At 49.2% G+C, this 57,671-nt stretch carries 48 protein-coding genes, 1 tRNA gene and 1 pseudogene (1 of these 50 running past the window's edge); 22 read left to right on the forward strand and 28 right to left on the reverse strand.

Translation table 11 applies throughout. From position 1 onward, the window contains the following. The first annotated feature begins 238 nt into the window (after positions 1 to 238). Together AOY24_RS20020 and AOY24_RS24255 are read left to right on the forward strand one after the other, a co-directional pair. Positions 239 to 613, forward strand: a complete 375-nt coding sequence (locus tag AOY24_RS20020) for a helix-turn-helix domain-containing protein (protein ID WP_054177222.1) — start codon at positions 239 to 241, stop codon at positions 611 to 613. 474 nt (positions 614 to 1,087) lie between these two features. Beyond that, positions 1,088 to 1,282, forward strand: coding sequence for an AlpA family transcriptional regulator (locus tag AOY24_RS24255; RefSeq protein WP_072185420.1), 195 nt, complete (start codon positions 1,088 to 1,090; stop codon positions 1,280 to 1,282). 1,266 nt (positions 1,283 to 2,548) lie between these two features. Here AOY24_RS24255 and AOY24_RS20030 read toward each other — a convergent pair. The 3 genes from AOY24_RS20030 to AOY24_RS25440 all read right to left on the reverse strand — a co-directional run bounded on the left by AOY24_RS20030 (position 2,549) and on the right by AOY24_RS25440 (position 6,766). Then, positions 2,549 to 4,123, reverse strand: coding sequence for an anti-phage dCTP deaminase (locus tag AOY24_RS20030; protein ID WP_054177224.1), 1,575 nt, complete (start codon positions 4,121 to 4,123; stop codon positions 2,549 to 2,551). 897 nt (positions 4,124 to 5,020) lie between these two features. Then, on the reverse strand, positions 5,021 to 6,148 hold the full coding sequence (locus tag AOY24_RS20040) for an ImmA/IrrE family metallo-endopeptidase (RefSeq protein WP_024906640.1): 1,128 nt from the start codon (positions 6,146 to 6,148) through the stop codon (positions 5,021 to 5,023). Between the two features lie 3 nt (positions 6,149 to 6,151). Beyond that, positions 6,152 to 6,766: a hypothetical protein gene (locus tag AOY24_RS25440; protein ID WP_235507537.1), complete on the reverse strand. Its 615-nt coding sequence runs from the start codon at positions 6,764 to 6,766 to the stop codon at positions 6,152 to 6,154. Between the two features lie 518 nt (positions 6,767 to 7,284). Between AOY24_RS25440 and AOY24_RS20050 the strand changes: the two genes are divergently transcribed. Continuing rightward, a complete protein-coding gene (locus AOY24_RS20050; RefSeq protein WP_042998638.1) occupies positions 7,285 to 7,902 on the forward strand; it encodes a trimeric intracellular cation channel family protein in 618 nt (205 codons plus the stop codon). Here the strand turns inward: AOY24_RS20050 and ligB are convergent. Then, positions 7,899 to 9,584, reverse strand: coding sequence for an NAD-dependent DNA ligase LigB (gene ligB / locus AOY24_RS20055; RefSeq protein ID WP_054177225.1), 1,686 nt, complete (start codon positions 9,582 to 9,584; stop codon positions 7,899 to 7,901). The genes AOY24_RS20050 and ligB overlap by 4 nt on opposite strands. 257 nt (positions 9,585 to 9,841) lie before the next feature. On the opposite strand from ligB, the gene gmk reads away from it, so the two are divergent. From gmk to recG, 5 genes are read left to right on the forward strand one after another with little or no spacing between them, the layout of a single operon-like run. After that, the gene (gene gmk, locus AOY24_RS20060; RefSeq protein ID WP_054177226.1) at positions 9,842 to 10,465 is read left to right on the forward strand and encodes a guanylate kinase; all 624 of its coding nucleotides are present in this window, start codon (positions 9,842 to 9,844) and stop codon (positions 10,463 to 10,465) included. A gap of 54 nt (positions 10,466 to 10,519) precedes the next feature. Further along, entirely contained in the window at positions 10,520 to 10,795 is a 276-nt protein-coding gene (rpoZ, locus tag AOY24_RS20065) for a DNA-directed RNA polymerase subunit omega (RefSeq protein WP_000135058.1), read from the forward strand. Positions 10,796 to 10,813: 18 nt separating this feature from the next. Continuing rightward, positions 10,814 to 12,925 (forward strand): bifunctional GTP diphosphokinase/guanosine-3',5'-bis pyrophosphate 3'-pyrophosphohydrolase, encoded by a 2,112-nt coding sequence (gene spoT / locus AOY24_RS20070; protein WP_042998641.1) that lies wholly within the window; start codon positions 10,814 to 10,816, stop codon positions 12,923 to 12,925. A gap of 4 nt (positions 12,926 to 12,929) precedes the next feature. Further along, positions 12,930 to 13,619: a tRNA (guanosine(18)-2'-O)-methyltransferase TrmH gene (trmH, locus tag AOY24_RS20075; protein WP_054177227.1), complete on the forward strand. Its 690-nt coding sequence runs from the start codon at positions 12,930 to 12,932 to the stop codon at positions 13,617 to 13,619. A 3-nt stretch (positions 13,620 to 13,622) separates the two neighbouring features. Beyond that, positions 13,623 to 15,704 carry an ATP-dependent DNA helicase RecG gene (gene recG / locus AOY24_RS20080; RefSeq protein ID WP_054177228.1) on the forward strand — a complete coding sequence of 694 codons (2,082 nt, stop codon included), beginning with the start codon at positions 13,623 to 13,625 and terminating at the stop codon, positions 15,702 to 15,704. A 51-nt stretch (positions 15,705 to 15,755) separates the two neighbouring features. Here the strand turns inward: recG and gltS are convergent, their stop codons facing one another. After that, positions 15,756 to 16,961, reverse strand: a complete 1,206-nt coding sequence (gene gltS, locus AOY24_RS20085) for a sodium/glutamate symporter (protein ID WP_042998644.1) — start codon at positions 16,959 to 16,961, stop codon at positions 15,756 to 15,758. 230 nt (positions 16,962 to 17,191) lie between these two features. Here gltS and xanP point away from each other — a divergent pair, with 230 nt between their 5' ends. After that, entirely contained in the window at positions 17,192 to 18,583 is a 1,392-nt protein-coding gene (gene xanP, locus AOY24_RS20090) for a xanthine/proton symporter XanP (protein ID WP_042998645.1), read from the forward strand. 121 nt (positions 18,584 to 18,704) lie between these two features. Continuing rightward, positions 18,705 to 20,438: an AsmA family protein gene (locus tag AOY24_RS20095; protein WP_054177229.1), complete on the forward strand. Its 1,734-nt coding sequence runs from the start codon at positions 18,705 to 18,707 to the stop codon at positions 20,436 to 20,438. A 168-nt stretch (positions 20,439 to 20,606) separates the two neighbouring features. On the opposite strand, the gene AOY24_RS20100 is transcribed toward AOY24_RS20095, so the two are convergent. The 3 genes from AOY24_RS20100 to AOY24_RS20110 all read right to left on the reverse strand — a co-directional run bounded on the left by AOY24_RS20100 (position 20,607) and on the right by AOY24_RS20110 (position 22,512). Then, complete coding sequence (locus AOY24_RS20100; protein ID WP_054177230.1) at positions 20,607 to 20,945, reverse strand: hypothetical protein; 339 nt, start codon at positions 20,943 to 20,945, stop codon at positions 20,607 to 20,609. Between the two features lie 83 nt (positions 20,946 to 21,028). Beyond that, the gene (locus tag AOY24_RS20105) at positions 21,029 to 22,195 is read right to left on the reverse strand and encodes a hypothetical protein (RefSeq protein WP_042998647.1); all 1,167 of its coding nucleotides are present in this window, start codon (positions 22,193 to 22,195) and stop codon (positions 21,029 to 21,031) included. Between the two features lie 2 nt (positions 22,196 to 22,197). Continuing rightward, positions 22,198 to 22,512: a hypothetical protein gene (locus AOY24_RS20110; RefSeq protein ID WP_224788348.1), complete on the reverse strand. Its 315-nt coding sequence runs from the start codon at positions 22,510 to 22,512 to the stop codon at positions 22,198 to 22,200. A 225-nt stretch (positions 22,513 to 22,737) separates the two neighbouring features. Here AOY24_RS20110 and AOY24_RS25445 point away from each other — a divergent pair. The 3 genes and pseudogenes from AOY24_RS25445 to AOY24_RS20120 form a co-directional block, all read left to right on the forward strand. Beyond that, positions 22,738 to 22,954, forward strand: a pseudogene (locus tag AOY24_RS25445) (Tn3 family transposase); the annotation flags it as partial. A gap of 286 nt (positions 22,955 to 23,240) precedes the next feature. Beyond that, on the forward strand, positions 23,241 to 24,803 hold the full coding sequence (locus tag AOY24_RS20115) for a PTS transporter subunit EIIC (RefSeq protein ID WP_054177231.1): 1,563 nt from the start codon (positions 23,241 to 23,243) through the stop codon (positions 24,801 to 24,803). Positions 24,804 to 24,815: 12 nt separating this feature from the next. Beyond that, the gene (locus tag AOY24_RS20120) at positions 24,816 to 26,195 is read left to right on the forward strand and encodes a glycoside hydrolase (RefSeq protein ID WP_044328176.1); all 1,380 of its coding nucleotides are present in this window, start codon (positions 24,816 to 24,818) and stop codon (positions 26,193 to 26,195) included. Here the strand turns inward: AOY24_RS20120 and AOY24_RS20125 are convergent. After that, positions 26,179 to 26,937: a MurR/RpiR family transcriptional regulator gene (locus AOY24_RS20125; RefSeq protein WP_042998650.1), complete on the reverse strand. Its 759-nt coding sequence runs from the start codon at positions 26,935 to 26,937 to the stop codon at positions 26,179 to 26,181. The genes AOY24_RS20120 and AOY24_RS20125 overlap by 17 nt on opposite strands. Before the next feature lie 97 nt (positions 26,938 to 27,034). Here AOY24_RS20125 and AOY24_RS20130 point away from each other — a divergent pair, with 97 nt between their 5' ends. Then, complete coding sequence (locus tag AOY24_RS20130) at positions 27,035 to 28,210, forward strand: MFS transporter (RefSeq protein WP_042998651.1); 1,176 nt, start codon at positions 27,035 to 27,037, stop codon at positions 28,208 to 28,210. Here the strand turns inward: AOY24_RS20130 and yicI are convergent. Both yicI and AOY24_RS20140 read right to left on the reverse strand, forming a co-directional pair. Next, positions 28,207 to 30,525 carry an alpha-xylosidase gene (yicI, locus tag AOY24_RS20135; RefSeq protein ID WP_054177232.1) on the reverse strand — a complete coding sequence of 773 codons (2,319 nt, stop codon included), beginning with the start codon at positions 30,523 to 30,525 and terminating at the stop codon, positions 28,207 to 28,209. The two genes, AOY24_RS20130 and yicI, sit on opposite strands and share 4 nt — an antisense overlap. Before the next feature lie 11 nt (positions 30,526 to 30,536). After that, positions 30,537 to 31,919, reverse strand: a complete 1,383-nt coding sequence (locus tag AOY24_RS20140; protein WP_042998653.1) for a glycoside-pentoside-hexuronide family transporter — start codon at positions 31,917 to 31,919, stop codon at positions 30,537 to 30,539. A 289-nt stretch (positions 31,920 to 32,208) separates the two neighbouring features. On the opposite strand from AOY24_RS20140, the gene AOY24_RS20145 reads away from it, so the two are divergent. Continuing rightward, positions 32,209 to 32,303, forward strand: a tRNA-Sec gene (locus tag AOY24_RS20145). An 80-nt stretch (positions 32,304 to 32,383) separates the two neighbouring features. On the opposite strand, the gene AOY24_RS20150 is transcribed toward AOY24_RS20145, so the two are convergent. The 6 genes from AOY24_RS20150 to AOY24_RS20175 form a co-directional block, all read right to left on the reverse strand. Next, the gene (locus tag AOY24_RS20150) at positions 32,384 to 32,875 is read right to left on the reverse strand and encodes a GNAT family N-acetyltransferase (protein ID WP_054177233.1); all 492 of its coding nucleotides are present in this window, start codon (positions 32,873 to 32,875) and stop codon (positions 32,384 to 32,386) included. 170 nt (positions 32,876 to 33,045) lie between these two features. Continuing rightward, positions 33,046 to 34,143: an alkene reductase gene (locus AOY24_RS20155; RefSeq protein ID WP_054177234.1), complete on the reverse strand. Its 1,098-nt coding sequence runs from the start codon at positions 34,141 to 34,143 to the stop codon at positions 33,046 to 33,048. Positions 34,144 to 34,161: 18 nt separating this feature from the next. After that, positions 34,162 to 34,374 carry a DUF1471 domain-containing protein gene (locus AOY24_RS20160; RefSeq protein WP_044263563.1) on the reverse strand — a complete coding sequence of 71 codons (213 nt, stop codon included), beginning with the start codon at positions 34,372 to 34,374 and terminating at the stop codon, positions 34,162 to 34,164. A 369-nt stretch (positions 34,375 to 34,743) separates the two neighbouring features. Next, entirely contained in the window at positions 34,744 to 35,574 is an 831-nt protein-coding gene (locus tag AOY24_RS20165) for an AraC family transcriptional regulator (protein ID WP_054177235.1), read from the reverse strand. A gap of 211 nt (positions 35,575 to 35,785) precedes the next feature. Then, a complete protein-coding gene (locus AOY24_RS20170) occupies positions 35,786 to 36,286 on the reverse strand; it encodes a sigma factor-like helix-turn-helix DNA-binding protein (protein ID WP_054177236.1) in 501 nt (166 codons plus the stop codon). A 210-nt stretch (positions 36,287 to 36,496) separates the two neighbouring features. Next, the gene (locus AOY24_RS20175; protein WP_054177237.1) at positions 36,497 to 40,336 is read right to left on the reverse strand and encodes a S6 family peptidase; all 3,840 of its coding nucleotides are present in this window, start codon (positions 40,334 to 40,336) and stop codon (positions 36,497 to 36,499) included. Between the two features lie 290 nt (positions 40,337 to 40,626). Between AOY24_RS20175 and AOY24_RS20180 the strand changes: the two genes are divergently transcribed. The 3 genes from AOY24_RS20180 (at position 40,627) to AOY24_RS20190 (ending at position 44,625) form a co-directional block, all read left to right on the forward strand. Further along, positions 40,627 to 41,151 (forward strand): hypothetical protein, encoded by a 525-nt coding sequence (locus AOY24_RS20180; protein WP_054177238.1) that lies wholly within the window; start codon positions 40,627 to 40,629, stop codon positions 41,149 to 41,151. A 195-nt stretch (positions 41,152 to 41,346) separates the two neighbouring features. Continuing rightward, positions 41,347 to 42,060, forward strand: a complete 714-nt coding sequence (locus AOY24_RS20185) for a molecular chaperone (protein WP_054177245.1) — start codon at positions 41,347 to 41,349, stop codon at positions 42,058 to 42,060. A 36-nt stretch (positions 42,061 to 42,096) separates the two neighbouring features. Beyond that, positions 42,097 to 44,625 (forward strand): fimbria/pilus outer membrane usher protein, encoded by a 2,529-nt coding sequence (locus AOY24_RS20190; protein WP_235507538.1) that lies wholly within the window; start codon positions 42,097 to 42,099, stop codon positions 44,623 to 44,625. Between the two features lie 49 nt (positions 44,626 to 44,674). Here AOY24_RS20190 and AOY24_RS20195 read toward each other — a convergent pair whose 3' ends face one another. Then, a complete protein-coding gene (locus tag AOY24_RS20195; RefSeq protein WP_044254526.1) occupies positions 44,675 to 45,193 on the reverse strand; it encodes an anti-virulence regulator CigR family protein in 519 nt (172 codons plus the stop codon). A 192-nt stretch (positions 45,194 to 45,385) separates the two neighbouring features. Here AOY24_RS20195 and AOY24_RS20200 point away from each other — a divergent pair, with 192 nt between their 5' ends. After that, on the forward strand, positions 45,386 to 46,288 hold the full coding sequence (locus tag AOY24_RS20200) for a carboxylate/amino acid/amine transporter (RefSeq protein ID WP_044263588.1): 903 nt from the start codon (positions 45,386 to 45,388) through the stop codon (positions 46,286 to 46,288). Positions 46,289 to 46,313: 25 nt separating this feature from the next. Here AOY24_RS20200 and nlpA read toward each other — a convergent pair whose 3' ends face one another. The 9 genes from nlpA to AOY24_RS20245 form a co-directional block, all read right to left on the reverse strand. After that, complete coding sequence (gene nlpA / locus AOY24_RS20205; RefSeq protein ID WP_044254530.1) at positions 46,314 to 47,132, reverse strand: lipoprotein NlpA; 819 nt, start codon at positions 47,130 to 47,132, stop codon at positions 46,314 to 46,316. 168 nt (positions 47,133 to 47,300) lie between these two features. Further along, positions 47,301 to 48,044, reverse strand: a complete 744-nt coding sequence (locus AOY24_RS20210; RefSeq protein WP_054177240.1) for a 2-dehydro-3-deoxy-phosphogluconate aldolase — start codon at positions 48,042 to 48,044, stop codon at positions 47,301 to 47,303. Further along, positions 48,031 to 49,140: a D-glucosaminate-6-phosphate ammonia lyase gene (gene dgaE, locus AOY24_RS20215; RefSeq protein WP_044263591.1), complete on the reverse strand. Its 1,110-nt coding sequence runs from the start codon at positions 49,138 to 49,140 to the stop codon at positions 48,031 to 48,033. The genes AOY24_RS20210 and dgaE overlap by 14 nt, the downstream gene beginning before the upstream one ends. A gap of 3 nt (positions 49,141 to 49,143) precedes the next feature. Next, the gene (locus AOY24_RS20220) at positions 49,144 to 50,004 is read right to left on the reverse strand and encodes a PTS system mannose/fructose/sorbose family transporter subunit IID (RefSeq protein WP_161215577.1); all 861 of its coding nucleotides are present in this window, start codon (positions 50,002 to 50,004) and stop codon (positions 49,144 to 49,146) included. Then, complete coding sequence (locus AOY24_RS20225) at positions 50,001 to 50,750, reverse strand: PTS sugar transporter subunit IIC (RefSeq protein WP_042323417.1); 750 nt, start codon at positions 50,748 to 50,750, stop codon at positions 50,001 to 50,003. The genes AOY24_RS20220 and AOY24_RS20225 overlap by 4 nt, the downstream gene beginning before the upstream one ends. Positions 50,751 to 50,773: 23 nt before the next feature. Further along, a complete protein-coding gene (locus AOY24_RS20230) occupies positions 50,774 to 51,259 on the reverse strand; it encodes a PTS system mannose/fructose/N-acetylgalactosamine-transporter subunit IIB (protein WP_042998686.1) in 486 nt (161 codons plus the stop codon). A gap of 11 nt (positions 51,260 to 51,270) precedes the next feature. Beyond that, positions 51,271 to 51,696 (reverse strand): PTS sugar transporter subunit IIA, encoded by a 426-nt coding sequence (locus AOY24_RS20235; RefSeq protein ID WP_044263595.1) that lies wholly within the window; start codon positions 51,694 to 51,696, stop codon positions 51,271 to 51,273. Between the two features lie 120 nt (positions 51,697 to 51,816). Further along, positions 51,817 to 54,615, reverse strand: a complete 2,799-nt coding sequence (gene dagR / locus AOY24_RS20240) for a transcriptional regulator DagR (RefSeq protein ID WP_054177241.1) — start codon at positions 54,613 to 54,615, stop codon at positions 51,817 to 51,819. A gap of 103 nt (positions 54,616 to 54,718) precedes the next feature. Continuing rightward, positions 54,719 to 55,135 (reverse strand): GNAT family N-acetyltransferase, encoded by a 417-nt coding sequence (locus AOY24_RS20245; RefSeq protein ID WP_054177242.1) that lies wholly within the window; start codon positions 55,133 to 55,135, stop codon positions 54,719 to 54,721. Between the two features lie 129 nt (positions 55,136 to 55,264). Between AOY24_RS20245 and AOY24_RS20250 the strand changes: the two genes are divergently transcribed. Then, positions 55,265 to 55,558, forward strand: coding sequence for a YicS family protein (locus AOY24_RS20250; RefSeq protein WP_044254539.1), 294 nt, complete (start codon positions 55,265 to 55,267; stop codon positions 55,556 to 55,558). Between the two features lie 33 nt (positions 55,559 to 55,591). Here AOY24_RS20250 and AOY24_RS20255 read toward each other — a convergent pair whose 3' ends face one another. After that, the gene (locus tag AOY24_RS20255; RefSeq protein WP_042998691.1) at positions 55,592 to 56,548 is read right to left on the reverse strand and encodes a LacI family DNA-binding transcriptional regulator; all 957 of its coding nucleotides are present in this window, start codon (positions 56,546 to 56,548) and stop codon (positions 55,592 to 55,594) included. A gap of 292 nt (positions 56,549 to 56,840) precedes the next feature. Here AOY24_RS20255 and AOY24_RS20260 point away from each other — a divergent pair, with 292 nt between their 5' ends. Both AOY24_RS20260 and AOY24_RS20265 read left to right on the forward strand, forming a co-directional pair. Next, entirely contained in the window at positions 56,841 to 57,155 is a 315-nt protein-coding gene (locus tag AOY24_RS20260) for a PTS sugar transporter subunit IIB (RefSeq protein ID WP_042323435.1), read from the forward strand. Positions 57,156 to 57,167: 12 nt separating this feature from the next. Next, a protein-coding gene (locus AOY24_RS20265) for a PTS sugar transporter subunit IIC (RefSeq protein ID WP_042998692.1) crosses the window boundary here: on the forward strand, positions 57,168 to 57,671 show its beginning. The gene runs 828 nt beyond the window's last position; only the first 504 of its 1,332 coding nucleotides appear in the window; the start codon lies at positions 57,168 to 57,170; its stop codon lies beyond the right edge, outside the window.

The raw sequence follows: 57,671 nt of genomic DNA on the forward strand, positions 1-57,671 counted from the left end.
TCACTCATTTGCGATTGGTATTAGGAAAAACTATTACTTGCTAGTCTAATAAAGTAAGAACAAATTTAAGTTAAGTCATTTTATGACGGTTTAAAGTTAGAAAAATGGACTTTTTTGAAGCCAAGTCATCCATAAAGGAGTAAAAATTAATTTATAATCCATTATCGATGTTCATGCAAGAGTAAAACACCCGCAAAATGTCTTTTATAGACATATACGTTGGAAACAAGGCGGGGAAATGGCGAAGCTTGCATCCGAAGTCACTGATAAGATGGTTGGTCAGCGTATCCAGATGCGCAGAAAAGAACTTGGTATGACTGCACAGCAATTAGCCGAGTATGCGGATATTTCCCAGCAACAACTTTCACGTTATGAAAGAGGAGCCAATAAAATTAATGTCGCACATCTTGTAAATATTGCCATAAAAATGAATACGCCAATTGGTTGGTTTTTCATTGATTGCTTTGATGAGAACTCCTCTGATAAGAACGAACAACCAGAATTTGTTCCAGTGAAAGATGTAGATCTAAAGAACAGATTTGAACAAATTTGGCCTCGTTTAACACATGAACAACGCAGGGTATTAATCATTTTCCTAGATGAATACACATAATTAAGCTATCTTTCAACAAGCTTTTTAGACATAAATATGTCTATGCCATGAAAGCTCCTTATTTTAATTGCATGACATCTATATCATTTCGAGTTAATTGATTAAAAATCCCTCCTTAAAATCCAATCTAATGTCGTAATACTAGTCATTTTTTTATCTTAGTATTCGTTGAAAGCAGCAAAAAAAGGCTGCTCTCAAGATCTACCAAACTCACCTTTTTCGCTCAGTAGGCGCGAAACTTTTCACATGGAAAACCTGAAATTTTCCGCCGCTGAACTTTTTTTGAAACCCAGAAATTCTAGAATTTTCGGCGTTCGAAACTTTCGAAACTTTCGAATGCCTCGAAAACACATACCATTGAAAATAAATAAAAATCATTAAATTCAACATGTTACAAGTTTTTCGCTCATTCAATCTGCAAAACTGTAAATCGTAGAGGTATCAATCCGATGCGCTTTATTGTGGATTCAAACAATGCCGAATCAACGTCTAATCAAGGTGAAAACGGTCCTGGAACTATGCGCAATTTCTCGTGCAACGCTCTATCGACAAATCGAAGCAGGTGCGTTTCCTCGACAAGTTAGCCTAACCGGAGCACGCGCAGTTGCATGGCGAGAAGAGGAGGTTTTGGAATGGATAGCAAGTCGTCAGTTAGTAGAAGCAATATGAACTAATCCTTTCAGAGTTCTCTTAGCTTTATCTAGTTCCCTCTAATAGCACGCTATATACCACCTATATCCCACCTATATAAAATCCTATGTATAGAGGTGCACTCAAATTCACGATCCATTTATATATGGAAAGGCATTGTACGGAAAATTATATGCTTTTAAACATGAAAAACATTGAAACGAGGCTTTCTATTAGTGCAGGAAAGAGTTTTCACAATCATGAATTAAAGATAAGAATAGACAAAGCCACTCTTGTAAGTAGTTTTTCTACTGAGGATGAAAAAATTAAAATACACTCTGCACTCAAAAACTGCAATAAACTCCCAAACGATAAATACGCCATAACTCACACAAAACTAAAGGAAGGTCATCCATATAAGAAAGCAATCAACATATTTAGTAGAGAAGAGATTCCAAGTTTGATATTGCACATCGCATATGTTCCTGTAAATAATAACACTGGAAGTATAAGATTTGATTTTCGGCCACAACATGTTAGTGATAATGAATTTAAAGAATTTATAAAATGGATGAAATCACAATTCGGAAAGGCCATTATTAAAACCATACGCAGATCTTGGATTACACAAATAGATGTGGCATTGGACATTTATGATTGTAAACTTAAAGACTATTTGTGGTCATTAAAAAATTCAGGTGCATCTCAATACTTTCATCACAAAAATGGATTACCCGGATTAAGGTTAGGAAGTACAAGGTCAAAAATAAGTATACTTTGTTATGAAAAAATATACATGCAAAGGAATCTTTTTAATTCCTTTAAAACAGAAAATGAGTATTTGGAGCTTAACAAGGATTACAGAAATCTATTAAGAATTGAAGCTCGCGTCAAACCAAAGAAAAAATTAAGAAGTAAAAAAGAAAAAGCACTTTTACTAAAAGAAATATCATCTATGGAGAACCCATTCTTACGATTAATGATTTATAACAATCAGATGCAAGAAGAACTCATAAAAAAGAACTATCTTAAATATAAATTGAAGACTCAAAATGTAACTATCATTANAAAAAATAACGTATATCAACTTACTTTTGGTCTGCGGGACTTATTAGCTTTATTATAATCACAATTTACAATGTGGTTTGAACGTTAAGATCATACTTGCCTCAAAAGGATTATTTAAAAACTCTAATTTTCAATCTTTATTAAAAAGAAAAAATAATAGTAGTTCTTTCTGGATACATCCAGAAAGAACTACTTTATAGTATATCCTGATAATAATATATCTTCTAGCTGTAAAACTTAAGGTGTAGCATCTTGTTTCGCGACCTCTGATAAGAATTTCTTAGCGACCATATCTTCATATTTCCTATGGCTATCAAGATATTGTACATCAATATGATTTTTATATTTAGTATTAAACTTAAATGCTTCACCAGTGATTTCATCTTTTCTTTCATCTGTAGGCATGAAGAATTTATTATATCTTCTTGGGGCAACACCTTCGAAGTCTGAAAAAATTACTTTCGAGTGATCCTCAGATTTTGTAATCGAGTCATCGTGAAGATCTAATGCAAGACTTTTATCGAATGGTTCGATATATATAACTTTCTTAATACCAGAAGATACAATATGCCTTGCACAGTTATGACAAGGATAAGTTGTGGTAAAAAGAATTTTACCTTTTGCCCCTTCGGTCGACTTTCTTGCCATTGTTGTAATGACATCCATCTCTGCATGGATAGATCTTGAATACTCCATAATGGATGAAATGTTACTACCTTTATAAATGGCCTCAGTAATATTAGGTGTTATGGCCTCTAACCTTCTCAAGATTAGCTCCATTGATGGATCTGAGCCTAATGAGGACTTAATTTCCTTTAGAAGGATATCATGTATTTTATTTTTAATTTTTAACTTGCTTGATACGTTATAACACTTTCCACTTTTATGCACACAACGATGATCTTTTTCACCATCATCACTGACATAAAGCCCACCGCCAGCTTTGGGAACGTCATTTTTGCCTATGGCGAGAAGGTTTCCTTCATCATCAAAGAGAGCGGCTCCGACTTGCCTTGATAAACATGCTGATTGTAATGATGCTGAAAATGCTGCGTACATACCCTTTTCATTTATAGTCGGGGTCAGACCATTTTTTCCGTGTATAAGTCCAAAAAATCTATCAATTTTATTTTCAAGGCCTTTTTTCTGACTTTGGTTGTTTTTAACAAAAAAATCAGAGGTAAGTATTGCCTGACTTGTCCTTTGCCCATAATCATCATCTGACTTATCATCAACATTCATGATTAAAGGAATGTCATTTTTCGTGACACCATCTTCTCTTAAGTTTCTAATCCTATGCTCTTGATCTCTTAAAATTCCCATTAAATAGAAATTATGTTGATAAATAACCCTGAATAACTCAATCTCCTCAGGCCGCTTCAATTGATCAATAATATATAAAGTAGCTTCAGAAGTGCTGGATGATTTGTTTTTATCAGCATTTATAGCAGCGATTGCCGCTTCAGATAAAAGCTCATTTCTCTTGAAATTTCTTCTTAATCCATTAGCTAATTTTTGCATAGCTAAATGCCGAACAATGCTATTATCAAGATGTTGCTCAATTAAGATCTTTTCGAAGTAAAGGGGATCTTGCATTAAATCGCTAATCCTAATGTGGACAACACTATACCCCCAAGTTTCGGCTACCTCTTTTATAACATCGACAACAGTTTTGATTCCACATCCTGCAAATCCGCACAAACCTAAAAAAATGTCAGTAGATTGACGACCTTCAATAGTTTTCATTGAAGATGTATTATCATTAGCATCAATAGCTTTATTTATTTTTAATTTTCTTGCTGTGCTAGTCATATAATTACCTAATCAAAAATAATTTCTTTAGTGAGAATTTTTTTGAAAGCTTCAAGAGTCTCTCTTTTATCTAATTCCATCCGTAAATCATAAATATTGTCGTTATGTCTACTGACATAAGCGATCTCCACACAAGTCTGGTCGTTAGTAGCCTCTCTATCTTCACACCCTTCTACTATCAAATTTTTGTATGACATTGATAAACCTCACTTTTCGTAACTCAACAACATCAATCCATAAATTTTAGCACAACTTTTTCTTGTGCATCACTCAGAAATCAGGTTTTGTGAGTTGATTTACAATGATTAATGTTAATAACTTCACGCACTAAAAGTAACTGATCATTGATAGCCGAGAGAGTATGTTATATTTTTATCAATATCTTCATTAAAGATATTTATCAACCATCATTGGAAAAATAAAAAAAGTTATTTTTTATAGATAAATAACCTGGTACCATCTCATTATATAATTAATAGACTTAGCTACTCATAGATATTGCTTATTCTAGCTTCCCACGTTAATTAGTGTAATAATCTTGTGCAAACTACTCCCATTGTCACAACCATTCAAGCCAAAGCATTTACGCGAAATGCTGAATATATTTAGATATATTAATCAATAATAGAGGGGGATATCGGCAATTACTGTTAATGGTTATTTAAACTGATTGCTTTCAAGTTAGGTGATAAGCTCTACATCTTGTTAAAAGAAAGCATACTGCAGGCTTAATATTTTTAAATTGTATTGCTGACAATTTATCAATACAGTGACGTCTATTTTTGGTACAGGATGCCGACTAGAATAGTTATGATTCCGCACATAGCTGTTTCAGGCCAAATCACATTAATGATTGTTTCATACAACTAAAAAAAGCCCCATCTTAAGGGGCATTTATCAAAACCTGAATGGAACAACCACATCATCATAAATATCAGAGGCAGTTTCCTTATACTCCATCCCTGTTACACTCGCCAACAATACAGGTTTTACACCTAATTTATCGGCCATCATTTTAAATGTTACACCTAAGTGCTCTTTCATAACAATGATGCTTTCTTTCAGTATATGAGGCTCTTCCATTTCAAGAATATCATCAAGCTTCTCTTGTCGTGACTGCCTAGTTTGGCTGAACCAGACATTAGCACTTCTGTACTGCTGTGCATTTATAAATCCTAAAAAGTGAGCTCTAAAGATTATTGCCTTTGCACTCACCTTCCATCTAACTTTTAGATCGTATATTTTTTTCCAATTAAAAGAACCATCAAAATTTAAACAGGCTGGAAATTCACTGGCAAATGACTTCCTCGGGAATAGAAATGCACTAGCAAACGCATCTGCCTCCCTTTCCGTTTGTTTACAACCTGTTTCAATGCCATCGTGCATAACTAAATGGCCACATTCGTGGGCCAAATCAAATCTCATTCTGCAAACACTTTCCTTTGCAGTATTCCTTATTATTATTGGATATTTTCTGTTTACAGATAGAGCATCGACTTTATCAGAAACACCATCGAAACAAGTAACAATAGCCCCTTGATTTTCCAGCACGTTAACCATATTGTCGATCGGAGCATCAGCAGATAAATTCCATCTGACACGGGCCCCCTCAGCAATTTTTTCAATAATGGGGGGGGTCAGTTCAGTAATCTTTGTATTATCGATTAAGTTAAATCCATTTTGAGGCATATCCAAATGCTCATGCAACTCAACTACTAGTTGCTCAAGCACCGTGCTATATGCTTGCACACGCTCTTTTACTCCTACTGGAGTTGTTTGTCTCTTCCGGAAATGACATTGCTCCGGTTTTACATCTCCAGACATAGGCATACCAAAAAAGCCAGGAGATACATTAAGGTACTCTGCCAAAGCGTTTCTGACATCCATTGAAGGAGCCCTTGCATCGCTTTCATATTGGTGTATACCCTGTCTGGAAACAGATACTGCATCACCAAGCTCTTGAAGAGTTACCCCTTTGAGTAAACGAGCCAGCCTTAATCTTTCACCATAGAAATCTAAATACATACCTTACTGACCATTATCTTCGCCATCATTCTCTGCTTTTTTGTCTTTCTTTTTGACAGAGACTGACGCTTTCTTCGTTTCAACTGGCTGAGGCAATTCACTCATGGCAGGGCCAAAAGCAACAACCCGCTCATCAAGAGGAATTTCCCAACACGAAATCTGCTGACCTTCAAGGAAACCGACAAATGTTACGCGCTCAACGTATCGCATTTCATCCAATTCGATAGCAAAAAACCAGAGTACAGCAGCAACATCACCGACTTCTGGCTCAAGGCATGACATTTGCCTTAACGCTTCAATTGAAGGAATTAATCTTCTTTCTTCTGGACAACTCGGTTTACCTCTGTATAGCCTCACAGGAACTGATTGAATCGAAAAGGTAAATCGTCCGTCAGGTTTCACAATTCCTAACCAAGGCCAATTTTTTCCATCCTTTACCGCACGAATGATACGTGAACGCGAACACTCGTATGCCCTCATACCAGTACTACGGGCAGTATCACCAATCTCGTCATCATGCAGATCAATCACATCATCCCTGACATCTCTTATCAGAGATGCTAGCTGTTTTAATCGATCAGCGGTGAGTACGGAGTTAAGTTCCCAAGGTTGCATCATCAGAAAAGGTTCCTCTTTTACAGAGCAGGTATATAGGGTTGAGGCAAGAAGATGTGACAAGCAAATAATCTTGCACTTATGGTGATTTGTCAAGCAACGACAAAAAAGTAAAACCAATAGTGAATTGTCAATATCAACTCATAACCTCTCACCCCCAACATCTGTGTACTTATGAGTGTACTTAATCATCCACATCAATTCATAAAACACATATAAATCATAACATTAATGATACACTCAACATTCAGATTCAACATCGAGTAAGGTGTCTTTCCGCGTAGCCCGTCAGCCAATGGCGGTGCTACGTTTTTCATGACTCACGCTAAATTGTGGACATCTTCAGTTTAGTTTTTCTCATTCATTTTATTGATAAAAAAACCCTCATACCACGCACCACCGCAGAAGAATAACGATTTCACATTACCTGAAGTTATTAAAAATCACTCACCTTAGAAAATCTCAATCGTGACGACGAGCACAAATCGTTACTCTTTGTCCCCAAAATACTGGGGGGAGTCATGCTGTTACACGTTTTGTACCTGATAGGAATCACTGCCGAAGCCATGACCGGCGCGCTGGCGGCGGGTCGTCGTCGGATGGATACATTCGGCGTCATTATTATTGCCACCGCAACAGCCATCGGCGGTGGCTCTGTCCGCGATATTCTGCTCGGCCACTATCCTCTGGGCTGGGTTAAACATCCCGAATACGTGATTATTGTCGCCACAGCGGCAGTCCTGACGACTATTGTGGCTCCCGTCATGCCCTACCTGCGCAAGGTGTTCCTGGTACTGGATGCCTTAGGCCTGGTGGTTTTTTCCATTATCGGCGCCCAGGTGGCCCTGGATATGGGGCATGGGCCAATCATTGCCGTCGTTGCAGCAGTCACCACCGGCGTCTTCGGTGGAGTGCTGCGCGATATGTTCTGTAAACGTATTCCGCTCGTTTTTCAGAAAGAGCTGTACGCCGGGGTTTCATTCGCCTCTGCCGTGCTGTATATCGTCCTGCAACACTATGTTTCCAGTCAGGATATCGTGGTTATCTCAACCCTGATGTTTGGCTTTGTCGCCCGGCTTCTGGCGCTGCGCCTTAAACTGGGTTTGCCGGTGTTTTACTACCACCACGAAAGCCACTAAGGAATGAAGCTCTCAATCTGCTGAGCTGCCAACCAGTGGCTCAGCTGTTTGACCTCCGCGTTGTCCAGCCATGTCATCACCTGACGTGCGCGACGCGGGCCGACTGCCGGAAGTTGTTGCCAGTACAATTCAGTTCGCCCTGACAACTGCCGCCATGAACGATCGCCACTGGCATTGAGCGCCACCAGTGGTAACGGGATGCCTAACGCTTGTATCCAGCGAATAAGAGGCTGTTTTCTAACCAAATTAAACTGATGCCATACCTGCTCACCTTTTGCTTTCGCAAATCCCGGCGTGTGCTGAATCTGCTCCTGAGTTAAAGCCAGCCATGAAAAGATATGTTCAAAGTGATGCTGCTGATGAAGCGCCCGCCAGCCCGCCTCACCCACACCGTCCAGCTTTAAAACAGCGCCAGAGCCCAACCAGACCAGGCGGGAGATAAACTGTTCCTGACACGATGCGGAAGCAAAAAAGCAAGTCAATGAATTGAAGCGATTATCAGGAGGTATCGGTTTAACCCGGTCTGAACTCCGCCAGACGACATCGTCAATACGTGGGATCCCCTGTCCGGCAAGGCTCACCAGGATTTGATCGCCAGGGGCGATATCCCACTCTTTCCAGCGATTTACAGAACCGATATTCACCCGTTGTACCCGTTTATCATCCAGCATGACGGGGGCAAGTGTTGCTACAACGGCGATTTTTCCGCTTTTGCCGACCATAAATTGAATCGCGGTGACCTCCGCCACCTGCGCAACGGGTGGGTATTTCCAGGCAACCAGCCAACTCCCTTGCCCTGGTAACCACTGGTGGGACGCAGGTTCCTTGTCCATTCGCACAACGACCCCATCGGTAACGAAGGGTAAAGCGGACGTCCACCAGTGCGTACGCGCCCGCTCCACGGCCTCAACGTTGTCAACTGGCAGCGTGAATGCCTTCGCTAGTGTAAAACCCGCTGCACTCAACTGGTTGACTCTTTCGGACATTGTCTGCGGGCCATCAGGCCAGGCCCAGATAAAAATCCCCAGTGATGATAAGTCGCTTACGCTGGTCTTGCGCATCAGCAGACCCGCCACCTTCGAACGGGCATTCATCCCGCCCATTTTTTGCTGGATATGCCCTTCCCGTCGCAGAAAGATCTCACCCTGTAACACGCTGTTTGTCAGCGCCCCCGCCACGGTTTGCGGCACGGCTGGCATCAGCTGTACTTTTTGCGTCCAGTCTTCGCCCTTCAGGCCATCGCCACGGCTGATCGCCTGCGTCAGTTTGCCATGTTGATATTTCAGCGTAACCGCCACACCATCAACCTTCGGCTGTACCCACAAATCGTTGTGCCCGCGCATCCATTGCTGCACAGCTCGCTTGTCAGGCAGCTTTTGTACCCCGGTATGGGCGACGGGATGAGGGACCGTACCACCCGGTGAAGGCAACGCCTGGCTGGGCGGAGAGTCGTCAGCAAAACAGTGCTGCCACTGAAGCAGTCGTGCATGCAGTTGATCGTAGACGCCGTCTTCGACCACACTCACTCCCTCTTTCCAGTAGGCGTCATCCCACTGCGCAATTTGCTGTTGCAAACGAGAGATCTCTTCGTGAGCCCTCGCAGACGACCATACCGGACATACCGCCCAGGACTGCGCCTGCCATAACCACAACCCCATCAACATCGCTGTCCCAACTTTCATCGCCACTCTCCGCTGTACGTTTCCAGGCAGATATAGCGCGTTGTGTGGGCAGCGCCGAGCGACAAAAGTGTAGATTGCGTTCAGGCTTCCAGTGATTCCGCTCATTTGCAGAGAATGTTGCGTAAATCAGGAAACAGGCGCGCAAAAAGCAATAATCTGGCGTAAAAAGTGTGACAAAGACTACGTCGCGTAGCGGTGACGTGTATAATAAGCCCGTATGTAGGTTCATTTTCGATAATCACATACGTAAGATACTCATGGCTCAAGGCACGCTTTATATTGTTTCTGCCCCCAGTGGCGCGGGTAAGTCCAGCCTGATTCAGGCTTTGTTAAAAACCCAACCGTTGTATGACACCCAGGTTTCTGTTTCGCACACGACGCGCGCTCCGCGCCCGGGTGAAGTTCACGGCGAACATTATTTCTTTGTGGCTCATGACGAATTCAGAACCATGATTGGCAACGACGCGTTTCTGGAACACGCAGAAGTTTTTGGCAATTACTATGGCACCTCGCGTGAAGCCATTGAGCAAGTGCTGGCTTCCGGGGTAGATGTCTTTCTCGATATCGACTGGCAGGGCGCGCAACAAATTCGTAAGAAGATGCCGCATGCGCGCAGTATCTTTATTTTGCCGCCGTCTAAACTGGAACTGGACCGCCGTTTGCGGGGTCGTGGACAGGATAGCGAAGAGGTGATTGCGAAACGTATGGCGCAAGCTGTTGCAGAAATGAGCCATTACGCCGAATATGATTATCTTATTGTGAATGATGACTTCGACACCGCCCTGGGCGATCTGAAAACCATTATTCGCGCCGAACGTCTGCGCATGAGCCGCCAAAAGCAGCGTCATGACGCTTTAATCAGCAAACTGTTGGCAGACTGAACCCACTTTCAGTATCATGCCCAGTCATTTCTTCACCTGTGGAGCATTTTAAGTATGGCACGCGTAACTGTTCAGGACGCTGTAGAGAAAATTGGTAACCGTTTTGACCTGGTACTGGTCGCCGCGCGTCGCGCTCGTCAGATGCAGGTAGGCGGAAAGGATCCGCTCGTACCGGAAGAAAACGATAAAACTACCGTAATCGCGCTGCGCGAAATCGAAGAAGGTCTGATCAACAACCAGATCCTCGACGTCCGTGAGCGCCAGGAACAGCAAGAGCAGGAAGCCGCTGAATTACAAGCCGTAACCGCCATTGCTGAAGGTCGTCGTTAATCACAAAGCGGGTCGCCCTTGTATCTGTTTGAAAGCCTGAATCAACTGATTCAACACTACCTGCCGGAAGACCAAATCAAACGTCTTCGGCAGGCGTATCTCGTTGCACGTGACGCTCACGAGGGCCAGACACGTTCAAGCGGTGAACCTTATATCACGCACCCTGTTGCCGTAGCCTGTATTCTGGCCGAGATGAAACTCGACTATGAAACGCTGATGGCTGCGCTGCTGCATGACGTGATCGAAGATACTCCCGCCACCTACCAGGACATGGAGCAGCTGTTTGGTAAAAGCGTTGCTGAACTGGTAGAGGGGGTGTCGAAGCTTGATAAACTCAAGTTTCGCGATAAGAAAGAGGCGCAGGCCGAAAACTTTCGCAAGATGATTATGGCGATGGTGCAGGATATCCGCGTCATTCTCATCAAACTCGCCGACCGTACCCACAACATGCGCACGCTGGGCTCATTACGCCCGGACAAACGTCGCCGCATCGCCCGTGAAACCCTTGAGATCTATAGCCCGCTGGCGCACCGTTTAGGTATTCATCACATTAAAACCGAGCTTGAAGAGCTGGGTTTTGAGGCGCTGTACCCGAACCGCTATCGCGTGATTAAAGAGGTGGTTAAAGCCGCTCGCGGCAACCGCAAAGAGATGATCCAAAAAATCCTCTCTGAAATCGAAGGGCGACTGCAGGAAGCGGGAATTCCATGCCGTGTGAGTGGTCGTGAAAAGCACCTCTATTCCATCTATTGCAAGATGGTGCTTAAAGAGCAGCGTTTCCATTCGATCATGGATATCTATGCGTTCCGTGTAATCGTCCATGACGCCGACACCTGCTATCGCGTGCTCGGCCAGATGCACAGTCTCTATAAACCGCGTCCTGGACGGGTAAAAGACTACATCGCCATTCCAAAAGCGAACGGCTATCAGTCTTTGCACACGTCGATGATCGGTCCACACGGCGTTCCGGTTGAAGTCCAGATCCGTACAGAGGATATGGACCAGATGGCCGAAATGGGGGTCGCGGCGCACTGGGCTTATAAAGAGCACGGCGAAACCAGTACTACCGCGCAGATTCGTGCCCAGCGCTGGATGCAAAGCCTGCTGGAACTGCAACAAAGCGCAGGTAGCTCGTTTGAATTTATCGAGAGCGTGAAATCCGATCTGTTCCCGGATGAGATTTACGTTTTCACACCGGAAGGGCGCATTGTCGAACTGCCTGCCGGTGCCACTCCTGTCGACTTTGCTTATGCGGTGCATACCGATATCGGTCATGCCTGCGTCGGCGCACGCGTCGACAGACAGCCCTATCCGCTGTCACAGCCGCTGACCAGCGGTCAGACGGTCGAAATCATTACCGCGCCGGGGGCTCGTCCGAACGCGGCATGGCTTAACTTCGTCGTCAGTTCAAAAGCCCGCGCCAAGATCCGCCAGTTGCTGAAGAACCTCAAGCGCGATGATTCTGTCAGTCTGGGACGTCGCCTGCTCAACCATGCGTTAGGTGGCAGTCGTAAGCTGGCTGAAATCCCGCAAGAGAGTATCCAGCGTGAACTTGAGCGGATGAAGCTTGCGACGCTTGACGATCTGCTGGCAGAAATCGGCCTCGGCAATGCCATGAGCGTGGTGGTAGCGAAAAACCTGCAGCAGGGCGATGCCTCCGCAATCCAACCTGCTATGCCCGGCCACGGTCATTTGCCTATTAAAGGCGCAGATGGCGTGCTGATTACCTTTGCCAAATGCTGTCGTCCGATTCCGGGCGATCCGATCATTGCCCACGTCAGTCCGGGTAAAGGCCTGGTCATTCACCATGAATCCTGCCGTAACATCCGTGGTTACCAGAAAGAGCCAGAGAAGTTTATGGCGGTGGAATGGGACAAAGAGACGGAGCAGGAATTCATCACCGAGATCAAAGTGGATATGTTTAACCACCAGGGTGCGCTGGCAAATCTGACGGCGGCGATCAACACCACCACCTCTAATATTCAGAGCCTGAATACTGAAGAGAAGGATGGTCGCGTCTACAGCGCCTTTATTCGCCTTACTGCGCGCGACCGTGTTCACCTGGCGAATATCATGCGCAAAATTCGCGTGATGCCTGACGTGATAAAAGTCACCCGTAACCGAAACTAGTTTTATGAACCTACAGCGCTATGCACGTATTTGTGAGATGCTCGCCAGGCGCCAGCCGGACCTGACCGTTTGCATGGAGCAGGTCCACAAACCTCATAACGTTTCTGCGATTATTCGTACTGCAGATGCCGTCGGCGTCCACGAAGTCCACGCCGTCTGGCCAGGCAGTCGTATGCGCACCATGGCCTCAGCAGCGGCAGGCAGCAACAGTTGGGTGCAGGTGAAAACCCACCGCACAATTGGCGATGCCGTCACGCATTTAAAAGGCCGGGGCATGCAGGTTCTGGCAACTCATCTCTCTGATAATGCCGTCGATTTCCGCGAAATCGATTACACACGTCCGACCTGTATCCTGATGGGGCAGGAGAAAACGGGTATTACCCAGGAAGCGCTGGACCTGGCGGATCAGGATATCATCATCCCGATGATCGGCATGGTTCAATCGCTTAACGTTTCCGTTGCCTCAGCGCTGATTCTGTATGAAGCGCAGCGCCAGCGGCAGAATGCCGGGATGTATCTGCGCGAAAACAGCATGTTGCCGGAAGGCGAACAGCAGCGCCTGTTGTTTGAAGGCGGCTATCCGGTACTGGCGAAAGTCGCCAAACGCAAAGGGCTGCCCTATCCGCATATCAATAAGCAAGGTGCGATTGAAGCCGATGATGCCTGGTGGTCCACCATGCAGGCGGCGAAGTAAATCATGAGTGGGCGCCTGTTAGATGCTGTCCCGCTCAGTTCACTAACGGGCGTTGGCGCAGCGCAGAGCAGCAAACTGGCAAAAATTGGTCTGCACACCGTGCAGGATCTGCTGTTACACCTCCCTCTGCGTTATGAAGACCGCACCCAACTCTATCCCATTGGCGAACTGCTGCCCGGCGTATACGCCACTGTCGAAGGGGAAGTGCTGAACTGTAACATCACTTTCGGGGGTCGCCGGATGATGACCTGTCAGATCAGCGACGGTACCGGCATCCTGACAATGCGCTTTTTCAACTTCAACGCGGCGATGAAAAACAGCCTCGCCACCGGACGACGCGTACTGGCTTATGGCGAAGCGAAGCGCGGGAAGTACGGTGCAGAGATGATCCACCCGGAATACCGTGTCCAGGGCGATCTCAGTACACCAACATTGCAGGAAACCCTCACCCCGGTTTATCCCACTACCGAAGGGGTGAAACAGGCAACACTGCGCAAGCTCACCGATCAGGCGCTGGATCTGCTGGATACCTGCGCCATTGCCGAACTCTTACCGCCGGAATTGCTGCAGGGCATGCTCAGTCTGCCTGAAGCGCTTCGCACGCTGCATCGCCCACCGCCGACGCTCCAGTTAAGCGATCTCGAAACCGGGCAACACCCGGCGCAACGTCGTCTGATTCTGGAAGAGTTGCTGGCGCATAACCTGAGTATGCTGGCGCTCCGTGCAGGCGCACAGCGTTTTCATGCTCAACCACTGAACGCCAACGACACGCTGAAAAATCAACTGTTAGCCTCGCTGCCCTTTAAGCCGACTGGCGCGCAAGCCCGCGTGGTAGCGGAAATCGAGCACGATATGGCGCTCGATATCCCCATGATGCGTCTGGTGCAGGGTGATGTCGGCTCCGGTAAAACGCTGGTCGCCGCACTCGCCGCTCTGCGAGCGATTGCGCATGGAAAACAGGTCGCGCTGATGGCCCCGACCGAGTTACTGGCGGAGCAGCATGCCAACAACTTCCGTAACTGGTTTGCTCCACTGGGTGTAGAAGTCGGCTGGCTGGCGGGCAAGCAGAAAGGCAAAGCGCGTCTGGCGCAACAAGATGCGATTGCCAGCGGACAGGTACAAATGGTGGTAGGAACGCACGCGATCTTCCAGGAACAGGTGCAGTTCAACGGCCTTGCGCTGGTCATCATCGACGAGCAGCACCGTTTTGGCGTGCATCAGCGCCTCGCACTGTGGGAAAAAGGCCAGCAACAGGGTTTCCATCCGCATCAGTTGATCATGACCGCTACGCCTATTCCTCGGACGCTGGCGATGACCGCCTACGCAGATCTCGATACCTCCGTCATTGACGAACTGCCCCCCGGACGCACTCCTGTCACAACGGTTGCCATTCCGGATACGCGTCGCCGCGATATTATTGACCGCGTGCGCAACGCCTGTACGCAGGAAGGTCGCCAGGCCTACTGGGTCTGTACGCTGATTGAAGAATCTGATTTGTTAGAAGCGCAGGCCGCTGAAGCTACATGGGAAGAGTTAAAACTCGCGCTACCAGAACTGAACGTCGGCCTGGTCCATGGGCGCATGAAGCCTGCCGAAAAACAGGCGGTGATGGCGGCGTTTAAACAGGGCGAACTGCACCTGCTTGTCGCCACCACGGTGATTGAAGTCGGTGTGGATGTCCCCAATGCCAGTCTGATGATCATCGAAAACCCGGAACGTCTCGGTTTAGCACAGTTACACCAGCTACGTGGACGCGTCGGCCGTGGCGCGGTGGCCTCACACTGCGTACTACTCTACAAGTCGCCGTTATCGAAAACAGCCCAGAAACGCCTGCAGGTGTTACGCGACAGCAGCGATGGCTTTGTGATTGCGCAAAAAGATCTCGAAATTCGCGGACCCGGTGAATTGCTGGGTACGCGGCAGACGGGGAATGCCGAATTCAAAGTGGCGGATTTACTGCGAGATCAGGCCATTATTCCGGAAGTTCAGCGTATTGCTCGTCATATTCATGAACGTTACCCACAAGAGGCAAAAGCGTTAATCGAACGCTGGATGCCTGAAACAGAACGCTATTCTAACGCCTGATCCTGATGGCGATGCAAAAGCGCGGTGGTTCATCACCACCGCACCTTCTCGTTATTGCGCAAAAATAGGCAACAGTAAATACAGCTTAATCACCAGCGCGTTGACGATATCAATGAAAAACGCGCCGACCATCGGCACCACCAGAAACGCCATATGGGATGGACCAAAACGTTCGGTAATCGCCTGCATATTGGCAATCGCGGTTGGCGTCGCCCCCAGACCAAAGCCGCAGTGTCCCGCCGCCAGCACAGCTGCATCGTAATTTTTGCCCATCATTCGCCAGGTGACAAATATCGCGTACAGCGCCATAAAGATGGACTGCACCACCAGGATTGCCAGCATCGGCAGCGCCAGTGAAGCCAGTTCCCACAGCTTCAGGCTCATCAGCGCCATGGCCAGAAACAGCGACAGGCTGACGTTCCCGAGAACAGAGACTGCACGCTCAAAAACGCGATAAAAACCTACCAGCGCCAGGCCGTTACTGACAATCACGCCGACAAACAACACGCAGACAAACGTGGGCAGCTCAAACACTGTCCCCGCCAGCAATTGCGCAACGATCTTACCCACGGTGAGACAGATGGCGATAAGCGCAATGGTTTCAATCAGTACCAGCGAGGTGATCATGCGCCCGACGTCCGGCTTTTCAAAGGCGGTAGGCACTTCCAGATCGTCCGGAATACCGTCCGGCGTGGTGGAGTGTTTGACCAGATAACGTGCCACAGGCCCGCCGATCAGCCCACCAAGAACCAGACCAAAAGTGGCGCACGCCATCGCCACTTCCGTCGCGTTAGCAAAGCCGTAGCGTTCGATAAACAACTTGCTCCAGGCGGCACCAGTACCGTGGCCACCAGACAGCGTGATCGAACCTGCAATCAACCCCATCAGTGGATCAAGTCCCAGCAGGCTGGCCATCCCAATGCCGATGGCATTTTGCATCAGCAGCAACCCCACGACGACGATCAGGAAAATTCCCACCACGCGACCGCCCGCCCGTAAGCTGGCGATGTTGGCGTTTAAACCGATGGTGGCGAAAAACGCCAGCATCAGCGGATCGCGCAACGTCATATCGAAATTCACTTCCCAGCCCATGCTCTTTTTCAGTACTAACAGGGCCAATGCGACCAGCAACCCACCAGCAACGGGTTCAGGAATCGTATATTTCTTGAGGAAGGAGACTGACTGAACCAGTTTACGCCCCAGTAGCAACGTCAGCGTTGCGGCAACAAGGGTTGATAAGGTATCGAGTTGAAACATACAAAGCTCCTTGAGTACGTCTGAATCAGTTACGCACTGATGTCTTATTCCTGCGGATATTTTTAGCTTTTAGTAGTAATTCGGCATGGATTTTAAGCAGAAAAGAGGGAAAAGTTATATAAAAATGTGATTTCATCCATTTTAAATATTAAGAATACCTACTCGCAAACGTTTGCTTTTACCATCTGGTCAGATAAAATGCCCGCTTTGTCATCACGGGATTATCATTGATGTCTGTTAACACCCTCGAGTCGGAAAATGCGCAACCGGTTGCGCAGACTCAAAACAGCGAACTGATTTATCGTCTTGAAGATCGCCCGCCGCTTCCGCAAACCCTGTTTGCCGCCTGTCAGCATCTGTTGGCGATGTTCGTTGCGGTCATTACGCCGGCGCTGCTCATCTGTCAGGCGCTGGGGTTACCGGCTCAGGATACGCAACACATTATCAGTATGTCGCTGTTCGCCTCTGGCGTGGCCTCCATTATTCAGATTAAAGCCTGGGGTCCGGTGGGTTCAGGGTTGTTATCGATTCAGGGCACCAGTTTCAACTTCGTGGCACCGCTGATTATGGGCGGTACCGCACTGAAAACCGGCGGTGCAGACGTCCCCACAATGATGGCGGCGCTGTTTGGCACCCTGATGCTGGCCAGTTGCACGGAGATGGTGCTCTCCCGGATTCTGCATCTCGCGCGTCGTATCATCACCCCGCTGGTCTCGGGCGTAGTGGTGATGATTATCGGTCTGTCGCTGATTCAGGTGGGGCTGACGTCCATCGGTGGTGGTTATGCCGCGATGAGCGACAACACGTTTGGAGCGCCCAAGAATCTGATGCTGGCAGGCGTTGTGCTGCTGCTGATTATTCTGCTCAACCGCCAGCGTAACCCGTACCTGCGCGTGGCTTCACTGGTTATCGCTATGGCGGCGGGCTATGCGCTGGCATGGTTTATGGGCATGCTGCCGGAAAACAACGCGCCAGCCTCCCAGGATCTGATCATGGTGCCGACGCCGTTGTACTACGGGCTGGGCATTGACTGGAATCTGCTGCTGCCGTTGATGCTGGTGTTTATGATTACCTCGCTGGAAACCATCGGCGATATCACCGCAACGTCCGACGTTTCCGAACAGCCCGTCTCTGGCCCGCTGTACATGAAGCGTCTGAAGGGCGGTGTGCTGGCAAACGGCCTGAACTCCTTCGTCTCTGCGGTCTTTAACACTTTCCCAAACTCCTGTTTCGGACAGAACAACGGGGTCATTCAGTTAACCGGCGTGGCCAGCCGCTACGTTGGCTTTGTGGTTGCGCTGATGCTGATCGTGCTCGGTTTGTTCCCGGCGGTGAGCGGCTTTGTGCAGCATATCCCTGAGCCAGTGCTCGGCGGGGCAACGCTGGTTATGTTCGGGACTATCGCGGCCTCTGGCGTGCGCATTGTTTCCCGCGAACCCCTGAACCGCCGCGCAATCCTGATTATTGCGCTGTCACTGGCTGTCGGTCTTGGCGTCTCTCAGCAGCCGCTGATCCTCCAGTTTGCACCTGACTGGGTGAAAAACCTGCTCTCTTCCGGTATTGCTGCGGGTGGTATAACCGCTATCGTACTGAACCTGATTTTCCCGCCTGAAAAGCAGTAAAGGCTATGCGACGGTGATTCAAATTCACCGTCGCTATCATACTCTTTCACGATTCCTGCCTTGAGGATTGCGCGTAAATCGTGCATAACTCAACTATGTGCCCTTCGCAGGATGGAAGACCATGAAATTTATTGGAAAGCTGATTCTCTATGTGCTGATCGCCCTTCTGGTGGTGATTCTCGGCCTCTATTTCCTGCTGCAAACGCGCTGGGGCGCAGAACACATCAGTGCCTGGATATCTGAGCACAGCGACTATCAGTTATCCTTTGAGGCGATGGACCATCGTTTTTCTTCTCCTTCACATATCCTGCTGAAAAACGTCACCTTTGGGCGTGATGGTCAACCAGCCACGCTCGTGGCAAAAGCGGTCGATATTGGGCTGAGTACTCGCCAACTGACACATCCACGGCATGTCGATACGATCCTGCTTCAAAACGGTACCCTTAATATTTCGCCTCAGACGGCACCGCTCCCCTTTCAGTCTGACCGCCTGCAGTTGCAGGATATGGCGCTTAATAGCCCGGGCAGCGAGTGGGATCTGAGCGCTCAGCGGGTTAATGGTGGCATCATTCCCTGGCTGCCCGAAGCCGGTAAAGTGCTCGGCAGCAAAGCGCAGATTCAGCTCAGCGCGGGTTCTCTGACACTAAATGACGTTCCTGCTGCTAACGTACTGATTGAAGGCAGTATCGATAACGAACAGGTGACATTAAGCACTATCGGCGCAGATATCGCGCGCGGTGCGTTAACCGGTGTGGCAAAACGCCATGCTGATGGCAGTTGGATGGTGGAGAATCTGCGGCTGAACGACATCCGACTGCAAAGCGATAAATCGCTGGCCGACTTTTTCGCGCCGCTGAACGCCATTCCATCGCTACAGATTAATCGCCTTGAGGTCACTGACGCGCGTCTACAGGGACCAGACTGGGCAGTCACTGACCTTGACCTTAGTTTGCGCAATCTGACCTTCAGCAAAGACGACTGGCAGACGCAGGAAGGCAAATTGTCGATGAATGCCAGCGAGTTCATTTTTGGCTCGTTGCATCTGTTCGACCCTATTCTGAATGCCGAGTTTTCGCCGCAAGGTATCGCGCTGCGCCAGTTCACTACCCGCTGGGAAGGCGGAATGGTCAGGACTTCCGGCAACTGGCTGCGGGAAGGTAAAGCCCTTATCCTCGATGACGCAGCCATCGCGGGCATCGAGTACACCCTGCCGGAAAACTGGAAACAGCGCTGGATGCAACCGCTGCCGACATGGCTGAACAGCCTGACGCTGAAGAAATTTACTGCCAGCCGCAACCTGGTGATTGATATCGACCCGACATTCCCGTGGCAGTTGACCGCGCTGGATGGTTATGGCGCGAATCTGGGGCTGGTCCAGAACCAGAAATGGGGCGTCTGGAGCGGAAACGCGACCCTGAATGCCGCCGCCGCCACCTTCAACCGCGTTGACGTGCGCCGCCCCTCCTTGTCTTTAGCTGCCAACGCCAACACGGTGAATATCAGCGAACTGAGCGCTTTTACGGAAAGAGGGATTCTGGAAGCGACCGCCAGCGTGTCACAGTTACCGCCGCGCCAGACACAGATCAGCCTGAATGGCCGCGGTGTCCCGGTGAACGTTCTACAGCAATGGGGCTGGCCGGCACTGCCGATCGCCGGTGACGGTAATATTCAGCTGACAGCCAGCGGAACGGTGCAGGCAGACGCGCCGCTCAAGCCCACAGTGAATGGGCAATTGCACGCCGTGAATGCGAATAAACAGCAGGTCACGCAAACCATGCAGGCCGGAGTCGTCTCCGCGGGTGAAGTGACGTCGACCGAACCGGCCCCCGTTTCCCCCGCGCCCGTTACGCCATAATCTCTCCTTAGCGCTCCCGGATATTCATTATCCGGGAGCGTTCTGTCTCTGAGGGGGCGGTTTGGATATTAAAAATTATTGCATATCAAGATTGTTTTTTACCCTCTCATATCTTGATGGGGCAGTTCAGTGTTCATACCAAACTCTTTTAAGAAGCTCCTTTCTGCTTCAGGGCTTCACTATATTTAACGTATAATCTTTACTGAAATAGCTAGCTGGAGCGATCATGCTTCCATATATTCCACCGCTAATATTTATTTTTATAGCGCCCGTTTTTGTGGGTACGCCATAGACTTCAATACAGTTATGATCCTTAGTATCCCTTGTATCAGCTGTAATCACTGAGTCAGGTAATCGACAATTACGTAAAAAAATCCCTGTATCATCAGGTTCTATAACACCTGTTTTTCTTTGTACTCCACCAAAAACACGTCCGCCCAAGATTTTAATTTTATAAAGATATGGTTTGCCTACTTCGGCTTCTGGTAATATTTTGTTATTCGGCATATATTCAGCCTTTGGACTTAAAATACTGCACCCTGAAAGAGACACCAGGCATATGATTATGAAAAAACGAAAATATAACATGATTATTTCAATGGTTTAAAAACCACCCCTCCAAAGAACCGACGAATAAAGAATGATAGATCTTTCTGTGATTTTATTTGCTCTGACACTTCACCCCATGAGAATAGACTTAAATTAACAAAGCCGTCATTCCCCTGAGTCACAGGGCCATTCCAGACAATCCAGTGAGTCGGATATGTGGTATGCTCGGCAGAACTGTCTCTTAACAAACTATCATTAATAAGCGTGACTACTTTATATCCCTGTGCAACATATTTATTTAACGCATTGATTCCCTGGACTCCTACCTGAGAAACGCCGACATTACTAAATACTTTTTCATAGCCTGCTTTTTCAAACCAGTCTGTTAGTGTATGCCACAAGGTAACACCGGCGACAGGGGAATCAAGGGTATCAAAACTAAATATCGCATTTTCTGAATCCCTTAGGCCTGCAAGCGTCATCCAGTCAAGTCCTGAGATATTGTCATAAAACTGACCCGCAGGATGGCGGCATCCCTCACCAGGTTCTATCTTAAGGTCACCGATTCTGGTTTTACCATATCGCCAAAGTTCACGAGCAGCCTGTGCATAAACATCAGGGCGATCTTTTTGCAGACAGTAAAAAAAAGTAGCAGGACCACACAGACTAGCCCCTAATTGAGAAGGATAAGAGAGATTGCAGAATCTATCCTGAATATCTGCTTCAATTTTGTTTTTTTCAAACGGATCCAGAGGAGTTCCGATAGGATATTCTCTAGCAATAAATGGGCGTTCTGGGATAGTGATTTTAATTTGCTTTATTTCACCCCCTTGACCTTCAGGCTTCATGGTTCCTTTTGATTCAAAATAACAAGGGTTCTCCCGCTTGACTGAAGACAAGGCTTTGCCTGACGCGAATTCTTCCAATGTATACATCTTAGTGAACGGAACAGGCGTTACACAGTGCGTATGTAACATCGTTTTTCGATAAACCTTCATTTCCATAATATAAATAGTCGAGAGTGATTCATTTATATTTCTGGTCATATGCTTCTGTGTTTCATAATTCCCGAGAAACTGCTGTTTTTGCACATCCACAAGAAGGTGTTTATTCCTTTCAGTGTCCATGCGGTAAATTTGCAGGTCATACAGAAGTGAATCAGCCGGGACATTAGAATTAATACGGGTACTGAGTTGGTAAATTGCCATAATTAATCCATTAATAAATATGACGGGCATTGTGAAAAGTCAATGTATTCCGCATTGGGCAGGTGTATTGTGTGGCAGAGCAGAAAACGTAATGGTCTGGGTAATGGCACAATACTCTCACCCGTGGCAACATAAGTTAGCCCTTCTTCGGTCCAGTTCTGAGCCATCAGTTCAAAGTAGCCATCACAAATACTGCATGATAGCTTGTCGCCGATCCTGGCTATTGCTTTATTTACCTCAAACCGGGACGCGGTGACAGAAATGATTTCTCCATAACTCGTTTTATCACCCAAACAAATGAGTGCCGCTGCCATCATTAATCCCTCAATATATAAGCAGTTATGTCTACCGATATTATACAACAATCACGACTTAACCAAAATCAATCGATTCTGAACGAGCTGTTCCAGCAGCTCTTTTACCCGGTCGGTGAACAGATCTTCCGTCGATTCCCTAAATCAACCCGGAGGGAAAGTGTATCAATGCCCTATGCCTCAGTTGCGATATTCCTGAGCAGTGTGAACCTGGAAGAGATGAAAATTCACTGGAGTGAAGTAGTACACCTGGCGTCCTCGGCAAAGTAGGGAACCGTAATGGCATCCCTGATACTAAAAAAAGCTTGTCGGCAATCCCAAACAAACTGGACTTGCAAAAGTTGGCCGCATTGAGCGAATCCTGTTTATGCTCGACTGGTTCCGTACTCCTCTACCACGTTGGCAGGTACTGGCGGGTTGGGATAAAGGTGAAACCTGTAATGCATAAAAGACTGAATAACAAAGAAAAACTGCTGTCACATTTGTCGCCATTAGGCTAGTAGCATATTAATCTGACAGCTGATTATACTGAAAAAACAAACATATAACTGCTTACGGTAAGTTTCGTTCTCCAAGCTGCCCCTATGAAAGCGAAACAGGTATTCATTTATCGGCTATTTGTGCCTATTTTCCGCAACAGGTTTTCATCCCCGCCGGGAGTTGTTATAACAATTACGTTGGAAGTCTTATTTAATAATTACAAACACCCTACATAAAATAAAGGAATAGCCATGTCTGTAATACGTCAACGTATTCTGGCGGATATGCAAAGATTCTCCAGAGCAATGATCGGGGCGGTCTTGTTCTTACCTGTTATTGGCTTAATCCTGGCATTAAGTTCAATATTAACTAACCCGACACTTATTTCCGAAACCAGCTTTTTACATCAAATAGGTCAACTCCTCGGTGATACCTTCTGGCCATTATTTGGCAACCTGGGACTGCTTTTCTGTGTCGGCATCAGCTATGGTCTGGCGAAAGATAAAAAAACCGAAGTCGCGCTGGTTGCCGTCATGTGCTTTATTATGTTTTTGGGCGCCAATCACTCCTGGCTGGAATATACTCACGGCATCGCTGAAAAGGTCAATGGCGAATATTATGGCACCGGACAAACGCAAATTTTAGGTTTTGTCGTTGTTGATATGGGGATCTTTTTAGGGATTATTCTCGGCTGCACCATTGCCTGGGTCCATAATAAAGTCTCTGAAATAGAGTTGCCGGGCGCACTCTCGATGTACGGCGGCGCAAAACTGACCTTAATCGCCATGACACCGGTGATCCTTTTTTACGCCATTGCCTTTACCTGGTTCTGGCCCTTCATCACGCACGGCATCGCGGCATTAACCAGTTTCATGAAAAACGCCGGGGTGGCAGGCGTCTTCGTGTACGGCTTCTTTGAAAAATTCCTGATCCCAACAGGACTGCACCACTTTGTCTGGTCTCCCTTCCAGTTGACCCAGATTGGCGGCACTCTGAACGTTGACGGGCAGGTGGTCTCCGGGACGCAAGCCATCTTCCTGGCCTACATGCGCCATCCGGATCTCACCCCGGTAATGAACGAAGCACTGCGCTTTTCCCAGCAGGGCATGACGACAATCTTTGGTCTCTCCGGTGCAGCGCTGGCGTTTTACCACACCGCCACGCCGGAGAAGAAAATGATGGCGAAGGCGATTCTGTTGCCCGCTATTATTACCTCTATCCTCACCGGAATTACCGAACCGATTGAATTTACATTCTTATTTATTTCGCCGCTGTTATGGCTGATTCACGCCACGCTGACCGCCGCCTCTCAGGCAATTTGCGATCTGCTGACGGTTCGTCCGTGGGGCGCGTCCGGACTCATTGAGTTTCTGATATATAACCTGCCGTTACCGGCAGCCCTCACCCGCTGGCCGCTATACGTTCTAATCGGTATCGGGCAATTCGCCGCGTACTACGTCATTTTCCGTACGCTGGTCATCAGGCTGAACCTGAAAACACCAGGGCGCGAAGATGACGGCGAAGTGAAACTCTACAGTAAAGAAGATTACCGCAATAAAAAGGCCAAAGCAGGTCAGGCCGTCACCGATGAGATCATTAAAGGCTTAGGTGGCAAAGAGAACATTATTTCTGTTGATAACTGTTTTACCCGATTACGCGTCGCGCTCCATCATCCTAACAAAATTGATGAAGCCTTATTAAAAAGTACCGGCGCCAATGGCGTAGTGCGTAATCAAAATGAAGTTCAGGTTATTTACGGTGTGAGGGTTGGACAGGTTCGAGCCCGGGTAGATAACTGGCTGGCAAATAATTAATCAGGAGTTGTTATGAAATTAACCGTATTAGGCGGGGGCGGCGTTCGTTCCGCGTTCCTGGCGAAATCTCTGGCCTATAATGCGCATCGTATTGGTTTACAGGAAGTGGTGTTCCTCGATAACGCAGAAGAGAACCTGAAAATTTTCGGCGAAATCGCCCGTTATGTTTTTGCCACGATTCGACCTGATATTCGTTTCAGCCTGACGACGGATCCGGTATCCGCGTTAAAGAACAGCAATTATGTCATCACTACGCTACGCGTCGGCGGCGATGAAAGCCGTGTGCGCGATGAACGTATCGCGCTCAACCATAACACATTAGGTCAGGAAACCACTGGGGCGGGTGGTTTTGCGATGGCGATGCGGTCAATTCCCGCCATTCTCAATTACTGCCGTCTGATTGAAGAACATGCCGCACCCGATGCCATTCTGTTCAACTTTACTAACCCTTCCGGACTGGTTACCGAGGCGATCATCAAATCCGGGTTCAAACGTCGGGTTTATGGCATTTGCGATGCCCCTTCAGAGTTGATTCGCGAACTGCCTGCCATCCTCAACTGCGACGAAGCGGATTTGAAAGTGGAGTGCTATGGTCTGAACCACTTCTCGTGGTTTACCCATTTCACCGTGAAAGGTGAGGACGTCACCGACAAACTGGTGAGCAACCCGGCACTGTACAGCAAAACGGCGATGCAGTACTTCTCACCGGTGCTGGTTCAGCTTTGCGACAAGCAATTACTGAATGAATATCTCTATTACTACTACTATCGCGAAGTGGCGCTGAAAGCGATTCAGGATGCACCGGAAACGCGCGGTGAAGCTATCGCGCGGATCAACAAGGAAATGCGCGAGGAACTGCGGAATGTGGATGCGCAGGCAAACCCGGAAGCCGCATTCGATATCTGGATGAAACACTATCTGCGCCGCGAAAATAGCTATATGCAGAGTGAGTCGCATCAGGAAAAATTCAACACCCGCACGCCGCTAACGCTGCAACAGTTTATTGAAGAACCGGATAGCGGCGGTTACGCAGGGGTGGCGCTGGATATTCTCGAAGCCGTGAACAGCGCCACCAGCAAACGCATCGTTGTCTCACTGCAAAACAATGGCACGCTGGATTTCTTACGCCCGGATGATGTCATTGAGATCAGCTGTGATCTGAGCAAAGAGGGGCTGAAACCGGTGACGCCGATCCACGTACCGGATGCGCAGAAAAACATGATCTCCTGCGTGAAAGAGTACGAACGTCTGGCAGTGGACGCCATCATGCGCAAAGATAAATTTCTGGCAATCCGCGCATTAATGGCGCATCCGCTGATTGGCTCCTGGTCGTTGGCCGAAAAGTTGGTTGGCGAGTATCTCGACGAAGCACAGTTTAGCGACTGGAAATGATCGTTCCCGGGGCGTCGAGTGGCGCCCCGCCCGGATTTTGCATAAACCAGAGCTTCAGCAAATGTTCGAATCCCAGGATGCAGTAACCAAAGAAAGGGTTGCTCCAGTAGATATCATCATCAAACTTTTGCGGATCGTGAATGATGACGGCGGTGTTTGCCGCCTGGGCCAGGGGGCTTTGATAGTCACCGGTAAAGCAGACAAGGTCGGTATTTTTACCTTCCAGCGCCTTGACCCAATTTAATGCCGAACTGCTGCGACCAGATTTAGACACCAGCCAGATAGAATCGAATTTTGCAGCCGTTTTTTGTTCCAGTATTTCGTAGTCCGGCCAAAGTGCCAGGCTGGCATTCACGCCAATCACCAGGAATTTATTATAAATATATTGCGCAATCAGTTGTGAGAAACCGCTGCCATGAATAAGAATACGGTCGTGCTGCAGACGATTTAATAGCAAGGCGAGGTTTTCGGTTGGCTGGACATTCATAAAGTTAATATCATTGGTCACATCAAGTTTTGGCATTGTGATATTAAATTTAATGAAATACACCAGCTCCAGCCAGCCGCTAAATTTGAGCTTTTTCGCCAGACGGACCAGCGATGACGGATTGCTGTAACAGTGTTCCGCGACGGTGCGGATACCCTCACGAATGCATTGCTCTGGATTATTCTGAATAAAGCGCAGTACGGTAACTTCTGTCTTACTTAATTTTACATCACGAAATACATTTTCCAGTTCCATTTTCTGCTCCTGTGAGTGCAGAATAAATTTATCATTTTTTAAAGTAAACGGTCTGTGCAACAGGTCACTTCATCACAATTTCATATTAAAAAAAGAAATGAATAAAAATCTGACATTACTCGCCATGATATTTTTCTTATGGGGCAATATAACCGCCATTAACAGCGTGCTGATCATCTTTTTCTATCAGTATTTCCATCTGTCGTGGTCGCAGTCTATTTTCATTACCGTTATTTTTTACGTGGCCCCTTTTCTGACCTGTCTGCCCTGTTCAATGCTGATTGAACGCCAGGGGTACCGTAAGGTGTTGCTGCTGTCGTTAACGTTGTCGGTTGCGGGATGCCTGCTGTTCGCTCTGGCGTTGCAGCTGGATTCCTTCGCCCTGTCACTGTTGGCGATGTTTGTCGTGGCGACGGGCGTGGCGGCGATGCAGGTTGTCGCGAATCCCTATCTGACATTGCTCAGCGCACCGCACAAACGCATTGGCAATCTGTGTCTGGCCTCTGCGGTTAATTCGCTGGGAACCACGCTGGCGCCCATGCTGGTTGCGCTCCTCCTGGCGTTTTCCCCTATCGATATCCTGGCGCGTGAAGAACCTATCAGTGCGCTCTGGCTTTGCCTCGCCTGCTTTTCGCTGGTATTGATTACAGGGGTTTTCTGGATCCGCCTGCCGGATGTGGCGCGCCCGGGAAAAGCCGCGTCAGGAACGTATAACGCCTGGAAGAACAGAGAACTGTTATTCAGTGTGGCGGCGATTTTTATCTATGTCGGCGTCGAAGTGAGCCTTGCGACCAGTCTGGTAAAATATCTCATCACCATCGGCGGCTGGAGCACTACTGTTGCGATGTCGCTGGTCTCTTTTTACTGGGGAGGTGCGCTGGCGGGTCGTTTTCTTTATGGTTTTCTTGCCGACAAAACAGGCAATTACACGCCGTTTCTGATGGCGACGCTGGCCTGTGCAACGGCGGTGATGATGGCGATATGGCTGAACAATACCACTGGCGGTTATCTGCTTATCCTGACCGGTTTAGGAAACTCAATTCTCTATCCGATTATCTTCGGGCACACCATCAACAAAAATCCGGCGATCGCCAATATTTCTGCCGCAGCAATGGTGATGGCCGGGATTGGTGGTGCGGTTATACCCTTACTGCAGGCTGCTTGTATTGATGGACTCAACCTCCGGTTCAGCTTTCTATTACCGGTCGCGTTGTATCTGCTGCTGGCGCTGTGGGGGCGGCTGAACCTCCACCCCCTCGGTACATCAACTTAAAGCGAAATGACGATCTCATGACTTTGCGGCGTCACCATCACGCCCAGTTCGCTTCCCCGGTGTGAAGCGCCGCGAATACCGCTAATCTGCGCGATGTTACGCAGGCACAACGTCCAGTCGCGCGCATCCCCCTTGCCCGTCACGGTGAGGGTGTTGCCATTGCGCTTAGCAATCAGCGTAAAGATAACCGAACCGTCAGCGGCAGGGACGTCGCACACGGCTTCACGTCCCTCCTCGAGCGCGAACAACTGGAAGGCAGTGCCTTCGTTCCACGCGTAATCTGGTTTCTGATTATTACGGCCCAGCGCCAACAGGGTGTTGCCACGCACATACACTGGCAGACTCAGGAAGTCATGCTGCTGTTTGTACCAGCGGCTGCCCTGTACGACGTCATTGTGCCACAGATGCGTCCAGCGTCCTTCCGGCAAGTAAAACTGCACCTCCCCCGTTTCCGAGAATACCGGCGCCACCATCACTGAATCCCCTAGCATATACTGGCGGTCGAGATAATCGCATGCCGGATCGTCCGGGAACTCCAGCATCATGGCGCGCATCATTGGCGTGCCCCGCTCGTGTGCACGAGCCGCTTCACGGTACAGGTACGGCATCATGCGGCACTTCTGCTCGGTGAAGAAGCGCACCACATCGCAGGATTCCTCATCATACGCCCAGGGCACACGATAGGATTTGCTGCCGTGCAGGCGACTGTGGCTGGAGAGCAGACCAAATGCACACCAGCGTTTATAAACGTGTGCCGGCGCGGTGTTTTCGAAGCCGCCGATATCGTGGCTCCAGAAGCCAAAACCGGACAAGCCAATGGACAGGCCGCCGCGCAGGCTTTCTGCCATTGACTCATAGTTGGCGTAGCAGTCGCCGCCCCAGTGTACCGGAAACTGCTGTGCGCCCACCGATGCGGATCGGGCGAACAGCACCGCCTCTTTTTCGCCAACGGTCTCTTTCAGCACGTTCCACACCAGTTCGTTGTAGATGTAGGCATAATGGTTGTGCATTTTCTGCGGATCGGAACCATCAAACCATTGCACATCGGTCGGGATACGCTCGCCGAAGTCGGTCTTGAAGCAGTCAACACCGATATCCACCAGACCTTTCAGTTTATTGGCATACCATTCACAGGCCTGCGGATTGGTGAAGTCATAAATCGCCAGCCCCGGTTGCCATTTATCCCATTGCCACAGGGAACCGTCCGGACGTTTCAGCAGGTAGCCTTTCTCTTTCAGCTCCTTGAAAATCGGCGATTTCTGTCCGATGTACGGGTTGATCCATACGCAGACCTTCAGCCCTTTCTCCTTCAACCGACGAATCATTCCTTCCGGGTCGGGGAACGTCACCGGATCCCATTCGAAGTCGCACCACTGAAAAGCCTTCATCCAGAAGCAGTCAAAGTGGAAGACGTGCAGCGGCAGATTGCGCTCAGCCATGCCGTCGATAAAGCGGTTTACCGTCGCTTCATCGTAGTTGGTGGTGAACGAAGTGGTCAGCCACAGGCCAAACGACCAGGCAGGCGGCAACGCCGGACGCCCCGTGAAGCGGGTATAGCGGTTCAACACTTCTTTCGGCGTCGGACCGTCGATCACGAAATATTCGAGATATTCGCCCTCGACGCTGAACTGCACTTTCGACACTTTCTCCGAACCGACTTCAAACGAGACGCACTGTGGATGGTTGACCAGCACGCCATAGCCACGGTTGGTCATATAAAACGGGATGTTCTTATAGGATTGCTCGGTGCTGGTGCCGCCATCGCGGTTCCAGGTTTCTACCGTCTGACCATTACGCACCAGCGCGGTAAAGCGCTCGCCCAGACCGTAAACCGTCTCGCCGACGCCCAGATCCAGGCGCTCGAACATGTAGTTCCGCTGGGTGGTGGTGTCCTGCACATAGCCGTTGTTCTTCAACTGACTACCGGTAATGCGCACACCGTTACGCAGGAAATCCAGCGACCAGCACTCACCTTTAGTGACGCGCACGCTTAAGTTACCGCTTTTCAGCTCAGCAACCTCAGCGGTGTTTTGGATATCGACCTTCACGTCCTGTAAAACGTTGAGCGGGTAATGCGGACCGTTATCCAGCGCCCCCTGAAAGTGTTCCATACGCACGCCCACAATCCCTTCCTGCGGCGAAGAGAAACGCAATGTAAAGAGCGGAGTATCCAGTTGCCAGGTGCGTTCGCGGACATCACGCGGCGCGGCATAAACCACCAGTTCGTTACCGTGCTGTTCCACATCAAACACCTGGACTGGATGAAGTAAATTAAGGCCAGGCTGAATCAGCCAGTTTCCATCGCTAATCTTCATACTCTGTTCCTTTAGTTCTGAAATTCGTTATGCGTAAATTCCTGCTGATTGCGACGCGCGCCCTGTGCCAGTTGGTCGAGGATGTTTCTCAGGTAAGGCGTTTTCAGGGTGTAGAAGCGTTTGGCAATCACGGCACTCAGCAGATAGCAGATGGCCGGGACGATTGTGAACAGGGCAATAATGATGTTGATGGTGGCGTTGTTCTGCGTTTTCGCCGCCGCGTCGTAGCCACCGCCTGCCAGCATCCAGCCAATAAGCGCGCCACCGAGCGCCAGACCCAGTTTGAGTACGAACAGTGTGCCCGCAAAACTGATACCGGTCAGACGTTTACCGTTGCACCATTCGCCATAATCGACGGTATCGGACATCATCACCCACTGGATCGGCGTCACCAGCTGGTGCAACACGCCAATCACGAAGATAAAGACGAACATGGTGATGTCGGCCTGCATCGGGACAAAGAACATCGCGAGGCTAACCACGGCCAGGGCCGCGTTGGTCCACCAGAAGATGCTGACTTTGCATTTCCAGTCGGTGAGGGGTTTTGCCAGCGCGGAGCCAATCAGGTTACCGACACAGTAGGTGGTCAGGAAGGCGACGAATACTTCCGGCGTCCCCAGGATCCAGGTGACGTAATACATCATCGCGCCACCGCGTACGCAGACGGCGAGAATATTGAGGATGGTCAGCAGCCCCACAATCCGCCACTGGTCGTTTTGCCAGATATCGCGGAGATCTTCGCGCATTGAGGTTGTGCTCGGTGGCGCTTCGATACGCTCTTTGGTGGTGAAGAAGCAAAACGCCAGCATCAGGAATGCCACTACCGACAGCACTGCAATCCCACCCTGAAATCCCAGCGCTTTGTTATCACCGCCAATAAGATTCACCAGCGGCATCATCAGCACGGTCGAGAGCATCCCGCCCGCCGTCGCCAGCACAAAGCGCCAGGATTGCAGAGAAATACGCTGCGTGGGGTCATTAGTGATCACCCCGCCCAGTGCGCAATACGGGATATTCACCACGGTATAAAGCAGCGTCAGCAGCGTATAGGTGATGGCAGCGTAAATCATCTTACCGTTCAGGCTGAGGTCCGGCGTGCTGTATGCAAGGACGCAAACAAGGCCAAACGGCAGCGCGCCAAACAGCACCCACGGACGGAATTTGCCCCAACGGGAACGCGTGCGATCCGCCAGCAGCCCCATGCACGGGTCTGAAATGGCGTCCAGCGCGCGCGCCAGTAAAAACATGGTGCCGACAAAACCGGCGGGAATACCGAAAATATCGGTATAAAAAAACATCATATACAGCATGACGTTATCAAAAATGATATGACTGGCAGCGTCGCCCATCCCGTAGCCAATCTTCTCCTTAACAGACAAAATATGAATAGTCATAACGCATCCTTTCGCGCTCTCATGCGCACTGGTACCGGTTACCGTTTTTGTAAACCATTCGCGCTAGCGACGGATATTCCGATATCTCGTTATTAAATTACGATTCTTGTTTTCTGTGATCGCGGTTGCGCCAGAAGATGTGAGAAAATGTAACTAGAGGAATTTATGAGGATTTATATGAAACCGATCATGGTAAGAAGAAAGGGAAGTTAAAAAAGTGAGTGAGGGGGTGTGGAAACGTCAGGAAGTAGCTATAATGCGCCCCGCCTCCATGTAGCAATGCAGGCGCGGAAGATCGTCGTCTCCGGTGAGGCGGCTGGACTTCAAATCCAGTTGGGGCCGCCAGCGGTCCCGGGCAGGTTCGACTCCTGTGATCTTCCGCCAAAATATCATGCCCTATTCCCGCTTCAGAAAGCCTAAAACGCCTTCTACATTCGAGTTTCGCGCGGTTTTCATCGCGTCTCTTACAACACCATCACCATCTCGTGCCACGCCATCCCGCCGTGATCGGATTCAGACGGTTTGACGTAGCGATAGCCAAAGTGAGCATAAAGATCGACATGACGATCTTTACACATCAGGTGAATCGTCTTTTTGTGCATCGCTTTCATCCGCGCCACAAATTCGCGCATCATCAGTGAAGAATAGCCTTTCCCCTGAAAATCCGGGTGCACTACCACCGACATAATCACCGCATTGGGCGCATCCGGATCGTGGCCTACCAGTTCCTTAAAAGCCTCGTCAGACATCACCACTTCCCAGGCGCAACCGGCATTAATAAAGCCAGCCACCTCGCTGTTTAACTCCATGCACATAAATCCCTGCGGATAGCGCTGGATACGGGTAGCAATCTTTTCCCGGGTTGCCGCTTCATCGCCTTCATAGGCGAGCGTTTCAATCTCATAACAGCGGTCAACATCGGCGGGCGTGGCCTGACGGAATAGCGGAGTGGGCATGCGTTTACCTTTTTTTGAATCAACTGGACTGCCTCATCATACCCGCAGATAACACGGTTTACGCTGATGGTATTCACATGAAAATGAAAGGGATGTACAAAGCCCGGCGTGATGTTATTCGCCGGACCATTTGCGGATGTGCGAGCAGATTGACGCATTGCGTCATGAAATCAGCTAGCCGGGTAGTCCAGATACCCTTCTTTCCCGCCACCAAAGAACGTCTCTTTAATTGGCGCATTCAGCGGCAAGTCATTTTTTAGTCGATGCGGCAGATCTGGGTTAGCAATAAACGGACGACCAAAACCGATCAGATCGGCCCAGCCGTTCGCCAGCGCCTCTTCAGCACGGGCTTTGGTGTATTTACCGGAGTAAATCAACGTGCCGTGGAAGATAATACGCAGCGCTTCTTTAAACGCGGCAGGCATGACCGGCGCATCTTCCCAGTCCGCTTCGGCGATATGAATATAGGCAATGCCTAGCTCGTTCAGCACGCTGGCTGCCGCCAGATAGGTCGCTTCCGGGGTATCATCTTTTGACCCCATCAGCGTGGTCAGCGGAGCGAGACGAATACCCACGCGCTCTTTACCAATTGCCGCAGAGACCGCCGTCACCACCTCCCGCATAAAGCGCAGACGGTTTTGCAGCGAGCCGCCGTATTCGTCGTTACGCAGGTTGGCCTGCGAGTCAATGAACTGATTGATCAGATAGCCGTTCGCCCCATGCAGTTCAATGCCGTCAAATCCTGCAGCGATAGCATTACGCGCCGCCTGAGCATAGTCATTGACAATAGCCGGGATCTCTTCCAGCGTCAGGGCGCGCGGCATGTCATGCTGCACCATCTCGCCGACGCCATTTTCCGGGCCGCGCCCTTCCACATCGACAAAGACTTTCACCCCTGGCGCCTGAATGGCAGAAGAAGAGACCGGCGCGGCGCCGCCAGGTTGCAGAACGGTGTGTGAAACACGACCGACGTGCCACAACTGAGCGAAGATTTTACCGCCCGCCTTGTGCACGGCGTCGGTGACTTTTTTCCAGCCAGCAATCTGTGCATCGGAATAGATACCCGGCGTCCAGGCATAGCCCTGACCCTGCTGGCTGATTTGCGTGCCTTCGCTAATGATAAGCCCCGCGCTGGCACGCTGCGCGTAATAGTCCGCCATCATGTCAGTCGCGACGTCGCCTGCCCCGGCGCGAGAACGCGTCATCGGCGGCATAACAATCCGGTTTTTTAACGGCAAGGCATTCAGCGCATAGTGATCGAATAACATAATGGGTTTCCCTCGCGATTATTTATACAGTTCTGCACTCATGGTGACGGTATTGCCCATTCGAGCGCTGGTGATTTTGTATTCAGAGGCGTTCATCTCTTTCGCTTTTTGGGCAATCACTGCTTCAGCAGAATCCAGCGTGGTGCCAGACGCCGTAACGCTCTGTGCAGAGGCGCTAAAGGTCATAGCAGAGAACAGAGAAGCAGTAATAACAGCGATAATGGTTTTCATGTTTAATCCCAGAGTAAATTGATTGGTTGGCGTTGAATAACGCATTGGGAGAAGAATACGCTGACGACCTGATGACATAAATGATACAAATGGCAATAGACTATTGCGTTTTTGTTCACAATAAGAGGAGAACGGATCGCCAGTGATTTTGGCTCTGCGCGTTTGACCTGCCATCAGACAAACCACTGCGCTTTGAAGAAGGCCACTATGGCGAGGTACAGATCCAGGGCTTTACCCGATCTGAGGAAGCGAACGGGATCGATAAAAGCAAAGACTTAACGCAACAGGTAGGGTAATGATTTCAGCAATACTCCAGCCTGTTACGCCAAAGTCGTTCTGTCCTGCGAAATATCTTAACGATATCGATCATCAGGATTGTTTTTTTACCTTCAAAGAAAACTGTTTCGGTGTTATGCCAAAGAACTCTTTAAAGTTACGAATAAAGTATGAAGTACTGGTATAGCCCACTTCATTGGCAATACTGTTAATATGCTTCTCAGTCGTGGTGATGAGTTTTGCCGCCTGATGCATGCGAATATCCAACACCAGCGTATTAAAATTATTACTCTCTTTCTCCAGCTTTTTACGAATCGACACCTCCGACATATGTAAAATGTTCGCCAGATCTGCCAGCCTCCACGATTTAGAGAGATCGGCTTCAATGATTGACTTCAGTCGTTCAGTAAAGGTGGTATCCGTTGATACCGACAAGGAATAAACTAACGATTCTATATCCCTCATTTTAGAAAGAAGATAGGTTATTTTATAAACTTGTCGGTGTTGTGGGACATCGCTTCCCGTTAATCGTTTGAAGATTTTTGTATCTGTTTCATCAACAGGACAGGTAAATATTTTACGCCGCGTCTGGTTGACTCTTTGCGGATCTAACAACAGCGGTTCCATCACCTTACAGATACAACTCAACACATCACTATCAACGTGATAGAGCTCATAAGGAACCCCTTTACCTAGCACTTTTAATGCAACATCAATCACTGTGTTTTTTTCGATATAACAAAGTGATTCAGGGGGTACATTAAAGGACTGCCCATCTTTCGTTTTTATAAGCAGTTGCGCATCCCGTAGATAGATAATCGCACAGTTATAAAAACGTATCTTTTTCAGCACCAACAGATTGTTGTGTGCATTGCTTTCCTTAGCCGGAAAATTAAGGGTACTTAAAGCACTTTGACTATTCATACAGTCACCCCCATGCTTTGTATGCATATAATTTCATGGGTTATCAGCCATGTAAATTCGGAATTTTTTAATTAACGAAATAGTTTATAATTTTAATTATTACTTTTTTAACTATGCATTTCTTTAAAATACATAGCGTTACCCAGTGGGCTTGGTGATGTAGCTAACAATTTTAATATTTTCAACAGGAAATTACACGTAGAAACAGCAATCAGGTATTTGACACCAGAAAAACATCATTAAGCAGCAGCGGCAGTTTTCTGGTGGACTCCGCGCCGAGTTTAATTTTTATCTCGCGTATCCTATAATAAATAGTATTTTCCTTTAGCTGTGTTAACGTCGCGATCTCCCTGACTTTCTTCCTTTTAAAAAAGTACAAATAGACAATTTTTCGTTCATCCTCCGTAAAGTCGTTGAACACAGAAACAGGCGAAGGTCTGCTGCTCGTCAGGACTCGCAGTTTCTTACAACGGTACGCAATCTGATCGAGGGACAGACACGTCACCGGGAGTTTCTCCATAAGAAAACTGTAAGCAAAGTAATCGTCCTTGTCGCAGACCAGATATATTTTATTATATTTATTAAGCACATCATGATCAGATTCAATCTCTCTGTACTCATGACATTTAATATCTGGTTCATCATTAGAGAGCAATGACAACCCATAATTAAAATAGGCATTTTTACTTGCCAACAAAAAAGCAACCGACATAAGAACTCTTAGTTATCAAATGTATTAGACACCTTAACCAAAAGTGACTATAAAGTATGAAAAGTGCAAAAACCACCCTAAAAAATAACCCATTGCGATAAAATTATGCACACCAACTTGTTGCGTAAATGGATTTAATTCTCACTCACATTTAATCCATAAAAAAGCCTGAACTATAGGTTCAGGCTTTTACTGACTCACCTGTTAAAATCAGAATGAATAACGGATATTGGCGTTAATTGCCTTATCGATATCGTAATGACCGAAGGCCGAACGCTCTATATTAAGACTAATCCTGGTGTTTTCTTTAATTCTGGCATTAACACCTAAACTGAAGTTAACCCGGCTATCTTTACCATTCTTAATATGAGTTTCCCCGGCAAAATCATGAACAACCGTCTCTGCCGGTTTAAACAGGTCATACTGATAATGAACGCCCGCCAGCGCCGTCAGTTCCCAGTCTTTCCCTCTGAACGTTTTTCCGGATTCCACCCCCGTACGACCAATCAACGGATTCTCCTGCTTACGCTGCATACGGATGTCTGAACCTGCAGACTGCCAGTCAAACCGGGTTCCTGACACCGAGCCATAAACCAGTTCCGTCTGCGGCTGGATAAAGGTTTCGCCGGGTAGCGCGAAGCGCCAGCCGGTTTCTGCGCCCAGATACCAGGAGTGCGAGCGGTAATCCTGCTCCGGCATTCCTGTTTCACTCGCTGAATAGTGGTTATCGTGGCGGACATATTTACCGATGGCATCCACATACAGCCCGGAGTCAAACATCGCGGAAGCATAAATACCGATACCGGTTGATTTCGTCTGTCCGGACCAGCCATCGCCATGGCTGTTACTGTGAGTGAACGTTGCCGTCACACCGGTAAACAGGTCGCCACCGTCAAACGCGTGCTTTCTGTCGGCGCCAGCCTGCAGGTGAGTCCAGCTGTCGGAATAACCCGCATCTGCAGAACCCGTACCGCTGAAGACCCGCGCCCAGGCCCCGGTTTCACCGTGGGTGTTGCGCAGGTCGCCCATGCGGTAGTTCAGGTTATTCATCTCCGTCAGAAAGTTTTTGTATCCCGTGTTCATAACGGCTTTGCTGGCCTGCAGCGCCGCCTTGTCCTGCTGCACGTCAAACCCTTCCAGTCGCCATTGTTTGCTGTTCCCACTTTCCACGATGCCCAGTTGCGGCGTGAAGGTATGCACACCCGCACGCTGTGTCACCGGTTTGAGCGTGAACACATCGGCAGCCGTCGCTTTCGGTGCCGTCACTAACGCGACGGATGATGCTCCCTGGCTTACTGAAGCCACCGACGGGACAACAACCAGCGCATTGTTTTTACCGGTCAGCGACTGCTTAACCGTTACTGTATCTGCCGTTTTACCGTCAGTGTTCATGATGAACTGACTGTTGCTGGCCGTCAGAGTGTCCACCGTCAGAGAACCCGCTGCGCCGGCATTGCCAAAGCGCACCTGTGAACCTTTCAGGTCAAGAGATTTCACCACGGACTGCCCGCTCGCCTGCCAGAGGGTATTCGTCATCACCGCGCCTGCCAGTGGCGCACTCAGGTTGCCACCATAAGCTGTGAACAGATCCTCACGGGCATCCTCTGCCGTACCCATATTCAGGCTGGCAGCAGCATCCGCCTGAATATTGCCTGTTATTACGCTACCCGCGCCGACATTCAGCGTGGTGCCCTGCCCGTCAAGACGCCAGCGCTCAGCCGAGTACGCTCCGGTTAACAGCGAAAGCGTTGATCCTGTACCGGCTGTCACTTCACTGTCAGAAACCAGCCCCGACGTCGCCGTCAGCTTCGCGCCATCTGCCAGCGACAGCGGTGAGTGGCTGAAACGGCTGAACTGGCTGAGAACGGCATCACTGGACGCCACGGTCACCGAACTGTCTGCGCTGTCAATCCCGCCGGTAAAGTGTTCATTAATGTTGAGGGTGGAGCCGTTCTTCAGCTGTACGCGTCCGGTGAAACGGCTCTGATCGGCGTCGTTTGTCGCTTTTGACTGCCCGAATGACGGCGTGGTTTTCACCCCGTTCCCGTCATTGAGATCGATATAGAGGTTTTCACTGCCCAGCGTTACGGTGGAATGGTCGGCATTAATATGTGTATTAAGGCTGGCATTCCTCGCCAGACTGAAATCAGCGTTGTACAGATCAAGCTGCTTCAGGCTGAACTGGCGGGTTTCCCAGTCACTCTGGGTAAAGGAAACCGGCTGAGTGAGAACAGAGTTGTCGCCCAGCGCTTTCAGCTTATCCGCCACGCCCTGGCTGCTGGCTGCATGGATAACCGGATGCCCCTGAATAAACAGGCGGCCATTTTGCTGGGTGAAGCTCCCCTGCGTGTTCATCCCGCCATCCATGACAAAGTCGTTCTGCGTTCCGGGTGTAACGGTATTTTTGACATCAACATTGCCGGTGAAGTGGCCGTGCCAGATGTTGGCAACCGTCGTTGTGGCATCCGCTTTATTGAAATCCAGGCTGACGGTCGCCTGCTTCCCGCTGTTGGTCAGAATAGCCCCATCGTCCGCGCCGTTAAGCTGATGGAAGGTAAGGCTGTTACCGTTGATGTCGAGCTTACCGCCACGGTAATCCCACAAGATATTGTCAGGGTTAACCTGCTTATCATCATTCAGTACAACCGTTGGACGTCCGCTAACAATATCAACCATATTAAATGCCTGGACGTTGCCATCGCTGTCCGGGCGCTGCGCCAGAATCACCGTCCCTTCGCCAACATTCAGCCCGCCGGGGTTGATACCCGTACCATTGACTTTCAGTGTCCCGGTACCGAGCTTGTGCAAGTTATCACCCTGAACACCGTTCACCTGCCAGTCGACGGTACGATCGCCATTAACAATGATCCCGCCGCCTTTCCAGGTTTGATCGGCACTGGCGCTGACGGTGTAATTCGCATCAAAAGTCAGCGTACCCGCCCCCTGATCCACAGCGTCGTTCAGCATGATCTGTCCATCAGAACCGAGGAAGGTCATATTTTTGCCATTATTGAGATTTGAGCCATTTACGCTGCCATGCATATCCCAATGCTGACTACCTTGGGTGAGATTCCCTATACCGGTTTGACTATCAAAATTCCAGAGGATTTTTTCAGAAGACGTATTGTTGATATCAGGATCGGAGTCCTGATCGAGAACATTTTTAACATAGTCGACAGGGATGACAGCCCAGTTATTTCCGTTACCACCCGCACCATTACCCGAAGTTAGTACGCCAACCAAAGTCCATTTATTAATGGTTGTATCAAAGCCAAATAATGGGGAGCCGCTGTCGCCAGCTTCACCATACGTCGCCATCGGTCCGTTTGCGGCATTATAAATTTGTCCGGAGGAGGTCGAGATCATCTGACCATTTTGATAAGAATGAAGCGAACCTACGGTACCGCCAGTAAGATAGCTATAAGCTCCCCAGATATGCTGAAGGTGTCCGGACGGCGTTTTGATGTACTGCGTCCCAGAGCCTGCTCGATAAAAAACAGGAAAACGCTTTTTATCTTTATAGATGTTATTCACAGTACCAGCATGGGTCATTTCTGACGGGATAACCTCCGTTACGATCTTGTTCAGCCTTGGAACATGGAAGTCCAGTCCCCAGTGATTATTTCTGTCGACAATCGTATACGTATAGTTGCCATACCGGACTGACTGATAGCCGCCATTATGCTTAACACTCGCCACATACTGTGGGTTGACTAAGGTGGCGACGCCTATTTTATCAACAGAACTAAAATCAATCATTGGCGCTTTATCCAATACGCCCGCCGGATTACCACTTTTATCATATAAGGTGATATTGGATGCACCGGCCTGGAAGGCTCCCCTGTTTTGTGCGAAATCGCGATAGGTTTGATAGGGAAGAATGTTACCTACATCTGAAGCAAATATTATATTGGAATGAAGGCACGTAGTGTAGAAAACTATTAACAGGACAGATTTGGATACGATGAAAGGCTTTTTATTCCTAATTCCTCTGTAAATTTTAGGAATAACAAACGTTTCATGTCTCTCATGGCTGCATTTAAGGCACATATATTCTTCCTCTTCATAATTTCATAAATGAAACAATAATAAAAAACCACAAACAATGAAAAAAAAAGAGCCAAAAACGACAAAAATTTATCAAGTGCTATTAATTTTGTGGTGAATATTTTAAATTGATTCTCAAGACATCAATATCAATCACAAAAACATTATTTTTATATCTCTACGTATCATTGACGGAACAGAACGCCCACTATTAAGATATACGAGAAATTGTGGTCGTTATGTATTTCACTGCAATTGGAATTGGTTGATAATAATCAAAGAGGATTTATGAAATGAAAAAAAATAAACTATTAATTGGTGTTGTCTCTGCATTATTAATTTCTGGTTCAGCTGCTGCGGCTGAAAAAACCAGCGTTCTTACAGCCAGCGGAAGTTTTGATGCTCAGTCTTGTACTGTTTCTATGCCAGAAACAATGACAGCAGATTTTGGGCATGTAACAAATGCACAAGTGAACAATGCAAAAGCAATGGCAAAGATCGCGACTCAGGATGCGGGAAGCATCCAGGTTTCGAACTGTACAACTCCGGCATCACTGACAGTTACCACAACGAATAGCAACAGAAATAACTATGTTTACCCTGCTATGGATGTTGTTGATCCAACAGAAGGCCAACAAAAGGATTTTGCACTTTGGTTGAAAGCTAATAATAAAGATGTGACGCTTACTAAAGCATTCGCTCTTGATAACGGCACATATCCACTTACTTTAGAATTGGTTAAAATGACGAGCAACTTTAATAAAAACCGCACAGGAGGATGGAGCGCGACATATACTCTAAATGTGACGTATAGCTAAATCTTCTATTCGTTTTTACAGCATTACTTATTTTCTTCAATCTGTAAAACCGAAGAACTCTGTTCGTTCATATTTTTAACAAGAACGTTCCCAAGCTTATTAAAGCCATACATTCGCACTATGGCTTTAAGTTGATATCCATACATCAGGTATGTTCTGACATGCCTGATGCTTTACTTAAAGAACAAAATTGTGATGTCATATAAAATCTCGAAGAAATTTAAGTTTATTAGCTTAGTATTGATAATGTGTTCACATTTTTCTTATGCTAATACAGATGGAATTACCCTCGAATCTACTAGGGTTATATTTGACAGTAGTGAGTCAAGCGCTAAAGTAAAATTAAACAATGATACAAACAAAGACTGGCTTTTGCGAGCTTGGCTTTCAGATTATGGTACTTCAAATAAAAACAATACATTTATAATTACACCACCATTATATAGAATTGGATCTAACGAGAGTATTCAATTTAAGATTAACAAATTTAAACTCGCAGAAAATCTGCCAAGAGATAGAGAGTCAGTTTTCCATATTAATATCATGGCAATTCCTGGAGTATCTAAAGAAGGCCAAGCACAAAATAACGCAATTCAGTTAGCACTCAACAATAAAATTAAATTATTTTACAGACCACATGAAATCAATAATATCGCTAAAGTTTCCAAGGCTTTTAAAGAATTGAAAACAGAGATTAATCACAATGCCCTAAATATATCAAACCCAACACCATACTATATAACCATTAAAGATGCAAATATAAATGGGGTTAAAGTTACAGGAATCAATGATTTTATGATTGCACCTTTTTCTAAATTGGCTATTCCTGGAAAAAATATCAAGACCTTTAGTTATTCGACAATAAACGATTATGGTGGGGAAACACCTAAGAGAAATATAACTTTTTGATTCAATAGCACTCAAGTTATTATGAGGGGATACCAATTGAATGAGTATTTAAGAAAATCTTCCCATTTTATAACAGGATTATTTTTTTTGATCCCAACATTAAGTTGGGCTAATGTGATTACAGAAAAAGGTAATACTCTTTATTTCAATCCGAAGTTCCTAGAATTATCCGATGGGAAGTATGCTCAGAGCATTGACCTTGATTATTTCTCACATTCCAGCGGCGCTGTTCCCGGGACATATATTGTTGATGTTATACTCAATGATAAGTTAGTTGATACAGGAGCCAAAGTTGAATTCAAAGAAATTAATAACAAATTAAAATCAAAGCTCACATGCCAACAACTCAAAAAGTGGGGAATAAATGCAGAAATAAACTCTAAATCACAAGCATCATGCGCAGATATATTAAATGTCTTAAATGACACACGTGAAAAGTTTGATTTCAATAATCAAAGGTTAATATTAACTATCCCACAAATGTACCTCAAGCCTCAAGAATGGCTGAGCACACCACCTCACCTCTGGGATGATGGTTTGCCCGCATTGATGATAAATTATACCTTTAATGGTCTAAAACAAAGTAGTCATGGCTATGTAAACCGTTACCAATTTTTATCACTGGATAATTCATTAAATATGGGCGGATGGCGTCTCCGCCAAAGAGGAAACTGGTCAAGCAATTCTTATGATAAAGGGGGCCACTGGCAACCAATTAGCGTTTACTTACAGCATGATTACTCCTTCCTACAAGGTGGACAACTAACAATTGGTCAGACTGCAACAGATGGTACTATTTTTGATAGTTTCCCTTTTGAAGGTATACAATTCTCTTCCGATGACGGTATGGTTGCCCCTGAACTCAGCCAGTACAGCCCTGTTGTAAAAGGAATTGCGTATTCACAGGCTCAGGTATCAGTGAAACAAAATGGTATTGTAATTTATCAGAAAAATGTTCCACCGGGTCCCTTCGAATTGCGTGATTTCAATCAGATTTATTCAGGAGATCTTGAGATTGAAATTCGAGAAGCAGATGGCAGTGTTCGCCGTTACACCCAAGCGACAGCCGTATTACCGATACTCCAGCGGGAGGGGCGGTTTCGTTATAATCTGGCTGTAGGTAAATACGATTCTAATTTTAGTACCTCTGATAATAATTCCGAGCCAAAATTCATTCAAACGTCGGCAGCCATTGGTTTGCCTGGCGAATATACTCTCTATGGGGGAGGAATTTATGCTGATATTTATATGGCAGCTCTTTTTGGGGTAGGTAAATATTCAGATTTTTTGGGGGCATTCTCTGTTGATATAGCGCACGCAAGATCGTATTTTAATCAACCCCACGGCATACAGGGTAGTCACCAAGGCCAGTCCTATCGTTTTATGTATTCACGCGGATTCGGTCAGACCAATACTACATTAAATATTACCGGATATCGCTATGCAACGCGTGGCTATTACGATTTTGATGAGCTACAACAGCTTCAATCAGGATACTCAACTGCCAGAAACATAAATAGCTATCACCAACGTTCACGCATTTCTACAACAATCAATCAGGATTTACAGAACTTGGGACAATTCAACTTATCAGCCAGTAAGGAGATGTATTGGGATATGTCCAGTGGCTATAACATATCAGCGTCATACTCGCTGCCATTCCGCTATATCTCAACGATGATATCACTTGGATATAGCAAAGAACCGTATTACGACAATGCGGATAAATCTCTTTTCTTTTCGTTCTCCATTCCGTTAAATAGATTTTCTAGTGTGAATAATGCTTTCTTAACGGCTAATACTATTACGCACAACGGTCAGGTAAGACAGCAGACTGGTTTAGGTGGCTCAATAAATAATGGGGAGTTTAACTACTCATTAGCCCAAGGATGGCAAAATCAGAATCGAGGCGAAACAGGAAACGCTAATTTGAACTATCGAAGCCCATATGGTCAGATATCTGGCGGTTACGCCTATCAAAAAGACTCCAGGCAGTGGACATATGGTATTAACGGCTCCATTACCATGCACCCACATGGGATAACCCTTTCGCAACCACTGAGTCTTGACAATGGTAATGCCCTGGTACAGGCGCGCGATGCAGAAAGTGTGAAAGTATTAAATAGTACGGGAATTTATACTGACTGGCGCGGCTATGCCATCGTTCCTTATCTTAGCCCTTACAATCGTAACCAAATATCACTGGACGTGAATAGCGTGAAGGATGATGTCGAGTTATTAAATACAGATGTTACGGTAATACCTAGTCGCGGCGCGTTAGTATCCGCGCCGTTTAAAGTAAATATAGGTAATAAGGCTTTGATTACCTTAATACAGAAGAATGGCAACCCTGTTCCCTTTGGTAGCCTGGTCACTTTGGATTTAGAAAACAGCATCAATAGCAGTATTGTCGCTGATGATGGGCAGGTATATATGTCAGGCTTACCTAAGGAGGACACCCTACTGGTTAAATGGGGTGACGAGCCATCACAACAATGTAAAGCAAATTACAAACTTAAGGATACAAAGATTAAATTCAATGAGTTTACTGTTCAATGTAATTAAATTTTCCAAATAATAAATAGCCCCGTTTGAGGGGCTATTTTATATCTTATTAATCAAACACCCCGTTAATAATCGCCGTGACCACGGCAGTACTGAGCGCAATCAGCACTAAATCATCCCCAACAATTTTCCATTCATAGCCAGGATAATAAGGCAGTTGCCCCAGCATGGATGCCGGTACGGTTTTTTTCGCGATGCCCGGAGGGAGCGGTTTTCCACGCGCCAGGTTTTTCGCAATGCCCGGAGGCAGAGAATCATATCCCGTCAGGCCGTAGTTCACCGCCAGATGACGCGCTGTCGCGAAACTGATGTCAGACTCGACGTGATCGGGTTTGCCGTAATTTTTACGATGATCGGATGAACCGTTGTTTTTCTGGGCCGAATTTCCTTTTTGCCCGTTATTTCCCTGGTTGCCCTTATTTCCATGATTGCCACTGCTGTTGCCCTGGCCGCCTCCGCCATGACCATTTCCGTTACCATTCCCCGGATTCGCCATGACCGGCGCAGCGAACAGAGAGAGTGAAACCAGTGTGGCCAGCACTGCCGTTAAACCACGACGCTTACCCATGATGTGTTCCTTCCAGATGATGTTCCACTTTGACGATAGTGCGCCGCCATCAAGTACGCAATGTCAAATATTCCTGGTTTTGCATTGGCTCGCAGGCCATTAATAAACAACCTGTTGTGTGGAGGGTAACGGCTGTGCCTTATCTGCTATCATGCCTGCAAATAGCGTCGAAAAAACACAGCCGAGGAAAACATGGGGTCCACCAGAAGAGGGATGCTGAACGTTCTGATTGCCGCCGTTTTATGGGGAAGTTCCGGCGTTTGCGCGCAGTACATCATGGAGCAAAGCCAGATGTCGTCGCCATTTCTGACCATGACGCGTCTGATCTTCGCCGGACTCATTCTGCTGATGCTCTCCTTTGTCCACGGCGACAAAATTTTTTCCCTTTTCAAAGACCGCAAAGACGCTCTGAGTCTGCTGATATTTTCTGTCGTCGGCGCGCTGACCGTACAACTCACCTTCCTGCTGACCATCGAAAAGTCCAACGCCGCGACCGCCACCGTGCTGCAATTTCTGTCTCCGACGATTATCGTGGCGTGGTTCGCGCTGGTACGTAAGGCCCGTCCCGGCGTATTGGTGCTGACGGCAATCCTCACTTCCCTCATCGGCACCTTTTTACTGGTGACGCACGGCAACCCTACTTCGCTGTCAATTTCACCCGCCGCGCTGTTCTGGGGGATCGCCTCCGCATTTGCCGCCGCGTTTTATACCACCTACCCGTCAACGCTGATTGCACGTTACGGCACTTTGCCGATTGTCGGCTGGAGTATGTTAATCGGCGGGATGATCCTGCTGCCGTTTTACGCTGGAGAGGGCACGGATTTCGTGGTGAATGGCAGCCTGATTCTGGCGTTTTTCTACCTGGTGGTGATCGGCACGTCACTGACGTTCAGCCTGTATCTGAAGGGGGCGCAGATGATTGGCGGGCCGAAAGCGAGCATTTTAAGCTGTGCCGAACCGCTGAGCAGCGCGTTGCTGTCATTGCTCTTGTTGGGCATTACCTTCACGCTGCCGGACTGGCTGGGCACACTGCTGATTCTGTCGTCCGTGGTGTTGATCTCGATGGATTCTCGCCGCCGCGCCAGAACCGTTTGACATCACTGGCGCGGCAACGCTCATCTTACCAACCCGGCACCGCGCCGCCGTTAAAGATTTTCTCCGCCGCTTTGGCGACTTCCGGCGACTGATAAGACTGCAAAAATTCCTTCACGTTTTGCGCGTCTTTGTTGTCTTCCCGCGCCACCAGAATGTTCACGTACGGCGAATTTTTATCTTCGATAAACACGCTGTCATGAACCGGAGAAAGCCCGGTTTGCTGAATGTAGGTCGTGCTGATGATCGCTACATCGACTTTCGGGTCGTCAAGTACTCGCGGCAGCTGCGCGCCTTCCAGTTCCATAATCTGCAAGTGACGCGGATTATCGGTGATATCCAGCGCCGTCGGCAGCAGACCTTTCCCTTCTTTCAGGGTAATCAGCTTCTCTTTTTGCAGCAGCAGAAGCGCGCGTCCCAGATTAGTCGGATCGTTTGGGATCGCCACCGTCGCGCCCTCTTTCAGTTGATCCACCGTTTTGATTTTTTTCGAATAGCCTGCCATCGGGAAGACAAAGGTATTCCCCACCGCCACCAGCTTATAATTGTGCGCCTGGTTATCCTGCTCAAGGAACGGACGATGCTGGAAAACGTTGGCATCCAGTTCGCCGTGGTTGGTGGCGTCATTCGGCAACAGCGAGCCGCTGAAACCGACCAGCTCAACGTCGAGGCCGTACTTCTCTTTCGCCACTTTTTTGGCGACTTCCGCGACATCCTGCTCGGCGCCGTTAATCACACCCACTTTAATGTGCTTTGCATCGCTGCTCTGCTGATCGCACCCGACCAGCAACAATCCCGCCAGCAGTACCGCCGCCCCTGTCCGTAAATGAGGTATCGTCAATTTCACGTTTTTATCCTTTTGAAATAACCGCCTGATGAGTAATGAAATGACTATAGCGGGAAGGGCACGGCGGTTTAAAAACCGAAAAGGTATCAATAAGAAGAAAAAGGCATAAAGGGAGAATATGCGAAAATCCTGATGGCGCTGCGCTGACCACACGCAGCGCCATTCGGCTCAGACCAGCGCTTTGATGATGTCCATTAACCTGACAATATCTTCAGGACGTGTATTCCCGGTTTGCGGATCGATAATCGAACTGTACACATGCGGCATCACGCGCGGCACTCCCGCCTCCAGGCAGGTCTGCAATATGACGCCGAAATTATCCAGATCGATACCGCCGGTCGGTTCAATCAGCGTCATGCCGTTACGCGCCGCGCTGCTCGCCAGTACGTACAGCTCCGGCAGCGACTTCTCCCCGCCCATCGGAAAGAATTTGGCCGCGTGCGCCCCCATATCCTGCATCATCCGCACGGCGGCATCGCAGGAGACACGCGCGGGTGTCCCCTTGCTGCTGCTGACGCCGGTGGAAATCAACACGTCACCAGGCGTTCCCGTCGGGCTGACCAGCGCATTGATATGGGTCTGTTCTCCCCCCGTCGCCGCCAGCGCGCCTGCGGCAAAACCGCTGCCGGTAAAGGTCTGGTTGACGTGCGCCGGATGAACCTTTGCGGCAATCATCGCCGCCTTGTAATACTGCGCCGGATCGCCCGCCCCCAGACCGACCGAAATCGACGGCACGTCCGCCATCCAGCGCTTCACCTCCAGAACGCCTTCGTCGACCGACGAAAATTGCGCAGACAGGATGCCAATCACTGCGTGTCCCTCGGCGGCGTCATAGATTTCCCTGGCGTTAGCGATATCTTTCGCCAGCACGTTAATCGCCACACGCTGACGATAAAAATTAATCTGCTGCATGTTCTGCAATCTCCTTAAGTCGCGCCACAATCAACGCCATTTCCCCCTCAGCGACCGTACGTGGGTCGAGGCTGAATACGCCCTGATGGAGGTTATAGCGCCGTGCGTAAATGGCGATATCGCCACTTCGCAGTTGGGCTTCGACGTCGCGCGCGTCCAGACCAAACACCTGCGCATCAACCCGAACGCGAATGCGCCAGATGGCACGCCCGGCTTCGTCCTGCTCGATATCGGCGGTCAGCCCGCGAATGGCCGAAATCGCCTCCACCGTCGGTTGCAACTGCTCGGCGGTCACCACGGTCTGCCCCTGGTGATAATTTTCCAGCGCATACACCAGCCCGACCATGTTCTCCTTGCCGATTTTCATCGCTCTGGCAATCCCGTGATGTTGCGCTTTACAGGCGGCGATCCACGTTTTATTGCCGGTGATAAACCCGGAGGTCGGCGCATTGAAGGCTTTCGCCCCGCTGTAGATAACCATGTCCGCCCCGCTCGCCACCCAGGCGTGTAAATCCTCCTCGGCGGCGGCATCGACAATCAGCGGCAGGTTGTGGATCTGCGCCACTTGTACAAAGTCGTCAATGCTGAGCATGCCTTTTTGCACGCAGTGGTGAGATTTCACATACAGCAGTGCGGCGGTCTCGTCAGTAATGGCGCTCTCCAGTTGCCAGCGTGCGGCCAGGTTACTCGAACCGACTTCCACAACGCGCCCACCGCCCAGACGAATGGCGCTGGTAATCGGCGCGCCGTAATCCACGTTATGACCGCGCAGCATCACTACCTCGTTGGCCATTCCGCTACTGTCCGGCATCAGCGACACGCGAAGCGGGTCGCCACGAGTAATGGCGGCGGCAACGGCAATGGCAATCCCTGCCGAGGCGCAGGAGGTCACGTAGCTGTCCTGCGCGCCGGTAAAGCGGGAAACCAGTTCACCGGTTCGGTCCACCAGCTTGTCGATCTCAACAAAGGCCGAGGCCGCGCGCGCCGTGGCCTGCATCACCTCCGGCGCGACGCTGGAGACGCCAAGAATCGTCATCTTGCCGCAGGCGTTAATCACCTGTTTTAGCCCCAGCTGTTGATAAATATTCTCTGTCATGGCTTACAACACTCCCAGCAGCGAACACACCACGCTCAGCGCCACAATCGACAGCAGAATGGTGGTGTAACGCGGACCCTTTTTCACCAGGAAGATATAGATGGCAAACACCGCCGCCAGCGGCAGCAGGCCTGGCGCGATAGAGTCAAGGATCTGCTGCACGACCACTTCAGAACCCTTCAGGGCGCTGATTTTCAACGGTGTGGTGATCTTGACGTAGCTTGCCGACAGCGCGCCCATCATGATCAACCCCAGCACGTTCGCGCCGTAGATCAGTTCTTTGATTCGCCCTCCCTGCAATAACCCGACGATAGAATCACGTCCCAGGGTGTAGCCTTTGTGGATCAGACCGTAGCTGATCGCCAGGGTAATCGCCGGATAGAGGATCAGCGGTGCAATACCGCCAAACGCGCTGCCATTAGCGGCGAAAGGGATGAAAATCGCAATCAGCAGCGGCATGACGGCGGCCCAGACAATGGAGTCGCCCATCCCGGCCAGCGGCCCCATCAGACCGGTTTTAATCCCGGTAATTGAGGCATCGCTGATCGGCTCGCCGCGCGTTTTTTGTTCTTCCATGGCGATGGAAATCCCCTGGATCACCGCGCCAAATGTTTGCTCGGAGTTGAAGAAGTTCAGGTGCCGTTTCAGCGCCTCCACCTGTTCCTCTTTTTGCGGGTAGAGCTTTTTGATGATCGGTGTCATCGAGGCGCAGAAAATCAGACTCTGCAGACGTTCATAAGAGTTGGAGACTTCCGCGCCCAGCCAGTAGATAAACCATGCTTTAGTGATATCCGCTTTGGTTAACGCCCCGGTCGTCCGTGCGCGCTCAACCAGTTCATGCTGCATTACGTCGCTGCTCATCATGCTGCTCCTTCATTTTTCGCCAGGCCTTTAATCAGGAAGGCCACACAGGTACCGAAGATCGCCATCGCCATGATGTCTACCTTGAGGTACAGCACCGCGAAGAATCCGCCGATAAACCACGGCAGCAGGCTCTTTTTACCGATCACCATAATGGTGATTGCGAAGCCCAGCGCCGGCAGGATCCCGCCCATGATTTCAAAGGAGTGGGTCAGCCAGTGCGGCATCAGTTTGAGGAAACTTTCCACCACGTCCTGACCGAAGTAGTTCGCGGCAAACACCACCGGGAAACGCAGCGCCAGTCCAAGCAGTGCCGGGTAGAGGAACGCACAGCGCATAATGCCCGACATGTTCGCTGTTTCCGCGTGTTTATCAGCCATATGCACCCAGGCGGCGTTCAGGGTACGACGCAACTGGTCAAGGAAGACGCCGATCACGCCGAAGGGGATCGCCAGCGCAATGGCCAGGTTCGGGTCCATCCCAGCTTTCACCGCGATGGGAATCGAGATACAGGCCGCCAGCGCCGGATCTGACGGCACGTTACCGCCAGGCGTGGAGGTCACGCCGAGATAAACGAGCTGCATCCCGGCACCGATAATCATCGCAGTCTGCATATTGCCAAGCAGCAGCCCGACGAAAACAGCCACCACCACCGGCTGAAGCAGCATGGCAGAGAAGGTGTAGCCAAGGCGTAAGCGGGCAAACCAGTAATACAACCCCATGAGGCTTGCAAAAACTAAGGTATCCATAGTGTTATCCCATTATCAGAGAATTAGAATTTTTTCAGGATATCGTCCAGCGACTGCGGTTTATCTTCCGGGATAGTCTGGAAGAACACCTGAATCCCACGACTTTTCAGGTCGTTCAGAATGCCAACGTCTTTTTCATCGAGCGTAATGTTCTGGAATACCGCTTTGCGGTTCGGTCCACCGCCCAGCCCCCCCACCTGAATCGTGGAGACATCAAACCCCTGTTGTACGGCCTGCTGAATCGCCGCCAGAGAAGGGAACAGCACCAGCACATTGCCGTCGCCCAGTTGGTTCTCTTGCCATGAGGCGGCAAAGCTCTGGTTGCTGTAGCAATCCACTTTGATGTTCGGCGGCGCAGCCATCAGGTAGATGTTTTTCATAAACGGATCGGCATCCAGTTCATCGCTGACCACCGCGATGCGGTTGGCCTGGGACTGCCCGACCCACTTCGTCACCACCTGTCCGTGGATCAGTCGGCTATCGATACGACATAACACGATGTTTGCCATGATGGTTTTCCTTATTGTGATTGTTGTAATTGACGGACGTGAGCAACAACGTCCAGGCAACTGCTGCGTCCGGCGTCCACCAGTTCGCTGACGCAGGTAGTCAGTGAACCGTGTTCACGTCTGTCCAGCGCTTCCAGCAGCAGTGATGCGTTGAGTCCGGAAATGACCGCCACCGGATAATCCGCACTCAGCCGCGCCGCCACGTTGGATGTCGTGCCGCCCACAAAATCGGTCAGAATCAGTGAGCCTTCCGGCATGGTTTTCACCACGTCTTCAACACGCTGATAAAACTCACCCAGCGTATCGACGGGCATCAGCGCAATTTCTGTCACGCCTTTAATTTCGCCCATCACCATGCGCAGGCTGTTACAAAGCTGTTGTCCCCAGCCGCCATGGGTCAGCAGCAGAATGTCGGGCAACGGTTGAGTGGTAGTCAAAATGGCCTCCTGGCGCGATTACATTTACACGCAAGGAAAGAGCAAAGGCTGTGCCAGTATTTGTGTCACACGAGGGGGAAAGGAGAGCGGGCAAGGCGCAACACCTCGCCCGTTAAGGGATCAGCTATAAAGCAGTTCGTAGATATAAAAATATTCCGCATCCGATAACCGGATGGCATAGGCCTCTTCGATCGGCAGAAACGCAGATTTAATGACACTAAACGCGCGGGGATCCAGATTCGGTTTGTTTTCCAGCGCCATCTGTAACGGTTTACGGTTGATCACGATACGCTCAACCATGCAACAGCAGTGGATCAGGAAGCGTAGTGTCACCTGGCGACTGGGTTTGAGGGAAAGCGCAGTCGTCAGATGGTTAAGCACGCCCTCCATCTCTTTCAGAATGCGCTGCGGGTTGAGCACTGAAATATGATTGATGATGCTCTCCATGGTCAGCGCGCTGATAAAGCGCATCGCGCTGCGCTCCATCTCCAGACGGCGCTCGGCGCTGGAGAGATCCGGCGTCAGCAGGCTTAACACCAGCTCCGGCCCCTGCTCAGAGAACAGTTCTTCCAGCGAGATAAACGGAATATCCGGTAGTCCGGGCTGGAAAGTCCCGACAATCCCTGCCAGTCGCTCATTGGCATTCAGCGCCTGCTGGACACGTTCGAGACTGCGCACGTCGTTGTAATCGAGGATCACCATTCGCGTGTCCTGCGACATCAGTTCGCCGAAGCTCTCCTCGAGCACTTTTTTAATTTTTTCCGCCGTTCCCATGCCGGTAATGCAGGAAACGACCAGCACTTTGCCGCCGTTTTCCTGCTGCGGCGTACACAGCTGGCAGGGGATATTTTTGCTCTGCATCAGCGCCGCCAATTGGGGTAAATCGCTGGTTTCGTAACTTAAATCCAGCCCAACCTCCAGCAGACTGGTCAGCGTGATGTTGGGCATCAGCAGTACGTCTATCTGAAATAACTTGCTGATCGTACTGCCGAAATGTACCAGTGAACCGATGTCGACCATCAGGATCAGCCGCTGATAGCGTTGGGTCTGAATAATCTGGGTCAGCGTTTCCAGCGTGTCATGTACCGACTGCTCAAACGGCATGTCGACTGCGCTGAACAGGTCGCGTTCCAGTACACGGTTAACATACTGCGCCATGCTGGTCGCGGTGGTCGCGCCGTGAGCGACCAGAATCACCCCGCAATCCGGACTGGCATCAATGCGCTGGCGGTAATGACGACACTCTTTCAGGAACAGGCACAGCCAGACCACTTCCGTCGCCGGGCACTGAATATGCAGCAGTTCATTAATTTTGCGGCACAGCAGCGTGGCGTTATCGTATTCATCTTTGCAGCGATCGAGGATCAGACTGGAAGAGTAGAGCTGGGGAATCAACCCGCGCTGGACGTAGCCAATCAGCGCCAGGAAGTGCTTGCGCAGCGGATTCACCAGGTTTTCCGGCAGCGTAAACGTAAGCACCTGTTCCACGCAGCCGATCAACAGCGTCACGCGTTCTTCGATTTGATCGCCATAACGCGGTGGATGCGCCACGCTATCGCGACTGTAGAGGCCATATTCGAAAATCGAGCTGAGCTTGTTTTTCAGGATAGCCAGCGTTTCCGCCGGCGGGACATTACTGTTGCGCAGATTGACATATTCACGGGTCAGGAAGCTGTAAAACAGATCGCTCTCTTCGATTTCCGCCCCGGTCGCCAGCGACGTTTTCAGCGCCGGTAACGTGCGCGCATCAATGTTCAGCCGCTCTTTCCCTTCAAACAAGGCATCGACCAACAGGCGCTGTTCCGGCGTGGCGTGAAACGGTATCTCCGCCAGCCGTTTATCCAGTTGTAGTGTGTCATTATGTTCCGTCATTCCTGACGCCCACGCCTGGGCGCACAGGAACTGGATATCACTCTTCAACTGACCAATGTTGCCCTCCAGCGGTTTGTTCAACAGCCAGAGCAGTAGCGTTTTGTCGATGCTCACCGTGCGCTCGATTTTGCGACTTTCACGCTGCAGGAAACCGACAATCAGCTCCACTTGTTCTTCAATCGATCGCTGACGAATCCCCGGCAAATCGATGCTTACCTGAATGCGTCGCTGGAAGGTACGCAACAGCGACGAATTCGCCGGTTCCGTGGTGGCGCAAATCAGCCGTACCGAGATCGAACGCGCCTTACTGCTGTCCCCCAGCGGACGGTACTCACCCTTATCAAGAATAGAGAACAGTTTTTCCTGACCTTCATAGGGCAGACGGTGCACTTCATCGAGCAGTAAATAGCCGCCGTCTGCCTGCTCAACCAGACCGGGTTTATTCTCGTTCGCGCCGGTAAATGCCCCCTGACGATGGCCAAACAGGTGGGAAGAGAGCAGTTCCGGGTTATGGGCGTACTCGGCGCAGTTAAAGTAGACCAGCGGCGGCGGGGAACCGGCGGACTTTTCGCAGGCGAAGCGGTGCATCAGTTCGGCAAAAAAGGTTTTCCCCACGCCAGATGGGCCGGTCAGCAGCACGTGCAAACCCTGCGGATAGAGCACCGCGGCGCGGCCTTTTTCAACCGCATCGCGCAGGCTGCGGTCATAGCCAATCAGGCCGGTGAAAGGATCGTCGTCGCCCGTATTTTCCGCTTGCGGAAGCAGGTCAGCCACCGAGCGCACCTCGCGCTCGCTACTCTCCAGTTTGCGCCCCAGCAATGTCTCCAGCGTCTGGCGGTGCAGGAAGAACACCGGACGCCCCCGGCTTTTAATCGCCAGACCGTCATTCCACAGTTGGTTGAGATCTTTACTGACCGAGTTGCGCGCCAGCCCCAGGTTGAAGCCAATCGCCTCCGCGGTGAATGCCGTCTCCTGCGCCAAATCGGCACGATCCAGCCCACGCGTCAGCCTTTCAAGCTCTCCCAGTACGATCTCGATCCGTCTCATCTCTTTACCGCTTAAGAATTAAATGATTGTTCAGAACATACACTATTCTGCTATGCAAGAAAGTGAATCGGCGTCCAGACGTCACGGTGAATGCCTCCGGTCATCAAATTGTTTTCGATAAATAATGCCGGGCAGCCCCTTTTTCCGGGAAGTCCTCAAGGGTCAGTTGCAGTTGATAACCGTTCTTCTGGTAGAACGGCAGCGCCTGAAAACTCAGGGTATCGACCAGAGCATGGAGACAACCTCTTTCGCGAGCGGCGCGCTCTGCGGCCTGGATTAGCTGGCTACCGTAACCGCCTTTACGCAGGGATTCATGCATCCATAAAAACTCAATGCTCAACCATTCCCCTTTGATTTTGCCAATCAATCCCCCCCGAATTTTCTGCTGCTCGTCACGCCAGTAAACCGCCAGATCGCCAAAATTTCTCGTTTGCAGAAACTGAAAATTGTAAGCGCGCAATCCGGTGAGCAGTGCATTTTGATCGTCTTCGGTAACGGTATCGGTAATTTGTATCTGCATTCTATCCTCCTGAAAAAATACAACTTTTGGCTGAAGCCTTTTCCGACTTTCGCACGGGCTGCTGAGAGAGTCGTACACCATCTACACTTACTCTTGAAATGATGCGCATCGACTACAAGGATTATTACCATGAAACGAGCCGTTTTACCGATCATTGCCGCCCTTTTCTTGATGCCAACGCTGGCGCAGGCCGACTCGCCTTACGGCGCACTGCAATCCGTGCACGAAAAAAATACGATACTCAACGATTTACGCAAAATTTGTACGCCGCAAGGTTCGCCTTCAGACGAGGCGTGGGAAAAAACGATCATGGCGAATGAAGGCAATCAGCAGCACATCCGCGAGGCGGCGGTGGCGATGGAAAGGAACAATCAGAGCAACTACTGGGAAGCGCTCGGTAAGGTGGAATGCCCGGATATGTAGCGTGAAGCCTATGCCTCACGCCCGTTAATTAGCTTACCGCTGGCGAACATCCGGAATGATGAGGTCGCCGCGCAGCACATACGATCCCAACATGCTCTGCGTTTTTTCATTCAGCCAGCTGACAATCCGCGCCGCCATCGCATCCATGGAGTATTCGATTGCCGGGATGGTCGGGATCCCCGGCAGATGCAGCGAACCGGCGAGGCTGAAGATCATAATATCTTCCGGAACCGACTTATTAAACGCCTGCAATTGTGGGATCACCCGCTGAGCCTGCTGCTCATCCGCCACCAGCAGGGCGTTAAAGTTGAGCGTGGAGGCGTTATTCAACAACTCCTGTAGCGCGACCGAGGAAGAGGTGGCTTCCATAAACACCAGGTTACGGTTAAAGGGCAGGAAGTTCTTCTCCAGCGCGTGTTTGTAGCCGAGCAGCACCTGTTCGGAGAACCCCATCCCTTCAGGATGAATGAGGGCAATCTGCCGACGATTCTGGCTAATCAGATAGTTACAGGCCGTTTCGGTGGCAAAGCTGTGGTCAAACTGAATACTGGTCACATCGTCGCCCGCTTCCAGGCAATCCACCAGAATGACGTTTTCCTGGCTGATATTCAGCGGGAAACGCGCCCCAATAATCAGCACATCGTCACACAGGCCACAACTTAATTCATCAAGGGCGCTCATTACTTCTGCTTTGGTGTTGGCAAAGCGGAGCAACAGATGCTTTTGGTGCTGGCTCAGATGTTTTTCCAGTGCGTAAAGGTAGCCCGTCGTCTGGTTAATGTTGTCCTGCGCGCAAATCACGCCAATGCAACCGGTGCTCTGGCTGAGTAATGACTGGGCAATCACATTCGGACGATAGTTCAGTTCATCCACCGCCTTTAACACGGCAAGACGACTGGCTTCCTTCACACCACGCGATCCGCTCAACACGCGCGACACCGTGGCTTTAGACACGCCAGCCAAACGCGATACATCGTTGATAGTAGACATCATTCTCCCCTGACAGAGCCTGCCTGGCTCCTTCAATCCTGAATTTAACATTGGCTCAAATAATCACCACACGCAGTATAGCTGTTTCCGTTTTTCATGGAAACCGATTTTCCGTTTCCACTCAAAAAGTATGAAATAGCACCAAAACCGTGAGCCAAATCTAAATAATTAGCCTTATAAGAATAAGATCTTGACGGTTATCACAGTTCCGTTTGCTTCATATGGAAACCGGTTTCCGTATGATATCAAATCAGACTCGCAATAAGTTTTTACATTTTGAGGATGGTTAATAATGTTCAGGATTATGTTGTGTTGCTCTGCAGGGATGTCCACCAGTCTGCTGGTTCGTAAAATGGTCGAAGCCGCAGAAGAGCGGAAGCTGCCAGTCCAAATTGATGCATATGGCGTTTCCGAATTTGACATTCAGTTTCCAAATTACCAGGTGGTGCTGCTTGGCCCCCAGGTAAAATACATGCTTAACACGCTCTCAGAGAAGGCTGCCACCCAAAACATCCCCGTAAAAGCCATTGATATGCAGGATTACGGAATGCAACGCGGTGACAAGGTGCTGGATTTTGCTCTGTCGCTGATTGAAGCGGCACATTAGAAAGGTGTCATTATGAGTTCGTTATATCAGTCAATGGTTGCTGTCATAGAACAATCCATCACCCCTCTTGCCGGTAAACTGGGCCAGCAAAAGTATGTGATTGCGATTCGTGATGGTTTTACCGCGGCGCTGCCGTTTATGATCATCGGCTCGTTCATGCTGGTGTTTATTTTTCCGCCGTTCTCTGCCGAAACCACCAACAGCTTTGCCCGTGGCTGGCTCGATTTCTCCGCCACGTATCGTGAACAGTTGATGCTGCCGTTTAACCTCAGCATGGGCGTTATGACGTTCTTCATCTCTGTGGGCATTGGCGCCAGTCTGGGCCGTCAGTTTAATCTCGATCCAATCATGTCCGGCCTGCTGGCGTTTATGGCCTTTTTACTGGTCGCCGCCCCGTATGCCGACGGGAAAATCTCCACCCAGTACCTTTCCGGTCAGGGGATCTTTACCGCGCTGATCACCGCCATCTATGCCACGCGCGTTTATGCCTGGCTGAAGCAGCACAACATCACTATC

The organism is Citrobacter sp. CtB7.12, from assembly GCF_001297795.1.
GTDB lineage: Bacteria > Pseudomonadota > Gammaproteobacteria > Enterobacterales > Enterobacteriaceae > Citrobacter_A > Citrobacter_A amalonaticus.

What these genes read in the sequence shown, in the direction of transcription:
- AOY24_RS20165 (WP_054177235.1), bottom strand. Translation starts at nt 35,574, where the DNA reads ATGAATAGTCAAAGTGCTTTAAGTACCCTTAATTTTCCGGCTAAGGAA.
- AOY24_RS20155 (WP_054177234.1), bottom strand. Translation starts at nt 34,143, where the DNA reads ATGTTATTCGATCACTATGCGCTGAATGCCTTGCCGTTAAAAAACCGG.
- AOY24_RS25440 (WP_235507537.1), bottom strand. Translation starts at nt 6,766, where the DNA reads ATGATGCAACCTTGGGAACTTAACTCCGTACTCACCGCTGATCGATTA.
- AOY24_RS20100 (WP_054177230.1), bottom strand. Translation starts at nt 20,945, where the DNA reads ATGCCGAATAACAAAATATTACCAGAAGCCGAAGTAGGCAAACCATAT.
- xanP (WP_042998645.1), top strand. Translation starts at nt 17,192, where the DNA reads ATGTCTGTTAACACCCTCGAGTCGGAAAATGCGCAACCGGTTGCGCAG.
- gmk (WP_054177226.1), top strand. Translation starts at nt 9,842, where the DNA reads ATGGCTCAAGGCACGCTTTATATTGTTTCTGCCCCCAGTGGCGCGGGT.
- gltS (WP_042998644.1), bottom strand. Translation starts at nt 16,961, where the DNA reads ATGTTTCAACTCGATACCTTATCAACCCTTGTTGCCGCAACGCTGACG.
- dagR (WP_054177241.1), bottom strand. Translation starts at nt 54,615, where the DNA reads ATGAGACGGATCGAGATCGTACTGGGAGAGCTTGAAAGGCTGACGCGT.
- AOY24_RS20220 (WP_161215577.1), bottom strand. Translation starts at nt 50,004, where the DNA reads ATGATGAGCAGCGACGTAATGCAGCATGAACTGGTTGAGCGCGCACGG.
- AOY24_RS20185 (WP_054177245.1), top strand. Translation starts at nt 41,347, where the DNA reads ATGTCATATAAAATCTCGAAGAAATTTAAGTTTATTAGCTTAGTATTG.
- yicI (WP_054177232.1), bottom strand. Translation starts at nt 30,525, where the DNA reads ATGAAGATTAGCGATGGAAACTGGCTGATTCAGCCTGGCCTTAATTTA.
- AOY24_RS20140 (WP_042998653.1), bottom strand. Translation starts at nt 31,919, where the DNA reads ATGACTATTCATATTTTGTCTGTTAAGGAGAAGATTGGCTACGGGATG.
- recG (WP_054177228.1), top strand. Translation starts at nt 13,623, where the DNA reads ATGAGTGGGCGCCTGTTAGATGCTGTCCCGCTCAGTTCACTAACGGGC.
- ligB (WP_054177225.1), bottom strand. Translation starts at nt 9,584, where the DNA reads ATGAAAGTTGGGACAGCGATGTTGATGGGGTTGTGGTTATGGCAGGCG.
- AOY24_RS20115 (WP_054177231.1), top strand. Translation starts at nt 23,241, where the DNA reads ATGTCTGTAATACGTCAACGTATTCTGGCGGATATGCAAAGATTCTCC.
- AOY24_RS20050 (WP_042998638.1), top strand. Translation starts at nt 7,285, where the DNA reads ATGCTGTTACACGTTTTGTACCTGATAGGAATCACTGCCGAAGCCATG.
- AOY24_RS20170 (WP_054177236.1), bottom strand. Translation starts at nt 36,286, where the DNA reads ATGTCGGTTGCTTTTTTGTTGGCAAGTAAAAATGCCTATTTTAATTAT.
- AOY24_RS20230 (WP_042998686.1), bottom strand. Translation starts at nt 51,259, where the DNA reads ATGGCAAACATCGTGTTATGTCGTATCGATAGCCGACTGATCCACGGA.
- dgaE (WP_044263591.1), bottom strand. Translation starts at nt 49,140, where the DNA reads ATGACAGAGAATATTTATCAACAGCTGGGGCTAAAACAGGTGATTAAC.
- AOY24_RS20105 (WP_042998647.1), bottom strand. Translation starts at nt 22,195, where the DNA reads ATGGCAATTTACCAACTCAGTACCCGTATTAATTCTAATGTCCCGGCT.
- AOY24_RS20255 (WP_042998691.1), bottom strand. Translation starts at nt 56,548, where the DNA reads ATGTCTACTATCAACGATGTATCGCGTTTGGCTGGCGTGTCTAAAGCC.
- AOY24_RS20125 (WP_042998650.1), bottom strand. Translation starts at nt 26,937, where the DNA reads ATGGAACTGGAAAATGTATTTCGTGATGTAAAATTAAGTAAGACAGAA.
- AOY24_RS20110 (WP_224788348.1), bottom strand. Translation starts at nt 22,512, where the DNA reads ATGATGGCAGCGGCACTCATTTGTTTGGGTGATAAAACGAGTTATGGA.
- AOY24_RS20030 (WP_054177224.1), bottom strand. Translation starts at nt 4,123, where the DNA reads ATGACTAGCACAGCAAGAAAATTAAAAATAAATAAAGCTATTGATGCT.
- AOY24_RS20210 (WP_054177240.1), bottom strand. Translation starts at nt 48,044, where the DNA reads ATGCAGCAGATTAATTTTTATCGTCAGCGTGTGGCGATTAACGTGCTG.
- rpoZ (WP_000135058.1), top strand. Translation starts at nt 10,520, where the DNA reads ATGGCACGCGTAACTGTTCAGGACGCTGTAGAGAAAATTGGTAACCGT.
- AOY24_RS20150 (WP_054177233.1), bottom strand. Translation starts at nt 32,875, where the DNA reads ATGCCCACTCCGCTATTCCGTCAGGCCACGCCCGCCGATGTTGACCGC.
- AOY24_RS20130 (WP_042998651.1), top strand. Translation starts at nt 27,035, where the DNA reads ATGAATAAAAATCTGACATTACTCGCCATGATATTTTTCTTATGGGGC.
- trmH (WP_054177227.1), top strand. Translation starts at nt 12,930, where the DNA reads ATGAACCTACAGCGCTATGCACGTATTTGTGAGATGCTCGCCAGGCGC.
- AOY24_RS20040 (WP_024906640.1), bottom strand. Translation starts at nt 6,148, where the DNA reads ATGTATTTAGATTTCTATGGTGAAAGATTAAGGCTGGCTCGTTTACTC.
- AOY24_RS20020 (WP_054177222.1), top strand. Translation starts at nt 239, where the DNA reads ATGGCGAAGCTTGCATCCGAAGTCACTGATAAGATGGTTGGTCAGCGT.
- AOY24_RS20250 (WP_044254539.1), top strand. Translation starts at nt 55,265, where the DNA reads ATGAAACGAGCCGTTTTACCGATCATTGCCGCCCTTTTCTTGATGCCA.
- AOY24_RS20225 (WP_042323417.1), bottom strand. Translation starts at nt 50,750, where the DNA reads ATGGATACCTTAGTTTTTGCAAGCCTCATGGGGTTGTATTACTGGTTT.
- AOY24_RS20245 (WP_054177242.1), bottom strand. Translation starts at nt 55,135, where the DNA reads ATGCAGATACAAATTACCGATACCGTTACCGAAGACGATCAAAATGCA.
- AOY24_RS20160 (WP_044263563.1), bottom strand. Translation starts at nt 34,374, where the DNA reads ATGAAAACCATTATCGCTGTTATTACTGCTTCTCTGTTCTCTGCTATG.
- AOY24_RS20120 (WP_044328176.1), top strand. Translation starts at nt 24,816, where the DNA reads ATGAAATTAACCGTATTAGGCGGGGGCGGCGTTCGTTCCGCGTTCCTG.
- AOY24_RS24255 (WP_072185420.1), top strand. Translation starts at nt 1,088, where the DNA reads ATGCCGAATCAACGTCTAATCAAGGTGAAAACGGTCCTGGAACTATGC.
- AOY24_RS20180 (WP_054177238.1), top strand. Translation starts at nt 40,627, where the DNA reads ATGAAAAAAAATAAACTATTAATTGGTGTTGTCTCTGCATTATTAATT.
- AOY24_RS20195 (WP_044254526.1), bottom strand. Translation starts at nt 45,193, where the DNA reads ATGGGTAAGCGTCGTGGTTTAACGGCAGTGCTGGCCACACTGGTTTCA.
- AOY24_RS20260 (WP_042323435.1), top strand. Translation starts at nt 56,841, where the DNA reads ATGTTCAGGATTATGTTGTGTTGCTCTGCAGGGATGTCCACCAGTCTG.
- AOY24_RS20175 (WP_054177237.1), bottom strand. Translation starts at nt 40,336, where the DNA reads ATGTGCCTTAAATGCAGCCATGAGAGACATGAAACGTTTGTTATTCCT.
- AOY24_RS20095 (WP_054177229.1), top strand. Translation starts at nt 18,705, where the DNA reads ATGAAATTTATTGGAAAGCTGATTCTCTATGTGCTGATCGCCCTTCTG.
- AOY24_RS20200 (WP_044263588.1), top strand. Translation starts at nt 45,386, where the DNA reads ATGGGGTCCACCAGAAGAGGGATGCTGAACGTTCTGATTGCCGCCGTT.